The following is a 54,604-nucleotide window of genomic DNA, read 5'->3' on the forward strand; positions in this document are numbered from 1 at the left end:
TTCAGGGCGTATATATTTGTTTTCTCGCGCAATCGTAGCGAAAGACAGCAGACAATCGAGCCTTGCGATTAAATTAGCATTGTGCTGTATTGCCGGAATATATTCGGTTAGCGCAACGACCAATTCGTTAAACAATCGCGTTTCGAGAGAAAGAATCTTTTCCTCGGCCCCCAATATTTTCTCTTCATACTCTTTTAATTCTTGGGTAATATACCGCTCCGCATTTACCAATGTCTGTTTCCTTATCCACTCTTCCGGAACTTTATCTTTATGAGTATTACGTACCTCGATATAATATCCGAAAACGTTATTGAAACTGATTTTCAAACTGGGAATGCCTGTGCGCTCTATCTCCCGCTGCTGTATATGCAACAGATAATCTTTTCCCGAATACGCCATTTCCCGCAACTCGTCGAGTTCTGCATTTACCCCTTTTGCAATGATACCGCCGCGATTAATCAGGGACGGTGCGTCGGGATTGATTTCACGGGCAATGCGGTCACGAATAACGGCACAAGGATTCAACTGATCACCGATACGCTTCAGAACGGGTTCTTCAGCTCTCTCACAAAGATTTTTTATCGGCTCCAACGCAGATAAAGCCACCCTCAACTGCACCATTTCACGAGGAGAGATACGGCCTACGGCAACCTTCGATATAATACGTTCCACATCCCCAATGAGAGAAAGTTGTTGCTCGAGAGCATCACGCAGATCGGGCTCTTTAAAAAAATACTCCACCACCTCGAGACGGTCGTTTATCGGCTGAACGTCTTTCAGAGGAAAAACAATCCAGCGCTTTAGCAAACGTGCCCCCATCGGGCTAGTCGTGCGATCGATGACATCGAGCAGACTTTTTCCACCCTCATTCATCGTATTCAATAACTCGAGGCTACGTACGGTAAATTTATCGAGACGCACATACCGTTCTTCCTCTATACGGGAAAGAGACGTTATATGCGATATTTGTTTATGCTGCGTTATATCGAGATAATATAACAAACAACCCGACGCAACAATCCCGTTTTTAAGATTCTGCACTCCGAATCCTTTCAAATTACGGGTTTCAAAGTGTTTCAGTAACCGATCGGTTGCAGCTTCTTCTGTAAATACCCAGTCATCGAGTTCGAAAGTAAAAAAACGAGACCCGAAATGTTCTTCGAATTGTTGCCGTTTACTCCTTTCGAATAAAACTTCTTTAGGAGCGAAATTATTTAATAACTTATCGATATAATCGTAATTTCCTTCGGCCGTCAAAAACTCTCCGGTAGAAATATCGAGAAAAGCGACACCGCATATCCCGTTCTTCCCAAAATGGACTCCGGATAAAAAATTATTCTCTTTATGATTAAGTATATTATCATTAATCGATACGCCGGGAGTTACCAGCTCCGTAATTCCTCTTTTCACCAATTTTTTAGTAAGCTTCGGATCTTCAAGTTGTTCGCAAATTGCGACTCTTTTACCGGCTCTTACCAGTTTAGGCAAATAAGTATCGAGGGCGTGATGAGGGAAACCGGCCAATTCTACATACTGTGCCGCTCCGTTGGCCCTTCTTGTAAGTGTTATTCCTAATATTTCGGAAGCGGTGATGGCATCTTCCGAGAAAGTCTCATAAAAATCACCGACACGGAAAAGAAGGATAGCATCGGGATGTTTTTCTTTCATCTCGATGTATTGTTTCATCAAAGGGGTTTCGACAATTGCTTTTGCCAAGGTTTTTCGTGTTTATGTTGAGGTAACAAATTTAATAATGAATAATGAAATTCGGGCCACGAAACCCTTTTTTTTCCTTTAAGAAAGATCATTTTCACTCAAAAACAATATACTCGGAATTATTTTCACAGTCTCCATTTTAATTTTATATTTGTAAAATATATATTAAAACCATGCAGAGAAGACATACCGATCGTACCCAGTATTTTGACGAACTCAGCGTTACAAGCCGGAAATATTATGTTCCGTACATAGAAAAGTTCCGCACATTGGGTTCACATTGCAATGTATTGGAAATAGGATGCGGCGAAGGTGGAAATTTAATTCCGTTTTACGAAAAAGGATGCCGCATTACAGGAGTAGATCTTTCGGTTAACCGAATTAAACAAGCTCGCGAATTTTTCGATAAAAAAGGAATCGAAGGAAATTTGCTGGCTTCAGATATATTTTCGGTAAATACTCTTCAGGAAACTTTCGATATCGTACTTATTCACGATGTAATCGAACACATTGCCGATAAAATCTCATTTTTGGAACATATCAAACGTTTTCTGAAACCCGACGGAATTCTATTTTTCGGATTCCCGGCATGGCAAATGCCATTTGGCGGACATCAACAAATCGGGCATAGCCGCATCACTTCACGTCTGCCATTCGTACACCTGCTTCCCGGTTTTTTATACCCCGGCTTCCTGAAACTCTGCGGAGAGACCCCCGGCTATATCGAAGAGCTCAAAGAAATTAAAAAATGCCGCACGAGTATAGAATGTTTCCGAAAAGTCGCCGGAAAAACGGCATATAAGATTATCGACGAGCGGTTTTATTTTATAAATCCTCATTACGAAATAAAATTCGGGATGCGTCCCCGTTTGTTATCATCTGCCATGGGTAAAATCCCGTACCTACGCAATTTTTTCGTTACTTCTTGTTTTTATCTACTCACTTGTAACGACCAATAATTCTCTATATCGAAATTTCTCACAAAATATAAATAAAAAAGAGAGCGACAATGTCGCTCTCTTTTTTATTTATCAAGTAAACCTGTTTCCTTTTAATTACAATTTAGGACCAGCAGCAACCAAAGCTTTTCCGGCTTCGTTTCCTGTAAACTTAGCAAAGTTCTTAATGAAACGTTGTGCAAGATCTTTTGCTTTTTCATCCCATTCGCAAGCACAATTGTAAGTATCGCGAGGATCGAGGATTTTGGGATCTACACCCGGAAGGGCGGTCGGTACTACAAAATCGAAATAAGGTATCGTTTTCGTAGGAGCTTTATCGATAGAACCGTCGAGGATAGCATCGATAATACCGCGAGTATCTTTAATCGAGATACGTTTTCCTGTTCCATTCCAACCGGTATTTACCAAATAAGCTTTTGCACCTGTTTTTGTCATTTTCTTCACCAGTTCTTCAGCATATTTAGTAGGATGCAAACTCAAGAAAGCTGCACCGAAACATGCAGAGAAAGTAGGAGTCGGTTCGGTAATACCACGTTCTGTACCGGCCAATTTAGCAGTAAAACCAGACAAGAAATAATATTGTGCCTGTTCAGGACTCAGGATAGAAACAGGAGGCAATACACCGAAAGCATCGGCAGACAAGAAAATAACCTGTTTTGCATGAGGTCCTTTAGAAACCGGTTTTACAATATTTTCGATATGATAAATTGGATAAGATACACGTGTATTTTCTGTTGTGCTCTTATCGGTAAAGTCGATTTTACCGTTTGCATCTACAGTAACATTCTCGAGGAGAGCATCACGTTTGATTGCATTCCAGATATCGGGTTCGCTGTCTTTATCGAGGTTGATAACTTTTGCATAGCAACCGCCTTCATAATTAAATACGCCTTCATCGTCCCAGCCATGTTCGTCGTCGCCGATCAATTCACGTTTCGGGTCGGTTGAAAGAGTTGTTTTACCGGTACCGGACAATCCGAAGAAGATAGCCGTGCTCTTACCTTCTTTATCGGTATTAGCCGAACAGTGCATAGAAGCTATACCACGCAAAGGATTAAAGTAGTTCATCATAGAGAACATACCTTTTTTCATTTCACCGCCATACCAAGTATTCAGAATTACCTGTTCTTTAGTAGTCAGGTTGAATACGACAGCTGTTTCAGAATTCAGACCCAGTTCTTTAAAATTATCTACTTTTGCTTTAGAAGCATTATATACAATAAAATCCGGCTCGAAAGTTTCCAATTCTTCTTTAGAAGGACGGATAAACATGTTGGTAACAAAATGAGCCTGCCATGCTACCTCCATGATGAAACGTACTTTCAGACGAGTAGCTTCGTTTGCACCGCAATAACCATCAACAACATACAATTTTTTATTTGACAATTCTTTAGCAGCCAAATCTTTCAAAACTTTCCAAGTCTCGGTTGTAACCGGTTTGTTATCGTTTTTATAGTCATCTGAAGTCCACCATACAGTATTTTCGCTGGTAGCGTCTTTTACCAGGAATTTATCTTTAGGAGAACGACCGGTGTAAATACCAGTCATTACATTTACTGCACCCATTTCGGTAGCCTGACCTTTTTCAAAGCCTTCCAAACCCGGTTTTGTTTCTTCAGCGAACAAAACATCGTAAGACGGATTGTGTACGATTTCCTTTACACCGGTAATCCCGTACTTTGTTAAATCTAATGTAGCCATCTTTTGTTTTGATTAAATGATTAACTTATCTTGTTTATTATCTCTTTCTGAAATCCGTGGCAAAATTAATAAAAATATAAGAAGTAGCTCTCCAATTAAAGAAATTTTTCAGTAATTGTCCGTTTTTTTTATTTCATTATCCAAATACCTCTGTAACAAACCAATTTTCCTTCGGTTTTGTATCAGAATAAACGGAATTATCTATCTTTGCAAAAATATAATCACAGTCATACATGAAAATTGTAAATTTTTCTGAGACCAACTCGGAGTTGAACCGGTTTGTCGCCGAACTGCGTTGCATCGATACCCAAAACGACCGTTTGAGATTCAGACGTAATCTCGAACGCATTGGAGAAGTAATGTCTTACGAGCTAAGCAAAGATCTCGAATATAGTCCCAAAGAAATTAATACTCCTTTAGGCACCTCGATTGTGAATACATCCGACGATTCGCTGGTATTGGCTACAATCTTACGCGCTGGAGTACCTTTTCATCAGGGATTTCTCAACTATTTCGACAAGGCCGAAAATGCATTCGTCTCTGCTTACCGTAAATATAAAGACAAACTTAATTTCGAAATATTTATCGAATATATCGCCTCCCCTCGAATCGACGGGAAAGTTCTAATAATTACCGACCCGATGCTGGCCACGGGGGGATCGATGGAACTGGCTTACAGAGCTCTTCTTACCAAAGGAAACCCTCGACATATACACGTTGCCTCTATCATCGCCAGCCAGAAAGCGATCGATTATGTAAAAGAACATTTTCCCGATGACAAAACAACAGTTTGGGTAGCAGCTATCGATCCCGAACTCGACGAACATTCTTACATCGTTCCGGGCTTGGGAGACGCCGGAGATCTGGCTTACGGAGAAAAAGAATAAGATCGGCCTATTTGTTTATTTTTCAAAATAATAATCTATATTTGCAAAATCATTGTTTTTTAATTGCAACACAACATGGGCATAACCATTAGAGAGATTTCGGGAAAACGAGAATTAAAAAAGTTTGCACGTTTTAATATCGATTTATATAAAAATAATCCGTACGCTGTTCCTCAACTAATATACGACGAAGTAAATACTCTGAATGCCGACACCAATCCGGCTTTTGAATATTGCGAATCGGTTTATTATATGGCATTCGACGGTGAAATACCCGTTGGACGCATAGCGGGCATCATCAATAATCGGGTAAACGAAAAGACCGGTCGAAAAACCGCCCGCTTCGGATTCGTCGATTTTATAGACGATCCCGATGTTAGTAAAGCCCTGTTCAATGCCGTAGAAACATGGGCTCGGGAAAAAGGGATGGAAGAAGTGAATGGACCCCTCGGATTCACCGATATGGACCCAGAAGGATTGTTGGTCGAAGGATTCGATCAGATCGGGACAATGGTGGCCATTTATAATTATCCCTACTATATCGAGCATATCACGAAACTGGGATATGAAAAAGACGTAGATTGGGTTGAATTTAAAATTTTTGTTCCGGAATCTATTCCCGAGAAACATCAGCGCATAGCCAATATCGTAAAAACAAAATACAAACTCGATATCGTAAAATATACCTCTTCGAAAAAACTGGTAAAAGATTACGGGCAAAAAATATTCGAACTTATCAACGACGCTTATGCCAATTTATACGGCTACTCTCCTTTAAATCAAAGACAGATCGATTATTACATAAAAATGTATCTGCCTATGGTAAGACTCGAAAATGTTACCCTCATCATTAACGAAGAAAAAGACCTTATTGGTGTCGGTATCGCAATACCTTCGATGACCAGGGCTATGCAGAAGGCTAAAGGAAAATTATTCCCGTTCGGTTTTATACATATCCTCAAAGCTCTTCGCGGAAAAAACGACATTGTCGATCTTTTACTGGTTGCCATACGTCCCGATTACCAAAATACAGGAGCCAATGCGCTGCTTTTCTCCGATCTGATCCCCGTATTTATCAAAAATGGATATAAATACGCTGAAAGTAATCCCGAACTCGAAGAAAACGGGAAAGTACAGTCTCAATGGCAATATTTCGAAAACAAACAACATAAACGCCGAAGAGCTTACCTCAAAAAAATATAAACCTGCATGTACAATCGTTTTATATATTGCAACGATCGACCTCTTAAGGTCGATCGTTCTCGTTTAAAAAGAGCTCTTTACCGTTACATCCGATTAAACATGCTGTAATTCATCAAAAAACATTTATCTTTGCATCCTAATTCACAGCAGCTAAATAATATACCGATATGAAGATAGAAAATAAAATTACCGATGCGGTAGTTAAAGCTCTCGGGGAACTTTACAATATCTCACCCGAAGGGTCAGCCGTACAGCTACAAAAAACAAAAAAAGAATTTGAAGGTCACCTTACACTCGTCGTATTTCCCTATCTGAAAGCTTCCCGAAAAAATCCAGAAGCTACAGCTAAGGAGATAGGCGAATATCTGATAAAAAATGAGCCTGCAATCGCCTCATATAATGTTATTAAAGGTTTTCTGAATTTGATAATTGCCCCGTCTTCATGGGTAGAACAACTTAACGACATCAATGCCGACGATTCGTACGGACTGAAAAAGGCCGGGGAAAATTCTCCGCTTGTTATGGTAGAATATTCCTCTCCCAACACCAATAAACCTCTCCATTTAGGGCACGTTCGTAACAATCTTTTGGGTTACAGTATATCTGAAATATTGAAAGCAAACGGTATGAAGGTCGTAAAAACAAATATCGTGAACGACCGGGGAATTCACATCTGTAAATCGATGCTTGCTTGGCAAAAATGGGGAAATGGCGTAACTCCTGAAAGCAGCGGTAAAAAAGGCGATCATCTCATCGGCGATTTTTATGTCCTTTTCGATAAAAAATACAAAGAAGAGTTGAACGATCTGCAAGCTAAAGGGATGACCAAAGAAGAAGCCGAAACGGCATCGGTTTTAATGGCCGAAGCCCGTGAAATGCTTCGCAAGTGGGAAGCCGGAGACAAAGACGTCGTTTCCTTATGGCGTACCATGAACCATTGGGTATATGACGGGTTTGATGACACGTATAAAATGATGGGAGTAGATTTCGATAAAATATATTACGAATCGGAAACTTATCTCGAAGGAAAAGAAAAAGTAATCGAAGGCCTCGAAAAAGGTATTATGTACCGAAAGGAAGACGGTTCGGTTTGGGCCGATCTCACAGCTGAAGGGCTCGATCATAAACTTCTGTTAAGAAGCGATGGCACATCGGTATATATGACACAGGACATCGGTACGGCAAAACTCCGTTTCAGAGATTACCCCATCGACAAAATGATTTATGTCGTAGGAAATGAACAAAATTACCACTTTCAAGTGCTTTCTATACTACTCGATAAGTTAGGGTTCAGTTGGGGGAAAAGCCTTGTTCATTTTTCGTACGGTATGGTAGAACTGCCTAACGGGAAAATGAAATCGAGAGAAGGAACTGTTGTCGATGCAGACGATCTGATGGATGAAATGATAAAAACAGCTCGGGAAACATCGGCCGAACTCGGCAAACTCGATGATTGTAGCGAAGAAGAAGCTGCCGGTATAGCCCGCATGGTCGGATTGGGCGCATTGAAATACTTTATTCTGAAAGTAGATCCTCGAAAAAATATGTTATTCGACCCTCAGGAATCGATCGATTTCAACGGAAACACCGGTCCATTTATACAGTACACTCATGCACGTATCTGTTCGGTCTTGAGGAAAGCAGCCGATAGCGGAATAACTCTACCCTCAAAAGCTTCGGAAGAAATCAATCTTTCCGATAAAGAAATTTCATTGGTACAACATCTAGCCGACTATGCGGCGATCGTCAGCGATGCAGGGTCTCAATATAGCCCAGCTCTTATTGCAAATTATATTTACGATTTGGTAAAAGAGTATAATCAGTTTTATCACGATTTTTCCATTCTACGCGAGGAAAATGAAGAAATACGAAATTTCCGGTTATTGCTTTCTCGGAATGTAGCGAAAATCGTTAAATCCGGGATGAAACTCTTGGGAATAGAAGTTCCCGACAGAATGTAATATACCTCCGATATATTTAAAGAAACCCGGTTGCCTTACAGGTAACCGGGTTTCTTTATAAATAAAAGGGCGGAATAACCGGCTACTGCGATTGTTCCGCCCTTATTACAACTACAAAATAAATCTCTTTTTTACTTTCCTTTCAGCAGCTTATCGTATTCCTCATTATTACCGATTATCTCGAGAGCCTTACGATAAGAATCGCTTATCTGATTTATAATTTTAAAATAAGCTTCCATATCGAAAAGATCCCGGGCAATAAGAGCCTTTAATTGTTGCTGAATTATCGGTTTCGATATCTCAAACTGCTTTTCATTATAGGTAATACTATCTTTTTTACCAGCCTCAATAAGTCCATTCAACATATCTTCAGACACCTGGAATTGAGAAATATATTTATCAAGGTTTTTATATTTCGACGTTAACTCTTTTCGATGAGTATCGATATAAGAAATTATATATTGGTTGAGAATACCTTTAGCGACCAAATCCCGATGATAATCGGTATAAAACGTAGTATCCAGAGGGACAAAATAATCGGGCATAATACCTCCGCCTCCATATACTGTACGATGATTTTTCAAAGTCGTATATTTCAGGGAATCAGGAAAATGAATACTATCGGCATTCGACAATTCTCCATTATTATACCGATTGATAAGATCTTTCTGGTAATCTTCGTTATCCCCTTTTTCATAAGGTTTTTGTATACACCTTCCCGAAGGCGTATAATACCGAGCAGTAGTCAATCTGATAACCGAGCCATCGGCAAACGGTAATTCTCTTTGTACCAATCCCTTCCCAAAGGTACGCCGACCCACGATAACGCCCCTATCCCAATCTTGTATCGCTCCAGATACAATCTCCGAGGCCGAGGCCGAGCCTTCATCGACCAAGAAAATTATTTTACCTTCTTTAAATTGTCCTGATCCGTCGGCTTTGAAACTGGTATCTTTAGAATGGCGTCCTTGTGTATTAACTACAGATTCTCCTTTCGACAGAAATTCGTTCGCAACATCGAACGCCGCTTTCAAATATCCTCCTCCGTTCCCTTGCAAGTCGAAAATAAGATTTTTCATTCCCGATTTTTTCAATTTTTTTATGGCATCGGAAACCTCTTTACTGGTATTTCCCGCAAAACGATTCAACCGGATATAACCAGTATTTTTATCGATCATATAGGCGGCATCTACACTATGAATCGGAATTTGGTCACGAGTTATCCTAAAATTTAACGGAGTTGCGACTCCGCGGCGCAAAACCTTAACATTTACTTTACTGCCTCTGGTTCCCCGCAAACGCTTCATAATATCGGTATTCTTCATCTTTACTCCTGCAATTACCGTATCATTTACCGCAATAATACGGTCACCAGCCATAATTCCTACCTTTTCGGAAGGACCACCGGGAACAGTCTGAACGACATAAAGCGTGTCGTTATTCATATTGAACTGAATGCCTATACCATCGAAATTACCTTGCATCGATGCTTCGATATCCTTCTGATCTTCAGCCGTAACATATACCGAGTGCGGATCGAGTTGCTTGAGCATACCCCGTATGGCATCCTCGGTAAGTTTATTTTCATCTACGTCATCAACATAGAGATTTGCCACAGCATAAGCAGCCAAACTCAATTTTTTATTAGCTTCCGATTGACGTTGAGCGTGCGCGAAAAAAACGCAGCAAAACGCTATCAGAAAAATCATGCTTTTTTTCATTATTCGATTTTATTTATAATCTTTATTTTCTTTCACTTAAACGCAAACCCGCAGGTATAAATTCATCTACATTACGTCCGTAACGTAACAATTCACGTACGATCGTAGAACTAATATGCGTATGTTCGGGTTCGGTAAAAAGTACCAAAGTCTCGACTCCTGAAATTTTCCGATTTACATCGGCTATCGTTTTTTCATATTCGAAATCGTTGACCGATCGTATCCCCCGCAAAATATAATCGGCATGATGTTTCCGGGCCAAATCCACGGTGAGACAATTATAAGACATAACTTTAACCCGGTCGTTTCCCTTAAACAAGTGCTCAAGCATATCTACCCTTTCTGAAAGCGTGTAATACTGGCTTTTTGCCGTATTTTCACCTACTGCGATAATAATCTCGTCGAGCATTCTCAAGCCTCGTTCCACTAAAGACATATGGCCTATCGTAAAAGGGTCGAATGTACCCGGGAAAATAGCGATTCTTTTATCAAAGTTCGTCTTCATCTACAACCAGATTTTGTATAATAAAATTCTGACGCTCCATGGTATTCTTACCCATATAAAACTCCAGCAATTCTTTCACGAGATCCTCCTTACGCAGAGTAACCTGATCGAGACGAATATCGGGTCCGATAAAATGGCGAAATTCATCGGGCGAAATTTCTCCCAAACCTTTAAACCTCGTAATTTCAGGATTTACTTTTATCTTATTCATCGCTGCAATACGTTCCTCTTCGTTATAACAATAGTAGGTGTCTTTTTTATTACGCACTCTGAATAACGGGGTCTGCAGAATATACACATGTCCTTTCTTAATGAGATCGGGAAAGAACTGAAGGAAAAATGTAATCAGCAACAAACGTATATGCATACCGTCAACATCGGCATCGGTCGCGATAATTATTTTATTATACCGTAAACCTTCTATACCGTCTTCTACATTAAGGGCAGCCTGCAGCAGGTTAAATTCTTCATTTTCATATACAACTTTACGAGTTAGGCCGTAAGAATTAAGAGGTTTGCCTCGCAAACTGAATACCGCCTGAGTCTCTACATTACGGCTCTTGGTTATCGACCCGGTGGCCGAATCTCCCTCGGTAATAAATATCGACGATTCGTCACGGTTATCCCCCTTCGTATCATTAAAATGTACCCGGCAATCTCTTAATTTTCGATTATGTAAATTAGCTTTTTTAGCTCTTTCTCGAGCCAGTTTCGTAACACCTGCAATCGCTTTCCGTTCTTTTTCCGAATCGAGTATTTTTTTTAATAGAATATCGGAAGTCTCCGCATTTTTGTGTAAATAATTATCAAGTTCTTTTTTCAAAAAATCACCGATAAATTTAGAAATCGTAGGACCCTCAGGCCCCATATCTCTCGATCCCAGTTTTGTTTTTGTCTGCGACTCGAATACCGGTTCTTCCACTTTAATACTTACGGCGGCAACGATACCGTTACGGATATCGGAATAGTCGAAGTTCTTATTATAATATTCTTTAATCGTACGTGAAGCCGCCTCACGAAAAGCAGTAAGATGTGTCCCCCCCTGTGTGGTATGCTGGCCGTTTACAAAAGAATAATATTCTTCTCCATATTGGTTATTATGAGTAATCACCACCTCGATATCGTCACCTTTAAGATGTATAACCGGATACAATGGCTCAGAGGTCATTTTCTCATTCAAAAGATCTACGAGACCGTTTTTCGAATAAAAACGACGACCGTTGAAAACAATTGCCATTCCCGAATTCAGATACACGTAATTTTTCAGTAAAGCTTCAATAAATTCGTCACGGTAACGATAAGTAGGAAAAATATTTGCATCGGCTACAAAACGTACAAAAGTACCGTTCTGCTCATGAGCATCTGCTAAAGGATAATCTTCAGAAACATTACCCGAACGATACAGATAAGCTTTACATTTACCGTCCCGGTACGAACAAATATAAAATTCACTCGAAAGAGCATTCACCGCTTTAATACCGACACCGTTCAAACCGACCGATTTTTTAAAAGCTTTAGAATCATACTTGGCTCCGGTATTCATTTTAGAAGAAACGTCTTTTACTTTATCGAGAGGGATTCCCCTACCGTAATCACGTACTGTAATCGTATTCTCGACAAGAGTTACTTCGATCTGTTTTCCATAACCCATCATGTATTCATCGACGGCGTTATCGAGAACCTCCTTCAATAAAACATAAATTCCGTCATCGGCATGGGTGCCGTCTCCCAATTTTCCGATATACATACCGGGACGACGCCGTATATGCTCTTTCCAATCGAGAGTACGTATGGCGTCAGAGCCGTATTCGAGTCCGGGAGTCGGTGCCGGTGTATTTTCTTCCATAATTCTCTGCTTTCTTCAATGGTAATTTTTAACCTACAAATATAAATAAACTATTCAGAATGCGCAAAGTACAAATTCATAATTAACTGCAAAAGACCGCAAAGCGAATATATATTCCAATGCGGTCTTTTGCATGTCTTCTCAAAAAATCTTATCGAGGGAATAATTTTCTTCCTATACTTTTAGTTAAAGAATCGGCAAAACAATTCACACTAAAAATACCTTTTCAGGACATTATTCTACTAATGCGAAATCGAGTTGTTTTCTTTCGAGGTTGGCTCTGGCCACTTGTATACGTATGGGGTCGCCCAAACGATAAATCTTTTTTCTGCGCCGGCCTGTCAGACAATAATTCTTTTCATCGAATTCATAAAAATCGTCTTCGAGATCACGTATCGGAACCAATCCTTCACATTTATTTTCATTTATCTCAACATACAGGCCCCATTCAGTTACTCCAGAGATCACTCCGTCATATTCTTCGCCAAGTCTTTCACTCAAAAATTCGACCTGTTTGTATTTTATCGAAGCTCGTTCAGCACTGGCAGCGACCAGTTCCATTTCAGAAGAATGTTTACATTCCTCTTCGAGCTTGCTTTCGTTTACACTACGCCCTCCTGCCATATATCTTTCGAGCAAACGGTGTACCATCATATCGGGATAACGCCGAATCGGAGATGTAAAATGTGTATAATGTTCGAAAGCTAACCCGTAATGGCCTACGTTTTTAGTAGAATAAGCGGCTTTGGCCATTGTACGTATCGCGACAGTTTCAATCAGATTTTCCTCCCGTTTTCCTTGTACTGTATCGAGTAACGAATTTATCGATTTCGATACTTCGCTGTTACTACCTTGTGTTTTCAAATTATATCCGAACCGACGGATAAACATCGCCAGATTATTCATTTTTTCCGGATCGGGAAGATCATGTATGCGATAAACAAAAGCTTTTGCTTTATGCCCTTTGGGAACTTTCCCTATCGATTCGGCTACGGTTTTATTCGCCAAAAGCATAAATTCCTCTACTAATTTATTAGCCTCTTTAGAGACTTTAAAGTAAACGCTTATCGGTTTCCCCTTCTCGTCGATTTCAAATTTCACCTCATGACGGTCAAAATTTATAGCTCCGTTACTAAACCGTCGCGATCTTAATTTTTGCGCCAAATCGTTCAAGGCCAACAATTCTTCTTTATATTCGCCTTCGCCGGTCTCTATTACTTGTTGCGCCTCTTCATAAGTAAAACGACGATCGGAATAAATAACCGTACGGGAAATGCGAGACGACTTCATCTGCGCATTTTCATCAAATTCGAAAATAGCAGAAAAACACAATTTTTCCTCTTGGGGTCGTAATGAACAAATCTGATTACATAACCGTTCGGGAAGCATAGGTATTGTTCTGTCTACCAAATAAACCGAAGTCGCCCGGTTTTCGGCTTCCCGGTCGATCAGGCTCCCTTGCTTCACATAATGTGTCACATCGGCAATATGCACACCCACTTCCCAGTTTTTATTAGGTAACCGGCGAATCGAGAGCGCATCATCAAAATCCTTGGCATCTTTGGGATCGATAGTAAATGTGGTGACCCCTCGAAAATCTTCTCGATCTTTCAGATCTTCTTTTGTAATTTTATCATTAATCTTTTCAGCCGCTTTTTCTACTGCCTTCGGATAAGAATACGGCAAACCGAATTCCGCGAGAATAGCATGCATTTCGGTATTATTTTCTCCCGATGCACCCAATACATCCATCACTTCTCCATAAGGATTCTTTGCCCTTTCAGGCCATTCGGTAATACGTACGACCGCTTTATCTCCCGACCTACCGCCTTTAAGCTTTTCTTTCGGAATAAAAATATCATTAGCTAATACTTTATTATCGGTGAGTAAAAAAGCGAAATGTTTTTGCACCTCGAGAGTTCCTACAAATATCTGAGGAGTTTTCTCTATAATTTCTATCACCTCTCCTTCGGGATCATGGTTTTTACGTTTAGCATACATTAGCAACTTCACTTTATCGCCGTTCATAGCCCGCAACGAATTTCGTTCGGCTACAAATACAGGCTCTCCGCCATCCTCGGGAATAACGTGATTTTTTCCGTTACTGCGGCGTTCAAAAACACCGTTTAATGTATTGCCGCGATGATTGAGTTTAAATTTACCGGGAGTAACTTCAATTAGAAAACCATCGGATACCATCGTCTCCAAAATCTGGCAAACCATCTGTTTCTGAATTTCCGTTTTCGCCCCTATCCCGTGAGACACTTGCTTATAATTAAATGTACGCGCACCGTCTACCATAAAAAAAGAGGTGATACGTTCTATTATTTCATGCTTTTTTAATCGGAAATTTCCTTTTTCCCTTGTATTTTTTTTTGTCATAATAATCTGTTTTTTAACCTGTTTTCCCGCTTCGCAGAAATACATTTCTACAAAGTAAATAATATTTTATTTCCCAACATCTATAGAAGGATGAAAAATGATTAAAACAACCGGTCGCTACGACAAGATCTCAAAAGATCAAATACAAAAGATCGATATCATATCATCAGAAATCCATCATATCATTTTCATACGAATCAGGGGTTTCCAGCGGCCTTTGTTTCTGTTTGTTTCCGCCATTACCGAACATATAAGTAAGGGTAAAGGTCACGCTACGTCCTCCCCATCGGGCATCGGAAACTTCATAGAAATTACTTCCGTAACTGCTCGATTTACGACGTCGCGAATCGAGCAGGTCTCTACCCGATATGGCAATATTGAGCTTACGGGAAAGAAATGATTTACGTATACCGGCATCGAGCGAATAGTTATCTTTAGTTTCGCCTTGAGCCGATACCCGTTTAGAATTATAATTACCGGTCACCTGTAACGAAATACTCCAAGGAAGTATTACATTAGCCATCATACGGGCATTCCATGAAAAATCTTCACTGCCCTTATAATGTTCTGTAAAAAAACCTTCTTCGGTACGATATGAATAATCGAAGCCATTGAGTTTATAATAATACACATTTACCGTTGTCGTAAGATCGAGTATACGAAACAGGCGGTTTTTTGAAACCAGTTCGAGTCCCGAACTTTGAGAACGGGTAATATTTTCAAAAGTAGAATACATTGCCGGATCATCAAAATACTTTACATTTTGTATTACACCATCGGTATTCCGGTAATAAAGCGAAGCCGACAAGGTATGCTCGGTCCAGTTTTTAATATAATTCAACTCAAAAGCATTCGTAAATTCCGGATCCAGATTAGGATTACCATAACTTATAGAGGTAGAATCGGTTACATTTCGGAAAGGATTTATTTGCCAACCTCTCGGACGCCGAACCCGGCTGGTATAATTTACCTGCAACTCATTTCCACGAGGAAGACTATATCCCAAAAACAGACTCGGATATACATGCCAGTACTCCTTCTTTCCTTCATCTACCGGAATATAAGCCTCTGTTTTGGTATTATAACGCATATATTCACCTCTCAGTCCCGCCTGAAAATTAAATTTATCTATTTTGCCTGAGAAAGTTGCATATATCGCTTGTATATTCTCTTTATAATCGAATGTATTATTCAATTTGATATTCGGCTGTAAGATGTCTAAACTCTCACCATCGAACGTTCTTACATCACTCGTACGCCAGTCGAGATTTCCCTGATAACCGGCTCCGAGTTTAAACTTCTCACCGATACTCTTAGAATAATCTACTTTTATTTCGACGCCTTTATCGTCATTATTACTTTTTTGTTGCTGAGCCGAAACTCCCTGAAGAGTATTCTGAGTATAATCGCTGGTCTCTTTCATAACACCGAAATCATAAGAAACAGAAGCCGCCAGATTATCGGTTTTGTTGAATTTATGATTATAATCGATCGTAAAATCATAACGATTATGATCTCCATCACTATTCGAAATACGATCGCGGGACAAAATACCAGCCCCATCGAACGATTGCAGAGTCGTTTTATTACTCCGGTTACCGAGCATCCCCATAAATGAAAATCCAAGATCGTCATTTTCTGTCATATGCCAGGTAACACCGGTACGGATAAACGTCCCCACACCATTCATTTTACCCCTGTTTTTCTGATTCAGAATACTTTTATCATCGGGATTATCGAGCCATGATTCACGATAAGTATCGGTACGATTCTTAAAACGCATACTTCTCACGCCTACATTTGCATAAGCATCTACTTTTGCCGAATTATAGTTGACATTTATCGAACCGTTTACTCCGCCAAAAGTATTGGCTCCCGCCGATACGCTACCGTAATATCCGGCTTTACGTTCTTTCTTCAATACAATATTAATAATACCGGCACTACCCTCGGGACTATATTGAGCCGAAGGGTTGGTGATTACTTCAATCCGCTCGATACTTTCAGCAGGCATTTGTTCGAGTATCTGCGCACGATTATCTTCGGTAAGCCCCGCAGCCCGACCGTTGATCCACACTTCTACACTCGAATTGTTTCTCAACGAAACATTCCCTTCGTTATCGACATCTACCGAAGGAATATTTTGCAATACTTCCGAAGCGGAACCTCCGGCCGATGCGATATTCTGGTCGACACTGAATACTTTCCGGTCGACATCGAGCTTCATCTGTGTACGCTGCCCTACAACTTGTACCTCTTTCAAAGCATGTACACTTTCATGAAGAATTATATTTTTTAGATTTATATCACCGTCTTCAGTAACAGAAACCGGTACTTCTACGGGTGTATAGCCCACAAAGCTAACCTTTAAAGTATATTCACCCTTTGGAACGCCCGGAATAGCAAACGCACCTTTTAAATCGGTTGTCGTTGCTTTCATTGGTGCTTCTACTCCTTTTTTTAATAAAGAAACGGTAGCATAATCTACGGCATTTTTCGTTTTACTATCGATCACACGCCCCTTTACATTCGCTGCAGAGGACGAAAAGACAGTCAGTAATACCCATACCAACCCCAAAATCACTTTTTTCATAAAGACCTATATAATTACCCTAAAACAAAAATTCCTCTTTAAGACTCTCTTTTACCGATAAGGTTTAAGCGCAAAAAGATTTTTTTAGCAAAATGTGACAGTGTTAACAATAAATTAAAAAATCCCTCAAAGACATTTAAGTTAATTTCACATCTTTGAGGGATCATATGTTTCTGTATGCTTTACGCATCTACATTAGCATAATTTGCATTTTCTTCGATAAATTCACGCCGGGGTCCTACATCTTCCCCCATAAGCATCGAGAAGATACGATCTGCTTCTGCCGCATTATCGATAGTTACCTGATGCAGAATTCGGTTTTCAGGATCCATGGTTGTCTCCCATAGCTGATGGGCGTTCATTTCGCCGAGACCTTTATAACGTTGCGTATGTATCTGATTTTCATTACCGTTAGCATATTTCAAAATAAACTGCTGGCGTTGCTGATCGGTCCAACAATATTCTTCCACTTTTCCCTTTTTACATAGGTATAAGGGAGGCGTAGCTAAATATAGGTATCCGTTTTCGATAAGCGGACGCATGTGACGAAAAAAGAAAGTCATGATAAGCGTCGCAATATGACTACCATCGACATCGGCATCGGTCATGATTATAATCTTATGGTATCGTATCTTCGAGATATTCGCCTCTTTTGTATCGTCTTCGGTCCCGATCGTTACGCCCAATGCCGTATATATGTTTCGTATCTCCTGACTTTCGAGCACTTTATGATGCATCGCCTTTTCTACATTGAGAATTTTTCCACGCAAGGGAAGAATAGCCTGAAAAGCACGATCACGACCTTGTTTAGCCGTTCCACCGGCAGAGTCTCCCTCGACAAGGAATATTTCACATTCTTCGGGATTTCGTTTCGAGCAATCGGCCAGTTTTCCCGGTAACCCGCCTCCTGAAAGAGGTGATTTACGCTGCACCATTTCCCGGGCATGACGTGCCGCATGACGTGCAGTAGCAGCCAATATTACTTTTTCGACAATTGCCTTAGCCGGTTTCGGATTCTCCTCGAGATAGTTTCTCAAGGCTTCGCTAACCGCCATATCTACAGCTCCGATCACTTCATTATTCCCGAGTTTCGTTTTAGTTTGCCCTTCAAACTGAGGCTCCATTACTTTTACCGAAATAACCGCAGTAAGGCCTTCTCTAAAGTCATCGCTACTAATCTCTACTTTCACTTTTTCAAGCATTTTCGAGTCTTCGGCATATTTTTTCAAAGTACGTGTAAGGCCACGACGGAAGCCCGCAAGATGAGTACCTCCCTCTATAGTATTGATATTATTTACATAAGAATAAATATTCTCATTGTAAGAGGTATTATAAGTCATTGCCACCTCTACAGGAACACCTTGCTTTTCGGTAGATATATGTATAACATCATCGATAAGATGTTCTTTCGAGCTATCGATATAACGAACAAATTCTTTCAATCCTTCTACCGAATAAAATTCATCGCGTTTAAATTCGCCGTTCTCTTTCTTTTCGCGTTTATCGGTTAAAGAGAGATAGATACCGGCATTCAAATAAGCCAGGTCGCGTAAACGCGAAGCAAGAATATTAAATTGATAAACCGTTTCCGAAAATATATCGGTATCCGGTTTAAAAATAATCGTAGTACCGGTTTTATCGGTCGTACCGATTACCTCAACATCATGCAAAGGTTTTCCGCATGAAAATTCCTGCATATATATTTTTCCGCCACGTCTGATTTCAGCACGCAAATAAGTAGACAAAGCATTCACACAAGAAACACCGACTCCGTGCAAACCGCCCGAAACCTTATAAGATCCTTTATCGAATTTACCTCCTGCATGCAACACGGTAAGCACGACCTCCAGAGCAGATTTTTGTTCTTTTTCATGCATATCTACCGGGATACCGCGGCCGTTATCAACGACAGAAATAGAGTTATCTTCATTAATGGTTACTTCGATATGCGTTGCGTAACCGGCAAGAGCTTCATCAATAGAGTTATCAACCACTTCATATACCAAATGATGTAACCCTTTTACACCAATATCGCCAATATACATGGCAGGGCGTTTTCTTACCGCTTCGAGCCCTTCGAGTACCTGAATACTGTCGGCCGAATACGACGAGTTTGTAGCCTTCTGTTCTTCTGACATATTGTTTTTGTATGTTTTTATTTTTTTACTTTTCAGGGTTAAGTACACAAAACATTCTTCTTTTTCCTGTACTTTCAAAACCAAACAAAGTTAGCAAAAAAAAACGGGATAGGGAAAAATCGAAGCATGTTTTTCAATAAATTAAAGCCTCGAATCAAATCAAAACTACGTGCATGCATCAGCGAAGAAACATAGTCTTTAGCGCGGAATATTCATAAAAAACAGAGGGAAAATATAAAAAAAAGGAAAGACAAAAAGCACTAAGGATAAAAACCTTAGTGCTCCGGTAGCCCATAGGGGAATCGAACCCCTCTTTCAAGAATGAAAATCTTGCGTCCTAGCCGATAGACGAATGGGCCGTTATATGGTGAAGTATTAAATACTTCTCTATACCGACTCTTATCGGATTCCTCCTGATTAGAGCTTATTGATACGTAAAGCCAACTTAGACTTCAAGTTAGAAGCCTTATTTTTGTGAATTATGTTCTTTTTAGCCAATTTATCAAGCATAGAACTTACCTTCACATACATAGCAGAAGCCTCTTCCTTAACGGTTAAAGCCCGTAATTTACGAACTGCATTTCTAGCAGTTTTTGCATAATATCTGTTGCGCAATCTTTTAGCTTCAGCTTGCCTGATCCTTTTGATCGATGATTTGTGATTTGCCATCCGACTAATCTCCTTATAATATTTACTTATAATTTATATGGTAGCCCATAGGGGAATCGAACCCCTCTTTCAAGAATGAAAATCTTGCGTCCTAGCCGATAGACGAATGGGCCGTTATCGAAAGCCCGTAATTATTTCATACGGGTTTTCTCAAATGCGAGTGCAAATATAGAGTTGTTTTTTGAATTGACAAAATATTTATCTAAAAAATATTTCGTTAAGAGCTGTTTCCGGGCACATTTGATTCATTTTGTTATAAGACATACCCGTAACCCCTTCAAAAAGGCATTTTTTATTATCATTTTGATGTTAACCGATTTACAGAATGGAAAAATAAAATTCATATTTATATTTTTCCACCTTATTTTACCGAAAACAATTACTTTTGCATCAAAGGATACTTTATGACAGAAAAAAATACCGGAATCGTCCTTTACACGAAGGCTTACAGCGATAAAATGTCTATTGCCCACGTATATACCGAAAAGTATGGCCACATATCGTATGCCGTTCCTTTACAACAAGGGAAAAAAAGCCGCATACTCAGGACTCTTTTTACCCCTTTTTCAATACTTGGTATAGAGGCTGACCACAGGCCCAACAGAGATATTCTGAGGGTACTCGATGCTCATATCGCTATTCCGCTTCCACAGCTACATTACGATCCGATTAAAAATGCCGTTTCCCTGTTTTTATCCGAATTTCTTTCCCGCATTTTACGAGAACCCGAAACAAATCCTTCTTTTTTCGCCTTTTTGATGCAATCGGTACAATTACTGAATCATACCGAAGAAGGAAAAGCCAACTTTCACATTTGCTTTCTGATTCAACTCTCAGATTTCATGGGATTTTATCCGAATACCGAAAGTTTTGAAAAAGGATCTTTTTTCGACCTGATGAATGGTATATTCACATTTCATATACCCGACCACCCTTATTTTCTACCTCCAGCTGAAGCAGAACGTTTTTATACGCTCATGAGAATGAATTACACCAATATGCACCGATTTCGGCTTACGAGAAACGAAAGGATGGAAATTCTCGAAAGAATGATCGAATATTTTCAACTGCATCAACCTGGCTTCGGAGAAATAAAGTCGTTGGAGATATTAAAATCGCTCTTTGATTGATTCAGATTTGGTCATAATAAGATTTTATCGTATTTTTGCGTGCCTTCTTAAAGAATGCCTCTGTAGTTCAATGGATAGAACAAAAGTTTCCTAAACTTTAGATCCGGGTTCGATTCCCGGCGGAGGTACTTTTCTCATTCTCCCTTTTCTTTTTCTTCAAAAATTTTTTCACTTATTCCCTTACTGTAATACAATAATTAATCGATATCGGATAAAAAGACTTAACCTATCTTCTGCCGAAAGATAATTTCGTATCCCCTGTCAAACCATAAACATATTCAAAGAAAAAAGGTTTACCTCCTTCGGTAAACCTTTTTTCTTTGAATATATTAAAAAGATACTTTTGATCTTTATTTTGCAGCCTTCGCAGCTTCGGCAGCCAGTTCTTTTTTCTGCTTGCGACTTTGTAACTCATAAGCAACCGGAACTGCCATATACAGTGTAGATAACGTACCGATAATCACACCGAGCAACATAGCAAAGGTGAAACTGCGAATGGTATCTCCTCCGAGTATAAAAATACATAACAATACGATAAACGTACTCGATGATGTATTGATCGTACGGGAAAGGGTGCTATTCAACGCATCATTTATTACAATCTTCTTATCTCGTTTAGGATAGATGCCCGCAACTTCACGTACACGGTCGAATACCACCACTTTATCATTCACCGAGTACCCGATAACGGTAAGGATCGCAGCGATAAACGACTGATCGATCTCCATTGAGAAAGGCAATATACCGTAAAATATCGAATAGAAACCAATAATAATCACCGTATCGAACGCAAGTGCAGTAAGTGTACCCACGCTGAAAGATATATCTCGGAAACGGAGGAGAATATAAAGAGCAATTGCAATAAGAGAGAATATCACAGCCCAGAATGCCCCTATTTTTATATCATCGGCAATACTCGGACCTACTTTTTGAGTACTCATCACATGCTGATCTTTAAATTGCTGCTGAGAAATATCTCCGATATAGTTACCGTCTTTCAACCCATTATAAATCAAAGATTCAATCTCAGTATCTACTCCTTCAGAAGAATCGGCGATTTTATAGTTTGTAGAAATACGCACCTGATTATCACCCCCGATCGTAATTACCGAAAGGGTACTTCCTTCGAAACTGGGTTTCAATTTATCGGCAATATCTACAGTACTTACCGGTTTATCGAAACGAACGATATAGTTACGGCCTCCGGTAAATTCGATACCCTGGTTCAGGCCTTTGAAACCGAACGAAACGATACCGAGTACTACCAGTACGATGGCAACGATATAAGCGGTTTTTCGCTGTCCGAGGAAATTGACGCTCGGGTGCGCAAGGAAGTTCTTGGTAAGAGGAGTTGTAAAAGTAAGATTCTTGAACCATCCTTTATCGAGACCTTTCTCAAATACCAGACGAGTAAGGAACACCGCTGTAAAGAACGACATTAAAATACCGATTATCAATGTTGTAGCAAAACCTTTGATAGGTCCGGTACCAAACATAAACAGGATAACACCGGTAATCACCGAAGTAAGGTTAGAGTCGAAAATTGCAGAGAATGCATTTTTATAACCGTCGGATATGGATGTTTTCAGGTTTTTACCCAACCTAAGCTCTTCTTTCGAACGTTCGAAAATAAGTACATTAGCATCTACCGCCATACCCATCGAAAGCACGAGACCGGCGATACCCGAAAGGGTAAGCACCGCCTGGAAGGAAGCCAACACACCCATCGTAAAGAAGAGGTTACAGATAATTCCGCCATTAGCGATAAGACCGGGAGCAACCCCATACATACTGATCATATAGATCATCAGCAATACCAAGGCAAAAATAAAGGAGATAATACCCGCCTGAATAGCTTCCTGTCCCAAAGACGGACCAATGATATCTTCCTGTACAATTTTTACAGAAGCGGCCATTTTACCCGATTTCAATACATTGGCAAGGTCTTTAGCTTCTTCAGGAGTAAAGTTACCCGAAATCTGAGAATTACCACCCGAAATCTCAGTATTTACTACCGGGAACGAATAAACTTGATTATCCAGAACGATAGCAATACATTTACCGATATTCTCCCGGGTTAACTGTTCCCATATTTTGGAGCCTTCCGCATTCATCGACATGCTTACGATAGCCGAATTAGTCGTACGATCGAAATCTTCACGAGCATCGGTAATTACATCGCCTTCGAGAGGAGGACGACCTCCGTTGGTCGATTTCAAAGCCACTAACTGATAATATTGTTCCTTTTCATCAATCGCTTTTACGCCCCATTTAAACATCAGATTTGCCGGCAGCAATTCCCGTACCTGAGGCAAAGCCAAATAACGGTTTATAGCAGCCGTATCGCTGTAATGGGCAATACCTACCGCCGGACTCGCGCTAACACGGCCATCAGGAGATACATTCATTTGCAATTTAGAGAATAAAGGATTCTGCTTTTTCCAGGCTTCTATATTCTGTTTTTCATTTTCAGCCTCCTTTAATTCTTTTATTTTCTGAGCAATACTGTCTTTTTTAGATACAGGAACAGCGGCAGCCGTATCGGCTACAGCTACTGTAGCGACAGAATCGGCAACAGTGGTCGTTGCACCGGCTTTTTCACTTTCGAGCTTGGCAATAATTTCATTAGCGGCAGAAAGCTGATTACTGAATTCATTCAGATTGTATGTTTCCCAAAATTCGAGATTGGCGCTTCCTTGCAAAAGTTTCCTTACACGTTCGGGTTCCTTAACACCGGGAAGTTCCACCAAAATACGGCCGTCTTTTTCGAGCCGCTGTATATTGGGAGCAACCACACCGAAACGGTCGATACGAGTACGGAGTACATTAAATGAATTATCGATTGCATCGTTCAATTCAGAACGTAATACTTTCAATACTTCATCGTTAGGGGTATTGGGTTTGATTTTTTCTTTCAACTGGAAAGTACTGAAAATAGCCGAAAGTTTCACATTCGGATCAAGTCGTTTATACGCATCATAAAATGCCGACAAGAAGTCCTTATTCTCAGCTTGGTTGGCCGTAGCTTCTGCCAGAGCTTTATTGAAATTGACATCCGGGTTATTGTTGGAAAGCGATTTCAGTACATCGGCAACCGAAATTTGCAAGGTTACATTCATACCGCCTTTAAGGTCGAGACCCAAGCCGATTTCCATTTCACGGCATTGTTTAAAAGTGTAATACCATAAATAGACTTTTTCTGTCGAAATAGAGTCCATAAATTGGGCATACTTCGCGCTATCGCCGTTTGCGTACTCCTCTGCTTTTTTAGTCTGGTGTCTTGTCACCAGTGAAAAAGAAAGGTAAAATAAGCAGACAAGCGTAAGTAAAACCGCAAAAACTCTAATAAATCCTTTGTTTTGCATTGTGATTATTACTTTATGATTTTTTGTTTAGATTAATTTCGTGTTTTTATTAAGGTGCAAATATATGCTTTTTTTCAATTCGGCTAACAAAATGAAGTATTAATTTCTCTTTGTTATGATTATTAGAGCCTCAAATGCCCCCCTTTATCACTTCGAATCATACTTTTTTGTATCTTTACCGTCAAAACTTTCGTATCGGGCAATGAAAATACAGAACAACGATAAATGGCACAAACATATTTTCAAGCTATTATGTTTCCTTACTGCAGGATTCATAACCTATTCTTGTGCAAATATGGCTAGACCTACAGGAGGCCCGCGCGACACGACTCCTCCCGTATATTTAAAAAGCAATCCGCTTCCCAACCAGTTAAACGTAACGAAAAACCGGATTGAAATTGATTTTGACGAAATCGTCCAGATCGACAAGCCCAATGAAAAAGTAATTATCTCTCCCCCCCAAAAAGAAGCTCCCAATGTGAGAGCATCAGGTAAAAAAGTAATTGTGGAATTACAAGATTCACTCCTTGAAAATACCACTTACACGATCGATTTTTCTGATGCGATCGCCGACAATAACGAACATAACAAACTCGAAAATTTCACCCTGTCTTTTTCCACGGGGCCAACAATCGATACTTTACAAATCTCCGGCGTGCTATTAAATGCGCAAGACCTCGAGCCCATCACAGGAATGCTGGTCGGTGTACACTCCGACCTCGATGATACGGCATTTGTCAAACTTCCCTTCGACCGTATCGCAGCATCAGACGGTACCGGGCATTTCACGATACGCAATCTTGCACCGGGAAATTATCGTATTTTCGCATTGAAAGATCTCAACCGGGATTACAGATTCGATAACGCTACCGAAGATATCGCATTCGAAGATATCGTTATTTCTCCTTCGACCGAACTTACAGTACGTCCCGATACCATATGGGCCGATTCTTTGGTGATCGATACGATCATAATGAAAGATTTCGTGCATTTCACTCCTGACAATATTATCCTGAAAGCTTTTAATGAAAACTTCAAATCCCATTATCTCAATAAATACGAACGCCAACAGCAACAAAAAATCTCTATATTTTTCGCAGCGCCTAACGATTCCTTACCCATAATCAAAGGTCTGAATTTCAATACCGACGATTGGGCCGTAATAGAAAGAAACGCAACTAACGATACGATTCACTACTGGATAAAAGATTCTCTTATTTATCAACTCGATACGCTCACGATAGAAGCCCGGTATCTCCGTACCGATTCTAACCTACAACTCGAGCCGTATGCCGATACGCTCAACTTCATCATGAAGAATGTGAAAAAAAATATTCAGAATCAGGACAAAAAACACCACCGGGGGAAAAAAGAGGAAGAAGTTCCTAAAATAGACTATGTCGGAATGAATCCTAACGCTCCGGGTACGCTCAACATATATCAAGACCTATTGTTTACTTATTCGGAACCAATCGAAAACATCGACAAAAAAGGAATACATCTTTACATTAAACAGGATACTTTATGGATTCCCGATGATAAATTTACCTTTACGCAAGACTCCTTACAAATACGTAATTTCAGGTTATATAATAAATGGAAACCCGGCAACGAATACAAATTAAATATCGACTCCATGGCAGGATATACGATATACGGTAAGCCAACCCGTGCATTCGAACAGACTTTCAAAATAAAAAAGACCGAAGAATATTCCAATTTTTATATCACGACTCAAGGAGTAAAAGATTCGGCTTTCGTCGAGTTGCTCAATTCGAGCGATGCACCCGTAAGACGATCTCCCGTAATAGACGGTGGTGCAGAATTTATTTATGTCGATCCCGGGACCTATTATGCACGGCTTGTTATCGATAAAAATAATAACGGAAAATTCGATACCGGTAATTATAAAGAAAAACGACAACCCGACGAGGTCTATTATTATCCTGAAAAAATAATACTGAAGGCCAATTGGGACGTCGAGCAAGAATGGAATGTTTTCGCTTTGCCAGCTGATAAACAGAAACCCCGTGAAATCGTAAAAAATAAATCCGATAAAGAAAAACAACAGAAACGACAGAATGAAGAAGATGATGATACCGAAACAGATGAACACTATTATCCGGGCAGGGATTCCGATCCTTACGGACAATATCCCGGCCAGCCGTACAATGGCCAAGGCTATCGTCGTTAGTATCGTTGCCATACTGCTGTGTATCCCTTCTCAGGCACAATTCCCCTGCTTGGCTCCCGGAACCGATTTTCCGAAAGAAGATCTCCCTTATGATATTATATATCAATGGGGATTTATATGGAAACGGGCCGGTATAGCCAGTTTAAAGCTGGATACGATCCGAAAACAAAAAACCAAATATTACCAATCTCATATGATAGCGCGCACTCTTGCTTTCGCAGATCGTATTTTCAAAGTGAGAGATACGCTCGTTTCGGTTATGAAATACGAAAATTTACAGCCGATTTACTACGCCAAAATCGCAAACGAGGACAATACATACAGAAAAGATGTTGTACAATACTCTTACAACAACGACGGCAGTACCAACGGAAAAATTACGCTTTACCGCCCCAAACGAAACGCAATTGAACACTACGATGTACCTTCGGCCACCTGTACCTTCGACATGCTGAGCGTTTTTTATTACATGCGTACGCTCGATTACCCCAAAATGGACGTTGGACAACGTATCAACTTGAATATTTATTCCGGAAACCATGTCGAGTACCTTTCGATAGAATTTATGGGTCGCACTCTTGTGAAACTGAAAAACAGACAGATGGGCGCTTATAAAATAAAACTGCACTTCTCGACCGATAAAGGTGAAAACGAGAGCGATAATATCACCGCTTGGATAAGCGATGACGAAAGACGCATTCCCTTGCAGGTAGAAGGGAAATTGGCAATCGGATCGATGAAAGCGATGTATACGGGGAAATAAACGATTTTAAAATCTTCATTAAAAAGTTCCGAAAATTATTCTTATAATTTTCGGAACTTTTTAATTTTATACCTATTTAAATAATAGCGCAAGTTTTACACGACGAGTTTTCCCTCGTCAAATTCGAAACTTCATAATATGCACTTTTCCTTCGGCATCGGTTATGCGTGCAGTATATACTCCCGGCAAATAATTATTAAGCATAAGCGTATCTCCCGGTTTCATTTTTTTCCCTTTCATTACTAGCTGTCCCGAAGCACTGTAAATTTCCAATTGGCGAATATCCGCTTCCGATGAAATATGTAAAGAGCTGGTATCGGGTGAAAAATACGCAATCTGATTTTTTACGATATTCTCAGCGATTCCGCTTACTTCGGGAAAGCCGAATCTTACTCTTACACCATCTGGGTCGTTTTTAAAATAAATCCGATAAGTATGAGTATCCTCATCCCACGAGAATTTCGATTCGTCACTTTCTCCGATAACTCGCACACTCGTAGGTTCATTTTGTAAATAAACCCTCATCGAACCTCCGGTATTCGCCGGACCTTTAACGACAAATTCATACGACTTAGAAGTCACTTTTTCGTCGGAAACTCTTCCCGCCCCGCAAAGTGCTTTTGCCACGGCACTCTTATCTATTTTATCCAAATCATATAAATAAGCTTGCTCTCCGATTCCGATACTTTTATTTTGTAAAACCGGCAATTCGGGATCGAATAAATCGATAAATTTCCCCTGAAGTATAAGGCTTTCATTACTTACGCTTTCGTTCATAACCGACACAATTACATACGGTCCCCTTTCGAGATAAAAGTTGTTTTTCAATTCCACCGTACCCGCACCGGCCTGTTTTTCGTAAGCCTTTATTACCGTTTGTACATATTTATTATCTGTACCGGCCTGTAGTACAAAATTTTTAGGTTCCTCACGAATAACGTTAATCGTTCCTTTACCATATGTATAACTTCCTTCTGCAGGTGTTTTTTCCAATTCCATCAATTCAAACAGATGCTGGGAAGGCGCCGTATAATGCATATCACCGGTATTCCACCATTCGGGTACACTCTGAAAAGGATCAATATCTTCAGCACAATATATCAGTACACCGCCATTTTTTACCCATTCGGCAATATTATCGTGATACGTAGCATCCGACGGTTTCATATTGGAATAAGACATAACCAGAACCTTCAATCCCGACAAAGCCTCCGGATATGCTGTATTTTCAATATGTACGATTTCTACCGGTATTCCCCTTTTGAGTAACGGTAACGTCTGTCCGTAAAAATTCGAAAATTGTACATCAGAATATCCTTCATGTTCCGGGAAACGCTGAAACATCAATGAATTTGCCATCAGTACCCCGATACCATGAGTTCCGTTTACCTCATTTTGCGAGACAGGCATATCATTCAGCGTATTTATCATCACCTGTAACTGCGAAGCATAATCCTCTGGAATGGGAACTGCTTCTTCGCTTCCTTCCACCTTGAATTTCCCCAGATAAATACGTTCGGGCCAAGGCATTACCTCATAATTGGCTACTTGCGGATACAGGAGCTGAGAAGTAAATGTCGCTTGATAATTAGTGCGGTAATCATCCCACGACCGTATGGCATCCTCAATCGGGTCGGTAAGAAAAAATATCTTTCTCCCGGTCGGGGCAATCATCGAATACATCGAGCCGTATTCCAAAAAAGCGTTCTCGAAAACCCGCTCTTTCCTTACTCCGTTATAATAAACGGGCTCACGGGACGTCCCCGTCCATACCTGGGCGATATATCCATCGACCGAAGGTAATGAGGCCAGGCTGGCTTCGGGACTTACGATCTGCCAAGAAGAATAATTTACCAATGAATGTGTAGGAACATAACATTTAATTTCTTTCCCCAGTGATCTTGCATATTTTTTAGCATAAGTAAAAACTTCATTCAAGGCATTATAATAAAGATGATATTTTAGCTTATTCGATAAATAAGTATTTTCGGGAGACTCATGCTGAGCTTTCCATTCGGTCCCGTAATATTTTTTCCATTCTTCTTTAAAGGCTGTACTATACCCGCCGCGCATCCAAAACTCGGGCTCTTCCAGATAGATCGCTTCGGCACCGTAATCGATCGCCTTTTTTACCTGTTTTTCTTTCATATATTGTAGAAACGAAGCCGTAGGAACCACATATGGCACATTTTCGCCATGCCATATAATATTTCCGTTTCGGTCTACTTGCCCTTCATCGATATGGTTTTTCCCATCCCATTCACCCATAAAGTAATCCTGATAAGTACCCCATGCTATGCCCGTCATGAAATGTACTGTGTACCCTCTGTTCTTAAAATTATTTATCCGGTCACGGAATGTATAATCCGAATAATCCTGTGTACCGTATATCATAGCGATATCGGCTCGCATATCGATCTCTCTCACCCAGTTATGTCCCGTTTGGAAACTGGTTTTCTCTTTTCCACTATTTTGGGAAAATACAGTACCTGCACCGGTAATACAAATCAGCAAAAAAATTAAAATGTGTTTTTTCATAGGGCTTATTTTTATACGGCAACATAAAAAATGCCACAAACTATTCTAAATATGAAATAAGGTATTTCTCAAACAAATTAAAACTGTAAGTATCTTTTACTCTTACAAATATAAGATTCCGGTAGGAAAAATAAAAGTAATTCCGAATTTTTCTTTAATTGTTTATTCGATTTCCGAATATAACCGCTTTACGACATTATCGGCTGAAAACAAAAGATAAACCGTACTTGTTAATCTTCAGTAAAAGAAAACTGTTATCAACCCAATTATATAATCTCTCTTATGAATATGAAAAAATATCTGTTATCTGCTATTTTCCTGGCCGGAAGCATTATTAAAGTATCATCATGTACAGGCATTTCTCTTTCTCCCAAAGACGGTAGTCATATTCTGGCACGCACGATAGAATGGGGTGAAAGCGTTTTACCCAGCGAATATGTCGTTATACCCGAAGGAGTTTCACTCACATCTTATACCCCTTCGGGCATAAACGGACTGAATTACCATACAGTTCATAATATCATAGGGCTCTCTGTCGTACAAAAAGAATTTATTGTCGAAGGACTCAACGATGCCGGTTTATCTGCCGGACTATTCTATTTTCCCCGTTACGGCAGTTACGAAACTTATAATCCGGCTAAAAACGAGCGTACCTTGTCCGACTTGCAAGTCGTATCATGGATACTCTCACGTTTTGAGACGATCGACGAGGTTAAGGCCGCATTACCCGAAGTCTGCATTGTTTCAATACAGAAACCGGGACTTTCTTCGACCGTACATTGGCGTATTGCCGATAAAACAGGCCGGCAAGTCGTCCTCGAAATAGAAAACGGAACCCCTCATTTTTACGAGAACAAAATCGGAGTACTTACCAATTCACCGGGTTTTCCATGGCAAATTACCAACCTGAATAATTACGTCAACCTCTACCCAGGAGGAACTCCGGCCCAAAATCTCAGTGGGATTACACTCACTTCTTTCGGAGCAGGCTCGGGCTTTCTGGGAATACCGGGCGACGTAACCCCTCCATCCCGTTTTGTAAGGGCAGCTTTTTATAAAGCCTCGGCTCCACAACTCGACACAGCCGGAGAAACCGTTCTGCAATGTTTTCATATTCTCAACAATTTCGACATACCCATCGGCATAGAACATCCCGTAGGGAAGTCTCCCGATATCCCTAGTGCTACACAATGGACATCGGTCTCCGACCTCTCCAATTTGAAGATATACTATAAAACTTCTTACAATAATTCGATACGTTGTATCGATATGAAAGAAATCGATTTCGCTAAAATAAAATACCAGTCACATCCGCTAGATCGAGAAACGGTTCAACCCATCGAGCGAATAAAAATCGAATGATTCTATTTATATAACAATACGACCACACCTTCATTGCCGATAGATAACAATAAAAAATAGAAGCTTAGATCTTTTGTGAACTAATATAATAACCAGTCATCGGTCAAAGTACAAGTGATAAAATAAACTGCCGGAAATATATTCCCGGCAGTTTATTTTTAGAATAAGTCCATAAAAATTATAAAGTTAAAGTCTTTAATTACTTTTCATTCGAACCAATGATCATTTAATAATTTTACCTTTAGTCATTTTTGCTTTTTTAATGACATCATGCGTTTTATTTTCCAGTTTTTCTGCGGCAACGGAACCCACATCCCAAACTTTCTCTTTCGCATCATCAAAAAAATCCTCGGCTCGGTGCCCCATTTTACGTAACGACCTCCGCATATCCTTTTTCATTTTTTGGGCGCTCGAAGATTGGGAGAAACCATAAGCTAAAGCCCCTAAAAGAGAACCAAGCCCTAATCCGAGCCAGAAACTTCCATTTTTCATATCATCATTTACTTTTAAAATTTATACTCGCTTAAGCATTATTATTCCCGGGCTTTTTAAAGAGTGAAACAATCCACAACAATAATATAGCTCCGATTACAGAAGTAACAAGACTTCCTATAATACCGGTTGTAGCGATTCCCAGCAAACCGAAAACCCAACCTCCTAAAACACCTCCGACAATACCCACTATTAAATTTACGATAAGGCCGAAACCTCCTCCCCGCATGATCTTTCCGGCTACAAAACCGGCAATAATACCAATAAGAATATACCACAGAAAATTCATAATATAAAATTTTAAAATTAGACCCTATTTTAAAAGAATAATGTAAGACAAAAATATTGATACAAAACACATTAACATGTTCTTTAAAAACACCGGCCAGAAAAGAAAGGTTCGTTTACCGAAAAGGGAATTAACAACAATTGTCGATTTATGAAAAAAGATAAGAATAAACTATTTAAAATATACAAAACGATCGGAAAACCGTACTCTGTTTATTCTATTAAAACACTTACCCGATACATTTTATTCCCGTCTCCAAAATATCATTCCGACAATATATAAGAAAGCCCGGCTGAAATTTTATTTTTCAGCCGGGCTCATTTCCTAAAGAAAAAACAAAGCGAAATTATCTTTTGTTTTGATGATATCTATCAAAAATATTTTTAATCTTCAATTGTACAGATACTTACACGATTCCAAGTGGGTTCTGAGAACATATCGCCAATACCTTTACCCTTAGCCGTAATACGCGTAGAACTGATCTTATACTTTTTAATTAGCATTGATTTTACCGACTCGGCACGAGCTTGGGCCAACTTAATATTAAAGTCGAGATTACCCTCGGGAGAAGCATAACCGTTAATCTCAACTTTTGCATTAGGATGATTTTTCAGATAATCGGCAACACGTTCTACATTCAGTCGCTGAGAAGCATCTATAACCGAACTGCTTTGTCTGAAAGTAACTATTGTCTCGGGTATACGCGTTGTTTTTACGACTGTTTTTACCGTTTCGGCCGCTTTTCTACAATTATCGAGTTCGGTCTGTAAAGCTCCGATCTTTTGCGCCGCTCCCATTACCTGGTTATTTTTAGCCTCAATTTGCATACGAAGATCATTGATCGACGAATTCAATGCGTCTATCTGTGCCTGATCATATACTCTGACTTTTGTAAAATGATGAGTTCCGGTACTGCACATAAAATGATATGTGATACCGGCTGTAATCTCGAACGATGCGTTATTAACATTAAACCGGCTTTTTGCCCGGGGAAAATCAGCTTCCATATCATAAATTATAGCCGGTTTAATTCCCAATGTCCAGGCCTGTTCTTCTCCGAGATTGAAATTAAAATTAAATCCGAAACGGGTGGACCATGAATTGATATCGCCAGGGCCGTTCATATAATAATGTAACCAACCGATACCGACCAACGCTTCTATCTCGAAAGGACGGGGATCCCCCGGATATCCGCCGAAAAGATTCATTAAATTAACTTTACCCAACATGCTTACATCGGATGCGTCAAACGCCGTCTTACTTTGAGTAGTATTAATATATCCCATTCCCTGAAATCCCAATCCGAAAACCGGAGTCAATTGTTTCGAGAATCCCACACCAAGCCCCGGACGCATATCTTTAAAAAATGAACTATGCGTAAGAGGAGTAATTCCTCCAGCTTTAAATTCTACAGACCAGTTATCCCAGAACTTAGTTCCCTGAAGGGCAGTCTGGTCAGTTTGTGCATTTGCGGAAAACGCCCATACTATCAATGCTGATACGATAATAGACTTTTTCATAAGTTAAATGTTTAATTGGTTATGTAATAATTAAAATTCTACGCTTTTAAGAACTAAACTTTCTCAGCCCTATAAAAAAAACAATATCTGTTGAAACAACATTCAGCATTCATAACTGTTTAAACTCTAACTGTGATTTTAACAAGAATTTGTTCTTATCTATATCATAACCCTTTTTATACTTTACAAATAACTCGATGCTTATTTAAAAAGATTATTACTACCGATTGGTTTTAAATGCGGCTTTCATAAAAAAACAGACCTGATAAAAAGATGTATCGAATCATAAGCAGCAGTAAAACATTTGCGATTCAATTTATCATATATTCGGGAAACGGAGTATAAGAAGAAGAGTCGCCGGAAATATATACAAAAAAATAACTCTCTTAAAAATGATTTTAAGAGAGTTATAAAATAGTTGTCTCACCAGGATTCGAACCTAGACAGGCAGAACCAAAAACTGCAGTGCTACCATTACACCATGAGACAATCCTCATTGCCCGGGCTTTACCCAAAAGCGATGCAAATATAGGAGAATTATCGGAAATGTCAAAATATTTTTTCCGAATTATTTAGCGATCAACAAGAAATAATTTTTCTTTCCCCTTTGTACCAAAAGGTATTTACCATTCAATAAATCCCCATCGGTTATTATTTTATCGAACTCAGCCAGTTTTTCTTTATTCAGAGAAACCCCACCTCCTTGTGTCGTTTTACGCATTTCTCCTTTTGAAGGAAATACGGCTGCTTTTTCGGTAAGAAGATCTACAGCCTTAAGACCTCCCGATAATTCATCTTTCGATATTTCAAATTGCGGAACTCCTTCGAAAACGGCCAGTAAAGTATCTTCATCGAGTTTTTTCAGCGCATCGGAAGTAGCATTACCGAACAAAATACCCGATGCAGCAACAGCAGCCTCATAATCTTCGGCAGAGTGTACCATCGTGGTTATCTCTTTGGCAAGCCTTTTTTGCAGAGTGCGCAAATGGGGCGCAGCATGCTGCTCTTCTATAAGAGCGGCAATCTCTTCCTGCGTAAGTTCGGTGAAAATCTTAATATAACGTTCGGCATCGGTATCGGTCACGTTCAACCAGAATTGATAAAATTTATATGGTGAAGTATACCTCGGATCGAGCCATACGTTCCCCGATTCGGTTTTGCCGAACTTTCCTCCGTCCGCCTTCGTAATTAACGGACAAGTAAGTGCAAATGCTTCACCACCTGTAGTACGACGTATGAGTTCTGTACCAGTCGTGATATTTCCCCACTGATCCGATCCCCCCATCTGGAGTTTACAATTTTTCGTCTTATATAAATAGGTAAAATCGTACCCCTGTACCAATTGATACGAAAATTCGGTAAAGGACAATCCGTTACTGTTCTCTCCACCCAAACGTTTCTTTACAGAGTCTTTGGCCATCATATAATTAACGGTAATGTATTTACCTACATCACGGATAAAACCGAGAAAAGAAAAATCTTTCATCCAATCGTAATTGTTGACCAGTTCAGCTGCGTTAGGAGCATTCGACTCAAAATCGAGAAATTTAGACAACTGTTTTTTTATAGCCTCTTGATTATGGCGCAATGTCTTTTCATCGAGCAAATTACGCTCCTGAGATTTCATAGACGGATCCCCGATCATACCGGTTGCTCCACCTACAAGAGCGATAGGTTTATGTCCGGCACGCTGAAAATGCTTCAGCATCATTACACTTACAAGGTGTCCGATATGCAACGAATCGGCCGTAGGGTCGATACCAACGTATGCCGTTGTCATTTCTTTCTGCAACTGTTCCTCGGTTCCGGGCATCATGTCGTGAATCATGCCACGCCATTTAAGTTCTTCTACAAAATTCATTGATATAGTGTATTTTATTGTTTTTCGCTTTCGCAAAAGTACGACTCTTTATCGGAAGAAACAATTCTTTAGGAATGAAAAGTGAGAAAACATCGGGAGAAAAGGAGAACTATCAAATCTTTACTCTTCTTTTCGGGAAGTAGAGAGTGAAAACAAACGGGAAGTATTCGCTACGACAGTACGATACATTTCACCGACAGCAATACTGCGCAGATCTGCGGCACGACGGTATAACTCTGCCACAGGCACTTCGCTTTCATCTGTTTCTATCAGTAGCCGATGGCAAGGGGTTAATGCCAGCGATTCGGGGTGGTAATATTCTCCGAAAGACAGGTAAAACCCATGGTCGAGTAGTTGCTCCGCCAATCGGGGGTTCCCTCTGAAACTATGTATTATCCAAGGCTGTGACGGCCGCCATACTTTATAAACAAGCAATATTTGGTCAAAAGAACGTACCGCATGTATCACCAAAGGCTTTTTCACCGATTCCGATAGTTCGATATGATGTTCGAAAACAAAAATCTGTTCCTTCATATCAATTTCAGCGCGTAACCGGTCGAGTCCGGTTTCTCCTATCGCAACCACTTGCGGATGCTTTACCAACTCATCGAGTAAACAATATCGATTCCGGTAATCAACAGAAATATACCAGGGATGCATACCTACCGAATAAAACCGGCCTTCCCGGGGAACAAAATCCTCAGGAGAAACACTGGTGATCGCCGTAACGGGAGCATCTGCGTGATGGGTATGTATATCATCTATATACATATATTTACGGAACAGGATCATATCCGCTGCCTCCCCACGGATGACAGCGCAGAATACGCTTCAACGCCAAATAAAAACCTTTAAAGGGTCCGTATTTACGTATTGCTTCAATAGCATATTCCGAACAAGTGGGCACAAACCGACACGTCGGAGGTTTTAAAGGAGAAATACAGGCTCGGTAAAAATAAACCGGCAGTAATAACAACCATGATAATATTTTCCTTATCATACTTCTCCTTTCCCGATTTGTATTCCGTCGGATACTAGTTTATCTTTGAGCTTATTCAGTAATTCTTTCATTTTCTTCTCGAGAACTGCATACACACACACTTCTTTATCGATGTATAAAATAGCCATATCTATCGTCATGCCCTGTGGTACGTTATCGCTTAGCAGATGTTTATTTAATCGATACGTTTCTTTCACCCGGCGGCGTATAAGGTTCCTTTTCACCGCTCGCTTAAATCGTTTCCTGGGTACACTTATCAATAACGATATCGGAACGTCATTTTCTTTTTTTCGACAAATAAATACGACACGGTAAGGGTAAACCACAAAAGACTCTCCCTGGGTAAACAACTTATCGATACGAACTTTACTATGCAGCCTTTCGGCTTTTGTCAGGCCAAATTCACTCATTATCGTACAAAGATAGAGAATATTTTACAATGACTTCATCTCTAACCTGTCTTTATAACCGGATAGATTCACATTACATATATAACTTGATTTCAATTTTAAACTGGAGTATAAATCCCATGATCATTAATAATTATACAAACTATAAGATTTTTTTCGATTTATGAATGCTTTCGGGAGATTTAATAACCTCCCGCAGCGTAATTACTCGCTTATAATTCTATTTCATCTACTTTTCTTGATCTTTCGAGTACGACGCTATCGGGTAACCAATAATCATCGTGTTTCCTACGGGTAAAATACAAAGTTGAGTCCGTTAATAATTCTATGTTAAAAAGTTTACTTAACGGCCCGCTGTGCGATACCGTACTGATTCTGAGTACCGCTTTATTTCCTTTCTTTGAAATCATCCGGACATTACCTTCATCTATTCTATTCCCAAAATACCAGGTAAAGATATATTCCCCTTTGGTAATCCCGTTTTTCTCCGGATATATAATAAGTGAAAACACATACTCCGGAGGTGTTTCTCCTGATACAAAACTCCAGTCTCCTCCGAATTCCTGGGCATTTCCTACCCCAATATACATCAAGCAGATCAATAAAATAATCAAGTTTTTCATATTATTTTCATTTTATATACGTAAAACGGTCATCCCGGTTCAGCCAACCTTTTATATTTTCTCTTTGCCTTGAACCACTATTAACTAATCCTTGAAAATGTTTTTTCCTATTCTCCTTATACTGATTAAACAATGCCTCCGGATTAGGATGCTGGTTTATGGCATCTAAAGTCTCCTTTCCCCATATACCGTCTTCAGCCACTTTTCCTCCCGTCTGATTAATCGCCTTTTGTAGGTTCCCGATCGCCGCCCCGGGACTGGAATTAACATGAAAATCGAAAATGTATCGCCTCAAAGAGGGATTTTTGATTTCATCCGCATCTATCTTGTCCCAATACTCCGAACGGTATATCTTCTTCGCATCCTCCGCACTCAGGTTCTTCAAATTTTCCAGTGTCGGCTCCTTGCCTGTATATCGCTTGGCATGCGCTTGCCAAGTTTCCCAACTAATCCCCCGGTTTGTGGGACCTCCCAAATCACTCACCCGGTTACTGTACCCTTTCTCTATATCCAGCGTTTCATTTACACATCGGTCGAAACCGAAACAATCATCGGGCTTCGAGGGCTCTTTCCGAAATTCTCCGGGAACTAACGGACCTGCTCCGTAAGGATAATACCGTTTCCCCTCTCCGGAAGCCGGACTCTCATTCAGCGGCGATTTCATCTTTTTTCCCGTCAACGGATTCCGCGCGTCACCAGTTCCTTTCAGTACACTGTCAAATGTACTCTTTTGTACCGAATAATCAAACGGATTTTCCGGCGAATAAGGGCCGATGATCTCTTTCTCCGGTCCCATCGCCGGCCGGGAGGGTACGGTACCCTCTGACGAGGATTCGAGGTTACCGCCAATCGTGTTGCGGTTGCTGTAAGGAATCGCCCCCAATACCACTTGCTGGTAAGTACGATCGCGATCAGGGTCGAATTGAAACTCAGGCTTATCGGTATCCCAGGACGAGATGCGGGCGGGAACCCACCGGCCAGGGAAAAGGGAACGCCGCATATACCGCTTGTTTTCGGTATCCCACAGGTATTCTTCAGGGATGCCGTCTGAAAAATAATCATCTTTCATAACTCTATTAATTAATGGTTTACGGGAAATATTTCCCGCGACAAAAATAGAAGCGGATACTTTACGGAGGATGCGATAACCAAAAAATGTGCGAGAGATATAAACTTACTCTACTGCTGTCTTTTACCAGTAAACACCGATAACGGCCATTCGATATAAAAATAAAAAAGGAACAGGACGAAAATGTCTTGTTCCTTTTAAAATATATTTTACACAATATCAATCTTTCAACTTAGCCGAAATAAATTCCCGGTTCAAGCGGGCGATATTGGTAATAGAAACATTTTTGGGGCATTCCGCCTCACAAGCTCCCGTATTGGTACAGTTACCAAAACCGAGTTCGTCCATCTTAGCCAACATGGCTTTAGCACGACGAGCGGCTTCTACACGTCCCTGAGGAAGCAAAGCCAACTGACTCACCTTAGCCGATACGAATAACATCGCCGAACCGTTTTTACAGGCAGCAACACAGGCGCCGCAACCGATACACGAAGCCGAATCCATCGCCTCGTCGGCATCGGGTTTGGGAATGGGAATAGAATTGGCATCGGGAACACCGCCCGTATTTACCGAAATATACCCTCCCGCTTGCATAATCTTGTCGAAAGCGTTACGGTCTACCATCAGGTCGCGTATCACCGGAAAACCCGCCGAACGCCACGGCTCGATCGTAATCGTTTCCCCGTCGTGGAACTTACGCATATGCAATTGGCAAGTAGTAACATCTTCGTCGGGTCCGTGAGGATGACCGTTGATATAAAGCGAACACATGCCGCAGATTCCTTCACGGCAGTCATGATCGAAAACAACAGGTTCCTGACCTTCGTTGATTAATTTCTCGTTGAGGATATCGAGCATTTCGAGAAAAGAACTGTCTACCGAGATCCCGTCGAGTTTATAAGTCTGAAAAGCACCTTTTTCCTGAGGGCCTCTCTGACGCCAGACTTTCAGCGTTATATTGATTGTCTTATCCATAACTTTTAACTGTAAAATTATTGTTTGTAATTACGTTGCTGAACTTTTATACATTCGTAATTCAGTTCTTCCTTCAACATGACAGGATCTTTATCTTCCCCTTCATATTTCCAGCAGCTAACATACATATACTTATCATCCTGACGTAAGGCCTCCCCATCTTCGGTCTGATATTCGACACGGAAGTGACCGCCACATGATTCGTTACGGTTCAATGCATCGAGAGCCATCAGTTTCCCGATCTCAATAAAGTCAGCCAGACGAAGAGCTTTCTCAAGTTCTACATTCAGCGTATTCGCTTCGCCGGGAATACGTACATTGGTCCAGAATTCTTTCTTCACCTCTTCCAACTTTTTAATTGCGGTTTCGAGTCCTTCTTGGGTACGGGCCATACCTACAAAATCCCACATGATAAGTCCCAGTTCTTTATGGATAGAATCTACCGAGCGTTTTCCTTTTATGCTCATCAATTTATTGATGCGTTCCTGTACATCTTTTTCCGCTTCTGCAAATTCAGGCAGATCTTTGCTGAAACGCGGAACGGTAATCTGATCCGAAAGATAATTTTGAATTGTATAAGGCAAAACGAAATATCCGTCGGCCAATCCTTGCATCAGCGCAGAAGCACCCAAACGATTGGCACCGTGATCCGAGAAGTTGGCCTCTCCGATAGCAAATAATCCGGGTATCGATGTACTCAGTTCATAATCGACCCAAATACCGCCCATTGTATAATGGATAGCCGGATAAATCATCATCGGAGTTTCATAAGGATTATCGTCTACAATTTTTTCGTACATCTGGAAAAGGTTTCCATAACGGGCTTTTACAGCTTCTACCCCGAGACGTTCGATCGCGTCTTTAAAATCGAGATATACGGCAAGACCGGTAGAACCTACCCCATAACCGGCGTCACAACGTTCCTTAGCGGCACGGGATGCCACGTCGCGGGGAACGAGATTACCGAATGCCGGGTAACGACGTTCGAGATAATAATCGCGATCTTCTTCTTTAATATCGGTCGGTTTAAGTTTTCCGGCGCGAATCGCTTCGGCGTCTTCTTTCTTTTTAGGTGTCCAGATACGGCCATCGTTACGTAACGATTCGGACATCAACGTCAATTTCGATTGGAACTCCCCATGTACGGGAATACAAGTCGGATGTATTTGCGCGAAAGCGGGATTAGCGAAATAAGCCCCTTTCTTATAACATTGTAAAGCCGCCGATCCGTTAGACCCCATCGCATTGGTCGACAAGAAGAATGTATTTCCGTATCCTCCCGTAGCGATTACTACCGCATGCGCCGGATAACGTTCTATTTTTCCGGTAACCAGGTCACGGGCGATAATACCCCGGGCACGGCCGTCGATCATTACCAGATCGAGCATTTCATGACGAGTAAATAATTTTACCGAACCTTTTTTTACCTGACGGCTCAACGCCGAATAAGCTCCTAATAAAAGCTGCTGGCCCGTTTGGCCTTTCGCATAAAATGTACGCGATACCTGGGCACCACCGAACGAACGGTTATCGAGCAAACCTCCATATTCGCGAGCAAAAGGAACTCCCTGCGCTACACATTGGTCGATAATAGAATTAGAAACTTCGGCCAAACGGTAAACGTTGGCTTCACGGGCACGATAGTCGCCCCCTTTTATCGTATCGTAAAACAAACGGTATACGCTATCTCCGTCGTTCTGATAATTTTTAGCGGCATTAATACCCCCCTGCGCAGCGATAGAATGCGCACGACGGGGAGAATCCTGAATACAAAAATTCAAGACATTGAATCCCAATTCGCCTAAAGACGCAGCAGCAGAAGCACCGGCAAGACCGGTACCCACTACGATAATATCGAGACGGCGTTTATTGGCAGGGTTCACCAGTTTCTGGTGAGCTTTATAGTTACTCCATTTTTCGGCTAACGGGCCTTCAGGAATTTTTGAATCTATTTTTGTCATAACGATAATTTTTCAGAAGTTATAATTAGAGACTCTTGATATAGAAAGCAACAGTCACGAAGGCAAAACCTAAAAATACGATAGTTGCAAAAATATTAGAAATGCATTTCCAACGTTGCATCCATATCCGGTTATTCCAACCGATCGTCTGAATCGCACTCCAGAAACCGTGAGTAAGGTGGAACCAGATAGCTACAAACCAAACCAGATACAAAATCACGAACCAGATATTGCTGAAAGTTTCACGTATCAAAGCATACCCGTCATGAGGATTTACTTCGGGAAGCACTCCGGTAATTTCATTAAACTGCATTTTGTACCAGAATTGTGTCAAGTGCAATACAAGGAACAATAGTACGATAAGTCCCAGTACAAACATGTTCTGTGACGACCATTCAACGCCTTTAGGTGTAGCGTTTACAGCGTAACGGTCGTTACCGCGGGCCTTACGGTTCTGCAGCGTAAGCCAAAGAGCGTAAATAATGTGCACGATAAAGCCGGCTGCCAGTACGAGCGTACCTACCAACGCATACCAGTTAGCGCCCAAAAATTCACAGATCGCATTATAAGCCGTTTCAGAAAATACGGCGGCTATGTTCATCGACATGTGAAACAATAAAAACAGCACGAGGAAGAGACCCGATATACTCATTATCAGTTTTCTTCCGATCGAAGAGTTCAATAACCACATAGGATTCTAAGTTTTTAAGTTATTTTTATTTGTGTTCAGTATATACCTGTTTTTGGTGATTGCAAAATTAGATCAATATTGTTTAGTATGCAAATAATTAAAGAAATATTTCCTTATATAAAACATCGCTTATCACTACATATAGCTATCTTATTTTTCATTTTGGGCACAATATACCCCTAAAATCCGGCAATACCGTTATTATCTTAATTTAATTCGCTCGATCCTGAATATTATATCATACATAAGAGAAAGATAAACGATATAGCAATATATAGGTATCTTAAAAACAAAAAAAATTCTCCGATTATTTTGTTTTTAAGAAAAACATTATTTACTTTGCAAATCAAAGAACTTTTTAACATGGAGAAAAAAGAAGTAATAAATACATTAAGCGAAATAAAAGAACTGATGGAAAAATCTTCCAGATGTCTTTCGCTAAGCGGCCTTTCGGCTATTTTTGTCGGAATATATGCCCTTTTAGGGGCAGCTTCCGTTTATTACTTATATCATATTTTATGGAAACCCAGTGTAGCGATAAATACACCTTTCAGGCTTCAGGTCGTAGTGGGTATCGCTTTGTTCATTTTAGCGATTTCGTTAATAACGGTATTCCTACTTTCCTGGATAAAAGCTCGACATGAAAACCAAAAACTGGTACTCGACGCTACCGTAAAACGATTGCTTATCAACTTTTTTGTTCCCCTGCTGGCTGGCGGCATTCTTTGCGCAGCCTTACTATCTCAGCAACATTACGGACTTACCTCTTCCGTCATGCTCATTTTTTACGGACTGGCACTCATCAACGGATCTAAATATACCTATTCCAATACTCGATATTTGGGATATGCCGAGCTTGCCCTCGGCTTAATCGACAGTTTTATCGAAGGTTACGGACTCATATTCTGGGCAATCGGATTTGGCCTATTCCATATTATTTACGGTATTTTTTTCTATCTGACATACGATCGTAAAAAGCGATGAAAATCGATCTCGAACATATAAACAGAGCATTCGAAAGTAAAGCCAGACTGGGTATCATGTCGATATTATCGGTAAACGAATCAGCAGATTTTACAACCATTAAAAATTTGCTCGGTCTTACCGACGGCAATCTGGCCAGTCATGCCCGAAGCCTCGAAGAAGCAGGATATATCGAAAGCCGCAAGCAATTTGTCGGCCGTAAACCCAATACCCGGTTTGTGATTACTCCCGCAGGACGTGAAGCTTTTGCCATTCACCTAAAAGCATTGGAAGATTTTCTTAAAAACCGGCCATTATAATTTTTTTTAAGCATATACTTTGCATTTCAAAGTTCTTTTACAAATATATTAATACTCAAAATTATGGAACCACAGTCATTTGCCCCACAAGAAAACAAAACAAAAAGAAAAAAGTCACCGGTAAGTACTCTTACATTAAAAATTGTACTCACTGCTGTACTTATCCTCGTTCTTATGATTCCTGTAACAATGGTAAAAGGCCTGATCGAAGAAAGAAGTCAAACAGCATCTGAGGCAATCTCAGAAGTACAGAAGAAATGGAGTACTCCGCAAACGATTAACGGCCCCATACTCATTATACCGTATTATAAAAATATACAGAATAGCGATATGACCATCAGCAAAATAAAAAGCAACTATTATATTCTACCCGAACTTTTAAACATCGAAGGAAATGTCGAAACCGAAGATCTTCGTAGAGGATTATACGATATAGTCGTATATCGCACGCAGCTTACTTTATCGGGAAATTTTTCTTTAGAAAAACTTATTAAAGAAAATATCTCCCCCCAAAACCTGATCCTAAATCAAGCACGCCTGGTAATAGGAATTACCGATTTGCGCGGGATCACTGAACAAGTAAGCGGAAAATTCGGGAATCAGGCTCTCAGCTTCGATTCCGGGGTAGACGATGACATTATTTCATCGGGAGTTTCCAGCCCGTTAAATGTTTCCTACGAAAAAAACGATGCGGATACTCACATCCCTTTTTCGATACAATTACGCCTGAAAGGTTCCGAAAAGATCGACTTTACCCCTATCGGCTCGACTACAACCGCCACATTGCAATCTAACTGTACAACTCCCAGTTTCGACGGAGCCTATCTTCCTGAAGAAAGAGAAGTAACCGAAAAGGGATTCTCAGCAACCTGGAAGATTCTCGATCTGAACCGTAACTATCCGCAATTATTTACGGGAGAAAGCTGGAGTGAATCGATACAAGAATCGACATTCGGCACAAATCTATTACTCCCGGTCGACCAATATCAAAAATCGACACGTTCGGTAAAATATGCATCTATGATTATCATTCTTTTCTTTGTCATTTGCTTCTTTACCGAAATTTTACAGAAAAAAAATATTCACCCTTTCCAGTACCTGCTTATCGGTTTGGCGATCTGCCTCTTCTATACTATGCTGGTCGCCTTATCAGAACACTTCAACTTTACACTTTCATATGCGATCGCAACTTGTATGACCATCGTTTTACTCACCTCTTATCTGGGAGGAATACTAAAAGCAAAAAAAACGGCGGCTACAATTGGCGCGCTGCTACTGCTACTATATATTTATGTGTTTGTTCTTATACAAATGGAAACATTTGCCTTACTCGTAGGTAGTATCGGGCTATTTATCATACTGGCGATGATCATGTATTGCTCATTGAAAATAAACTGGAACTCTACCGGAGAGGAAATAAACAACATATAAAAAAGTATAACAAAAATCCTGAAATGCTATTCCGGCTTATACGAAGTTTTTCCTAATAATTCCATTATAAAAGGGGATGCTTCATATTATCCGGAATAGTTTTACCCCCCCGAATTCCTGGGCATAGCCGGTGGAAACAAACAGTATAACTACAAATAAAATTATCAGTTGTTTCATATCTATTTTTTATTTTATATACGTAAATCGGTCGTCTCTATTCAGCCAACCTTTGATATTGTTTCTTTGACTCACTTCCTCTTCAGCTAAATTTTGAAAATGCTGCCTTCTGTTCTTTTTATACGCATTAAATAATACTTCCAGATTAGGATGATTGTCAAAGCATCCATGGTTTCTTTTCCCAATATGTTGTCTTCAGCTACATTTCCTCCCGTCTCATTAATCGCCTTTTGTAGGTTCCCGATTGCCGCCCCGGGACTGGAATTAACATGAAAATCGAAAATGTATCGCCTCAAAGAGGGATTTTTGATTTCATCCGCATTTATCTTGTCCCAATACTCCCCTCGGTATATCTTCTTCGTGTCCTCTGCACTGAGGTTCTTCAAATTTTCCAGTGTCGGCTCCTTGCCTGTATATCGCCTGGCATGCGCTTGCCAGGTTTTCAATTAATTCTTTGGGAAATATTTCCCGCGACAAAAATAGAAGCGGATACTTTACGGAGGATGCGATAACTAAAAAACGAACGGAAATTCCGGCCTTCTCACAAAGTCGTTATTTCCGTTCGTTACCTTTTGCAATAAATGCTATTTTAGAAAAAAGTTAATCCAATCCTATATGTAAATAATTACTATACGTTGAACCGGAAGTGCATGATATCCCCATCCTGCACGACATAATCTTTTCCTTCTACATTCATCTTTCCGGCTTCTTTACATGCGGCTTCGGAGCCCAACGTAATATAATCATCGTATTTGATCACTTCGGCACGGATAAACCCCTTTTCAAAATCGGTATGGATTACGCCGGCACACTGGGGGGCTTTACTGCCTTTCAGATAAGTCCAGGCACGCACCTCTTGCACTCCCGCGGTAAAATAAGTTTCGAGGTTAAGCAATTTATAAGCAGAACGTATCAGACGTGAAACGCCCGATTCTTCGAGTCCTATTTCATTCAGGAACATCTGCCGTTCTTCGTACGTCTCGAACTCGGCGATTTCCGATTCTATCTTCGCAGCCACGACCAATATCTGCGCATCTTCGTCTTTAACGGCTTCTCGAACCCGATCGACATGTTTATTTCCGGTAACGGCACTCGCTTCATCGACATTACATACATACATCACCGGTTTGTTGGTCAGCAGAAATAATTCACGGGCGATTTTTTGCTCGTCTTTCGTTTCGAAAGTAACCGTACGTGCCGATTTACCTTGTTCGAGAGCTTCTTTATAGCGGCTGAGGACTTCATAAACAAGCTTCGCGTTTTTATCTCCGCCCGTTTGCGCCTGCTTTTGCACACGTGATATACGGCTTTCGATAGTCTCGAGATCTTTCAGCTGTAGCTCGTAATCGATAATTTCTTTATCCCTTACCGGATCGATACTTCCGTCGACATGCGTAATATTATCGTCGTCGAAACAACGAAGCACATGCAATATCGCGTCGGTTTCGCGTATATTGGCCAAAAATTTATTTCCCAACCCTTCGCCTTTACTGGCCCCTTTTACCAAGCCGGCTATATCGACGATCTCTACAGTAGTAGGAACGATACGTTGCGGATGTACCAGTTCGGCCAATTTATTAAGCCGTTCATCAGGCACGGTAATCACACCTACATTGGGTTCGATCGTACAAAAAGGGAAATTCGCCGATTGTGCTTTCGCATTCGACAAACAGTTGAACAATGTCGATTTACCTACATTGGGCAAACCGACTATTCCGCATTGTAATGCCATATATTATTATTTGTTAGTTTCAAATTCTGACTTCTCTTTAAAAGAGTGAACAAAAGTACAAATTCTTCTTGTAGCTGGCAAGTTTTTAAATACACCCAAATAAACTAAACATACAGCCTGTCGCAAACACAAAAATAAAAAACTATATTTGCACCCGTCTTTGTAACAACAAAATCATCACCTATTATTATGGATAAGCAACTCGCATTATCGAAGAGAAATCACGGATTAGATATTTTAAGAGTATTGGCATGTTACATGGTCATACAAGTACATGCGGGAGAATTTTATTATATAGGGAACGGAGGTATGATTCTCGAAGGCTGTGGACCACTATGGGTAGATATTTATAATTCGCTCTGCCGCACCGCTGTGCCGCTATTTGTCATGCTCTCGGGTTATTTCCTCTTACCGGTAAAAGAACCGATGAAAGATTTTTTTCGACGCCGTACCGTTCGCGTAGTCGTACCGTTCATAATCTGGTGCGCACTATATGCTATATACCAATATTTCAGAGGTCAGGCAGACCTGGCAACTACAGGGTTGAACATTCTTAAAATCGGGATTAATTTTGGTGTCGAAATCGGTCATTTATGGTATATTTATATGCTTATCGGTCTTTATCTTTTTGCACCCATCATATCTCCCTGGATAGCGAACGCCTCCCGTAAATCGATGCAATTTTATTTATGTATATGGGCTCTATCTCTATTCGTTCCTTACATTCATCTCATTTTCCCCGAATTTTTAGGTGAATGTTTTTGGAACCATACGCCTTTATTATATTATTTCTCTGGATTTTTAGGCTATATGATATTGGCCGTTTACATCAAAAAATATATGTCGCAACGTAAAAAATGGCATCTTCCGGTAAGCCTATTATGTATTATAGCTGGCTATTTAGTTACTGCAGGAGGCTATGCAACACGCTTAAAAACCGTTATTCTCGTACCCGACCTCGAACTCACCTGGGGATTCGAAACCATAAATGTGGCCCTAATGAGTTTCGGATTGTTTTTACTGATTAAAGATATCCGTTTCAAAAATCCTTTCTCGGCACCGGTAAAAATTATAACGGATATATCCAAATTGAGTTACGGTATTTACCTGATACATATAATGGTATTGAATTTCTATTTCGAAATATTCAATCCTGTCTGGGACAGCGTAGGTCTGAAACTGCCATGTATCGCAATCAGTACATTTATTACCTCTTACCTATTGATAAAACTCCTTTCATTGTTCCCGAGAAGCAAATATATCATAGGGTAGATCTTGAGAGAATTTTTATTTGCTGTTTATCCAGGTAAGATTATGCCATAGCCTTTCAAACGGCCCCTGTTTATGGTGTTTAAGCCACCACTTGCAAAAACAGAGTTGCACGACAAAAATTATGATTCCGGTTAAAAGACTGAATAATGATCCGAGATACTGGTACATTCCCAACCCGTATGCAAAATAGATAAACGAGCCCAATATCGATTGGGTAATATAATTGGTAAGACTCATTCTCCCATACTGTACCAAATGTGACTGCACCTTTTTTAAACGGCTGCCATACCACAACAATATAAAAGAAGATACCAGTATTACCATAAAGAATACATTGGATAAAGAACCGGTAATCACGGTAAGAGGAATGCGGACACCCTCCGAAAAAGATGGGATCGAAAGATACATCCTCAATAAATAAACAGGAATGAATACAAGTACTGCAATCAAAAGAACTCTTTTCCAGAACTTCATATTTTCCGCAGAAAATAGAAATCGCTTGTTCCTGCCCAACAACATGCCGATCATAAATAAGGAAGAAGTCTGAAAAAAACGACCGTTATCCCAAGCCCACAATAAACTGAAAGGTTCCCCATATAAAAGATTAATACGAACGGTTTCAAGAAACGATTCCGACATCAGGCCGGAAAGCGTATTTTTCCACAGATATTCCAATGAGCTCGAAGGTACAAAATCGGGATGAAACAGCGCATAAACAATTTTTCCTATTTCTACCGGCTGTAACATAAAAAAGGCAGCGATAAACATTACGATACGATCATTCAGTTTTCTCACGGGAATTATCGTAAACCCGACTATGGCATATAACGAAAGTATATCGCCGGGATAAAAAACAGCATTAAACAATCCGAATAAAAATAACAATACTAATCGCCAGGCAAAACGCATTGAAAAATCTTTACCTACATTTTGACGGTTATTAAACTGTATATAAAAGCTAAAACCGAATAGTAATGCAAAAATAGCATACGCTTTTCCACCGAAAAAGAAGAAAATACCCTCCCAAACATAACTGTTTATAGTTTTTAAAAACTCCGGCTCCCATTCAGGCAGAAAATACAAGTTAAAATGCTCTACATTGTGTATCAGAATAATTGCCAAGACAGCAAAACCGCGCAAAGCATCAGCAACTTCAATCCGGGGTGATTTCATTTTTATCTCGGGTTGCATCTGTTCTTTATTATTGTGTTTTAGGTATCGAATCGAAACAAAGATAAATAATTATCTTGTAATACTCGTAGTAACAAAATCAAATATCCTGAATTAAAATATTCTCTTTTTTACAGTGGATTTTCATTTGAACCCATTTGCCGCGAAGTTGTTGTATGAAAAAAGAGTAATCTATGGAAATCGGGATCGATGATAAATCAAGCAAATTTGCAGGGACACTTATCGAGGGAATTAAAAATATACTCCAACAGTTAGGCGTATCACACGGGCGTCTCGATGAATGGGAAGAATTCATCTATGTCGTTCTTATCATTGTCGTAGCTTTCGCATTGGCCTGGATCATGCGGTTTATCATACATTACACCATTAGTCGATTATTATCGAGAAGCCATAATGCCGTACTGAAAATATTGGTCGATCGAAAAATATTTTCACGTATCGCTAACCTCATACCTCCCCTTGTTATTATTTCATTACTTCCTCTCGCATTCGAGAACTCGCCGCATTTATTATCCATCATCGAACGGATATGTTGGATCTATCTTATTATCGCTTTCGTGATGTATACGAATATGTTTCTCACCACCTTGTGGCATATTCTTTCCCGCAGCGACACCATGCGCGACCGTCCGCTCAAAGGACTTTTACAGGTCACAAAAGGAATCATCGTAGGTTTAGCCGTCATCGGAATCGTATCGCTGCTAATTAACAAATCACCGATGAATCTCATCACAGGGCTGGGAGCTTTCGCGGCCGTATTGATGCTCGTTTTTAAAGACAGTATTTTGGGTTTTGTCGCCGGGGTACAATTAGCCGAGAACGATATGATACGGGAAGGCGACTGGATTGTCATGGGCGATATGGTAAACGGAGTTGTTATCGACATTACCCTGAATACGGTAAAAGTACAGAATTTCGACAATACGATTATCACGATTCCTCCCTATTCCCTGATTTCGGGTGCATTCCAGAATTGGCGGGGGATGGCAGAATCCGGAGGACGACGTATCATGCGCTCTTATACGATAGATATCAACAGCATAAAATTTTGCACCCCGGAAATGCTCGAAGACTATAAAAAAATAGATTACCTCAACGATTATATTACCCGTAAACAAGAACAACAGCAAGCGGGGAAGATTGCCAATACCGAAAATCCTGCCGGATTGGTAAACGGAACTATCGAAACTAATCTGGGAGTATTCAGAGCCTATATGACAATGTATTTGCAAAACCACCCCTTTATCAATAACGATCTTACCCTGATGGTACGTATACTGGAAGCAGATGCCAACGGAGTTCCTTTACAGATATATTGCTTCTCTGCTAATAAAGTTTGGGTGAGTTATGAGTCGATACAAGCAGAAATCATGGAACACTTTGTCTCCGTTATGCCCAAATTCGGTTTACATGCATTCCAAAATGCGTCGGGTCGAGATTACATCAGTCAGGCTTATATTACAGCCGGGAAACAACCATTGTCATGATAACCTCAAAAACACTGCAACAAATCCTTACTTGTTATAATTTTTTTAATTCCCGCACGAATCGACGCCAGCCCGAAATCTTCGGGATTTATGTCGCCGAACGGAATAAAAAAGCATTCGGCCACATCATCTCGTGCTTCAAGATTTTCTGAAGATACGACACGGCTCTCAAAAAAGAGGTCCATAGTATGTACGTCGAAACCCGAGTAAGTATAAACATTCGGTAAAGAAAACAAATAACGTGTTTGCACTATATCCAATCCCGTTTCTTCTTTTACCTCTCGGTTAACTGCCTCTTCTGCGGTTTCATACGACTCGGTAAACCCTCCGGGCAAATCGAGTGTACCTTTTGCCGGATCTTTAGCCCGGCGGCATACCAGAATCTCGCCTTCATCATTTAATATCACGGCAACAACCGCCGCTCTGGGATTGAAATAGTAAGTAAATCCACAGGATTCGCATCGTTTAGAGTGGCCGTTATTCTCTATAAAACGAGCCGATCCGCATTTGGGACAAAAGCGAAACAAACGCAACGGGTGCCCACGTTTTATATTCATGTGCAAAACTTATTTTTTATCGCTTTCCTTTACTCCGTTCATATTCAGAGTCTTTTCATACAAATCTTTATTATCGAGTATTTCTACAGCCTGCTTAATATCGGCATCATCCTTAATAGATTGCATTATCTCACCTTTTTGATAATAATAGCGCTTTACGATTTCCACCGTAAGAATATCCATTATATCTTTCTTAAAAGTATCCATCTCATGATCGAGATTATGAGTAAGTTTCTTCTCAAGAGCTGAAAATTCTTCTTTTGCTTCATCCGAATAACCCTCAAATTCGGCCATTTCACGCAAATCTTTCAGTATTCTCTCGCTTTGCCGATCATATTTAAAATCTTTACTTTTTACAAACGCCTTAAAATCATCGAAATCCCGATCGGTAAGGGTAAATTCCTCTACCGGAGGGATAGTTTTGTGTTTGCGTGCATAATCGGTAGCAAAATCAAAAGTAAGCATATCTCTAACAAGATAATAACAGATATTTCCTTTTCGCTTTTCTTTCGACTCGAAATCGGGTTTTATTCCACCGCCATCCCGTACGATTCTTCCATTAGCCGTTTTATATGCGGTTGTCAGACTGTCAGGAATAGCCCGCGCACTTCCATCGGCATTACGGTGAGAATAATCGATTGCCTGTATCAAGCGTCCGCTTGGAATATAATATTTAGACGTAGTCACTTTCAGTGTTGCGTTATAAGGAAGAGAACGTGTCGTTTGCACCAATCCTTTTCCATAGGTACGATCTCCCACGATAACGGCTCTGTCGAGATCTTGCAATGCACCTGACACAATCTCGGCCGCCGAAGCTGATCCATTGCTTACCAATACCACCAGAGGAATATCTGTATCGATAGGTTCCTGAGTCGTTTTATAAGTACGATCCCATTGTTTAACTTTTCCTCGTGTAGAAAGAACTTCCTTACCTTTAGGCACAAAAAAATTGACGATTTTTACCGCTTCATCGAGAATACCGCCCGGGTTTTCTCGCAGATCGAGAATCAATGAACCTATTTTCTTGTTATTTTTCAGATCGAGTAACGCATTCTTCACTTCTGACGCAGATTTATCAGTAAAACTCGACAAATAAATGTATCCGGTATTTTCTCCTACTACACCGTAATAGGGAACCGAATTAATTTGTATTTTCTTACGTATAATGTCTTTTTTGATCGGCTCTTTTTCACCCTGACGTTCCACAACCACCTTTACCGTTGTATTTGCAACCCCTTTCAGCATATCGCTCACAGTAGCCGACTCGAGACCGTGTACGGATTTACCGTCGATCGAGATTATTTTGTCCCCTGCTTTCAAACCCGCGATCTGTGCAGGCATACCTTCATAAGGTTCAGAGATATAAGTATCTTTTTCTCTTGTTTGTATTAGTGCACCAATACCACCGTATTCACCCGTAGTCATCGTGCGAAAATCTTCTCTTTCCGATTCAGGAATATAATTGGTATAAGGATCGAGACCTGCCAACATCGCCCGTATTCCCCTACCTATCGTGGCCTCTGTATCGATAGAATCTACATAAAACATATTTAGCTCTTTATAAAGAGCATTCAAAATCTCCAGATTTTTAGCTATATCGAAATTTTTTTTATCAGGACCTTCTGCACGAACCGGTAAAATAAAAAACAGGATAAAAAGTCCTACAACGGTTTTATGCAAATAATTCGATTTTATCATAATGTATTTTATAAAATTTTTATACCTATGGCTAAGGTAGTAAATATGAAATTCAATTATTAAAAAGCGCTTGTACTTTTAACTTTATTTCAGCCCAACGAGCATCATCCATCTTCGTTCCGATTACTTCGATCACTTCCCCGGATAATATCGAACCTATATTCCCGGCTATTTCAAGAGAATAACCACACGAAAGACCATACAAAAAACCTGCAGCATACAAATCTCCCGCACCTGTCGTATCCACACATTTACTACGGGTAGCCGAAACATGCGCTACTTCTTCTCCCCGGCAAATAACCGAACCTTGCGCTCCGCATTTCACAACCGCTATTTCACACTGTTTGGCAAGTATTTTTACGGCATCCTCAGGTTCTAATCCCGTATAAGCATAAGCCTCTTCTTCATTAGCAAAAACAATATTTACATAACGGACAAGAAGTTCTTCGAAAAAATCGAGATTTTCTTTAACGATATTATAACTCGACATATCGAGCGATATTTTCAATCCGGCATCCTGGGCAAGTTGTACTGCACGCCGTATCATGAGAGGATCTTGCACAAGATAACCTTCGATATGTAATAAATCATACCCTTCGAACATTGCAGGATGCAAATCTTCTTGTGAAAGAGTAGCCGCAGCACCGAGATATGTTCCGAAAGTGCGTTCTCCATCCGGCGTAATCATCGTCATAGCGCATCCGGATGCAATATCGCTACTGAGCAGATAAGGTTCCACTCCGTTCTTCCGAAGATCTTCTTTATAAAACCGGCCATAACTGTCGTGCCCTACCTTGCCGATAAACCCGCCTGGTACCCCCATCCGAGTCAATCCCGAAACAGCATTAGCCGCCGAACCACCGGTGGCCAAAAAAGTATCGAAATCTTCGAACATAGCCATTATTTTCAATAACTTGTCTTCGTTGATAAGTTGCATACCGCCTTTAAACAAGCCTACTTCATGTATGCATTCGTCTGAACTTAATATGGCCAGCACGTCCGTAAGGGCATTTCCCAGTCCTAATACCTTCATGTAATTTTAATTTGACACAATAAAATCTCCAAACCCGGAATTATATCAAGTTTGGAGTCTGATCGAAATTTTTTTTGCAAATATATTGCATAATTGGAAATAACACATTACTTTTGCACTGCATTTTTAAAGAAATGCAAACTTCTTCAGTAGCTCAGTCGGTTAGAGCATCTGACTGTTAATCAGAGGGTCGTAGGTTCAAGTCCTACCTGAAGAGCT

General features: G+C 40.2%; 43 protein-coding genes and 4 tRNA genes (1 of these 47 only partly in view). 15 read left to right on the plus strand and 32 right to left on the minus strand.

The genetic code is table 11. From position 1 onward, the window contains the following. Positions 1–1,686, minus strand: partial view of a DNA mismatch repair protein MutS gene (gene mutS / locus NMU02_RS10010; protein WP_435522036.1) — the 5' portion only. 900 nt of this gene lie to the left of the window's left edge; only the first 1,686 of its 2,586 coding nucleotides appear in the window; its start codon is at positions 1,684–1,686; its stop codon lies beyond the left edge, outside the window. A gap of 203 nt (positions 1,687–1,889) precedes the next feature. Here mutS and NMU02_RS10015 point away from each other — a divergent pair, with 203 nt between their 5' ends. Next, positions 1,890–2,675: a class I SAM-dependent methyltransferase gene (locus NMU02_RS10015; protein ID WP_255027728.1), complete on the plus strand. Its 786-nt coding sequence runs from the start codon at positions 1,890–1,892 to the stop codon at positions 2,673–2,675. 96 nt (positions 2,676–2,771) lie between these two features. Here NMU02_RS10015 and pckA read toward each other — a convergent pair whose 3' ends face one another. Further along, positions 2,772–4,376, minus strand: a complete 1,605-nt coding sequence (gene pckA / locus NMU02_RS10020) for a phosphoenolpyruvate carboxykinase (ATP) (protein WP_255027729.1) — start codon at positions 4,374–4,376, stop codon at positions 2,772–2,774. A 233-nt stretch (positions 4,377–4,609) separates the two neighbouring features. On the opposite strand from pckA, the gene upp reads away from it, so the two are divergent. The 3 genes from upp (at position 4,610) to argS (ending at position 8,427) form a co-directional block, all read left to right on the plus strand. Next, a complete protein-coding gene (gene upp / locus NMU02_RS10025) occupies positions 4,610–5,263 on the plus strand; it encodes a uracil phosphoribosyltransferase (RefSeq protein WP_255027730.1) in 654 nt (217 codons plus the stop codon). Between the two features lie 75 nt (positions 5,264–5,338). Continuing rightward, positions 5,339–6,466: an N-acetyltransferase gene (locus NMU02_RS10030; protein WP_255027731.1), complete on the plus strand. Its 1,128-nt coding sequence runs from the start codon at positions 5,339–5,341 to the stop codon at positions 6,464–6,466. A 167-nt stretch (positions 6,467–6,633) separates the two neighbouring features. Next, positions 6,634–8,427, plus strand: coding sequence for an arginine--tRNA ligase (gene argS / locus NMU02_RS10035; RefSeq protein ID WP_255027732.1), 1,794 nt, complete (start codon positions 6,634–6,636; stop codon positions 8,425–8,427). A gap of 131 nt (positions 8,428–8,558) precedes the next feature. On the opposite strand, the gene NMU02_RS10040 is transcribed toward argS, so the two are convergent. The 9 genes from NMU02_RS10040 to NMU02_RS10080 form a co-directional block, all read right to left on the minus strand. Next, positions 8,559–10,148 (minus strand): S41 family peptidase, encoded by a 1,590-nt coding sequence (locus NMU02_RS10040; protein WP_255027733.1) that lies wholly within the window; start codon positions 10,146–10,148, stop codon positions 8,559–8,561. A 22-nt stretch (positions 10,149–10,170) separates the two neighbouring features. Next, positions 10,171–10,653, minus strand: coding sequence for a pantetheine-phosphate adenylyltransferase (gene coaD, locus NMU02_RS10045; protein ID WP_255027734.1), 483 nt, complete (start codon positions 10,651–10,653; stop codon positions 10,171–10,173). Continuing rightward, entirely contained in the window at positions 10,637–12,499 is a 1,863-nt protein-coding gene (locus NMU02_RS10050; protein WP_255027735.1) for a DNA topoisomerase IV subunit B, read from the minus strand. The genes coaD and NMU02_RS10050 overlap by 17 nt, the downstream gene beginning before the upstream one ends. Positions 12,500–12,733: 234 nt before the next feature. Continuing rightward, entirely contained in the window at positions 12,734–14,881 is a 2,148-nt protein-coding gene (gene rnr, locus NMU02_RS10055; RefSeq protein ID WP_255027736.1) for a ribonuclease R, read from the minus strand. A gap of 166 nt (positions 14,882–15,047) precedes the next feature. Beyond that, positions 15,048–17,474, minus strand: a complete 2,427-nt coding sequence (locus NMU02_RS10060; RefSeq protein ID WP_255027737.1) for a TonB-dependent receptor — start codon at positions 17,472–17,474, stop codon at positions 15,048–15,050. Between the two features lie 182 nt (positions 17,475–17,656). Next, a complete protein-coding gene (gene gyrB / locus NMU02_RS10065) occupies positions 17,657–19,612 on the minus strand; it encodes a DNA topoisomerase (ATP-hydrolyzing) subunit B (protein WP_255027738.1) in 1,956 nt (651 codons plus the stop codon). Between the two features lie 287 nt (positions 19,613–19,899). Beyond that, positions 19,900–19,971: transfer RNA gene (locus NMU02_RS10070), tRNA-Glu, on the minus strand. A gap of 58 nt (positions 19,972–20,029) precedes the next feature. Next, complete coding sequence (gene rpsT / locus NMU02_RS10075; protein WP_255027739.1) at positions 20,030–20,281, minus strand: 30S ribosomal protein S20; 252 nt, start codon at positions 20,279–20,281, stop codon at positions 20,030–20,032. A 38-nt stretch (positions 20,282–20,319) separates the two neighbouring features. Further along, positions 20,320–20,394, minus strand: a tRNA-Glu gene (locus NMU02_RS10080). 291 nt (positions 20,395–20,685) lie between these two features. On the opposite strand from NMU02_RS10080, the gene recO reads away from it, so the two are divergent. Next, positions 20,686–21,411 (plus strand): DNA repair protein RecO, encoded by a 726-nt coding sequence (gene recO / locus NMU02_RS10085; RefSeq protein ID WP_255027740.1) that lies wholly within the window; start codon positions 20,686–20,688, stop codon positions 21,409–21,411. A gap of 56 nt (positions 21,412–21,467) precedes the next feature. Continuing rightward, positions 21,468–21,539 (plus strand) — tRNA-Arg (locus tag NMU02_RS10090). Between the two features lie 222 nt (positions 21,540–21,761). Here the strand turns inward: NMU02_RS10090 and secDF are convergent. Further along, positions 21,762–24,776, minus strand: a complete 3,015-nt coding sequence (gene secDF, locus NMU02_RS10095; protein WP_255027741.1) for a protein translocase subunit SecDF — start codon at positions 24,774–24,776, stop codon at positions 21,762–21,764. A 202-nt stretch (positions 24,777–24,978) separates the two neighbouring features. Between secDF and NMU02_RS10100 the strand changes: the two genes are divergently transcribed. Beyond that, positions 24,979–26,970, plus strand: coding sequence for an Ig-like domain-containing protein (locus NMU02_RS10100; RefSeq protein WP_255027743.1), 1,992 nt, complete (start codon positions 24,979–24,981; stop codon positions 26,968–26,970). Further along, positions 26,885–27,733 (plus strand): DUF3108 domain-containing protein, encoded by an 849-nt coding sequence (locus NMU02_RS10105; RefSeq protein ID WP_255027745.1) that lies wholly within the window; start codon positions 26,885–26,887, stop codon positions 27,731–27,733. Before NMU02_RS10100 ends, NMU02_RS10105 begins: the two co-directional genes overlap by 86 nt. A gap of 117 nt (positions 27,734–27,850) precedes the next feature. Here the strand turns inward: NMU02_RS10105 and NMU02_RS10110 are convergent, their stop codons facing one another. Then, positions 27,851–30,271, minus strand: a complete 2,421-nt coding sequence (locus NMU02_RS10110; protein ID WP_255027747.1) for a T9SS type A sorting domain-containing protein — start codon at positions 30,269–30,271, stop codon at positions 27,851–27,853. A 282-nt stretch (positions 30,272–30,553) separates the two neighbouring features. On the opposite strand from NMU02_RS10110, the gene NMU02_RS10115 reads away from it, so the two are divergent. After that, positions 30,554–31,633, plus strand: coding sequence for a linear amide C-N hydrolase (locus NMU02_RS10115; protein ID WP_435522034.1), 1,080 nt, complete (start codon positions 30,554–30,556; stop codon positions 31,631–31,633). Positions 31,634–31,855: 222 nt separating this feature from the next. On the opposite strand, the gene NMU02_RS10120 is transcribed toward NMU02_RS10115, so the two are convergent. The 12 genes from NMU02_RS10120 to NMU02_RS10175 form a co-directional block, all read right to left on the minus strand. Next, positions 31,856–32,125, minus strand: a complete 270-nt coding sequence (locus NMU02_RS10120) for a YtxH domain-containing protein (RefSeq protein WP_255027748.1) — start codon at positions 32,123–32,125, stop codon at positions 31,856–31,858. A 31-nt stretch (positions 32,126–32,156) separates the two neighbouring features. After that, positions 32,157–32,414, minus strand: coding sequence for a GlsB/YeaQ/YmgE family stress response membrane protein (locus NMU02_RS10125; protein WP_255027750.1), 258 nt, complete (start codon positions 32,412–32,414; stop codon positions 32,157–32,159). Between the two features lie 383 nt (positions 32,415–32,797). Further along, entirely contained in the window at positions 32,798–33,934 is a 1,137-nt protein-coding gene (locus NMU02_RS10130; RefSeq protein ID WP_255027751.1) for an OmpA family protein, read from the minus strand. Between the two features lie 568 nt (positions 33,935–34,502). Next, positions 34,503–35,795: a tyrosine--tRNA ligase gene (gene tyrS / locus NMU02_RS10135; RefSeq protein WP_255027752.1), complete on the minus strand. Its 1,293-nt coding sequence runs from the start codon at positions 35,793–35,795 to the stop codon at positions 34,503–34,505. Positions 35,796–35,915: 120 nt separating this feature from the next. Next, positions 35,916–36,566 (minus strand): TatD family hydrolase, encoded by a 651-nt coding sequence (locus tag NMU02_RS10140; protein ID WP_255027753.1) that lies wholly within the window; start codon positions 36,564–36,566, stop codon positions 35,916–35,918. 4 nt (positions 36,567–36,570) lie between these two features. After that, a complete protein-coding gene (gene yidD / locus NMU02_RS10145) occupies positions 36,571–36,795 on the minus strand; it encodes a membrane protein insertion efficiency factor YidD (protein WP_290427137.1) in 225 nt (74 codons plus the stop codon). Continuing rightward, positions 36,792–37,205 (minus strand): ribonuclease P protein component, encoded by a 414-nt coding sequence (gene rnpA, locus NMU02_RS10150; RefSeq protein WP_255027755.1) that lies wholly within the window; start codon positions 37,203–37,205, stop codon positions 36,792–36,794. Before rnpA ends, yidD begins: the two co-directional genes overlap by 4 nt. Before the next feature lie 212 nt (positions 37,206–37,417). Further along, positions 37,418–37,828, minus strand: coding sequence for a hypothetical protein (locus tag NMU02_RS10155; protein WP_255027756.1), 411 nt, complete (start codon positions 37,826–37,828; stop codon positions 37,418–37,420). A 7-nt stretch (positions 37,829–37,835) separates the two neighbouring features. Continuing rightward, positions 37,836–38,897, minus strand: a complete 1,062-nt coding sequence (locus tag NMU02_RS10160) for a glycoside hydrolase family 108 protein (protein WP_255027757.1) — start codon at positions 38,895–38,897, stop codon at positions 37,836–37,838. Positions 38,898–39,116: 219 nt separating this feature from the next. Continuing rightward, on the minus strand, positions 39,117–39,872 hold the full coding sequence (locus tag NMU02_RS10165; RefSeq protein WP_255027758.1) for a succinate dehydrogenase/fumarate reductase iron-sulfur subunit: 756 nt from the start codon (positions 39,870–39,872) through the stop codon (positions 39,117–39,119). A gap of 17 nt (positions 39,873–39,889) precedes the next feature. Continuing rightward, positions 39,890–41,833: a fumarate reductase/succinate dehydrogenase flavoprotein subunit gene (locus NMU02_RS10170; protein ID WP_255027759.1), complete on the minus strand. Its 1,944-nt coding sequence runs from the start codon at positions 41,831–41,833 to the stop codon at positions 39,890–39,892. 25 nt (positions 41,834–41,858) lie between these two features. Then, positions 41,859–42,524 carry a succinate dehydrogenase cytochrome b subunit gene (locus NMU02_RS10175; protein WP_255027760.1) on the minus strand — a complete coding sequence of 222 codons (666 nt, stop codon included), beginning with the start codon at positions 42,522–42,524 and terminating at the stop codon, positions 41,859–41,861. A 363-nt stretch (positions 42,525–42,887) separates the two neighbouring features. Here NMU02_RS10175 and NMU02_RS10180 point away from each other — a divergent pair, with 363 nt between their 5' ends. The 3 genes from NMU02_RS10180 to creD all read left to right on the plus strand — a co-directional run bounded on the left by NMU02_RS10180 (position 42,888) and on the right by creD (position 45,238). Further along, the gene (locus NMU02_RS10180; RefSeq protein WP_255027761.1) at positions 42,888–43,508 is read left to right on the plus strand and encodes a hypothetical protein; all 621 of its coding nucleotides are present in this window, start codon (positions 42,888–42,890) and stop codon (positions 43,506–43,508) included. Further along, positions 43,505–43,807: a winged helix-turn-helix domain-containing protein gene (locus tag NMU02_RS10185; RefSeq protein WP_255027762.1), complete on the plus strand. Its 303-nt coding sequence runs from the start codon at positions 43,505–43,507 to the stop codon at positions 43,805–43,807. Before NMU02_RS10180 ends, NMU02_RS10185 begins: the two co-directional genes overlap by 4 nt. A gap of 63 nt (positions 43,808–43,870) precedes the next feature. After that, a complete protein-coding gene (gene creD, locus NMU02_RS10190) occupies positions 43,871–45,238 on the plus strand; it encodes a cell envelope integrity protein CreD (protein WP_255027763.1) in 1,368 nt (455 codons plus the stop codon). A gap of 186 nt (positions 45,239–45,424) precedes the next feature. On the opposite strand, the gene NMU02_RS13740 is transcribed toward creD, so the two are convergent. The 3 genes from NMU02_RS13740 to ychF all read right to left on the minus strand — a co-directional run bounded on the left by NMU02_RS13740 (position 45,425) and on the right by ychF (position 47,147). Continuing rightward, on the minus strand, positions 45,425–45,559 hold the full coding sequence (locus tag NMU02_RS13740) for a putative peptidoglycan-binding domain-containing protein (protein ID WP_354003115.1): 135 nt from the start codon (positions 45,557–45,559) through the stop codon (positions 45,425–45,427). Further along, positions 45,502–45,861, minus strand: a complete 360-nt coding sequence (locus NMU02_RS10195) for a glycosyl hydrolase 108 family protein (protein WP_255027764.1) — start codon at positions 45,859–45,861, stop codon at positions 45,502–45,504. Before NMU02_RS10195 ends, NMU02_RS13740 begins: the two co-directional genes overlap by 58 nt. Before the next feature lie 182 nt (positions 45,862–46,043). After that, a complete protein-coding gene (gene ychF / locus NMU02_RS10200; protein WP_255027765.1) occupies positions 46,044–47,147 on the minus strand; it encodes a redox-regulated ATPase YchF in 1,104 nt (367 codons plus the stop codon). A gap of 189 nt (positions 47,148–47,336) precedes the next feature. Between ychF and NMU02_RS10205 the strand changes: the two genes are divergently transcribed. Beyond that, the gene (locus NMU02_RS10205; RefSeq protein WP_255027766.1) at positions 47,337–48,419 is read left to right on the plus strand and encodes an acyltransferase; all 1,083 of its coding nucleotides are present in this window, start codon (positions 47,337–47,339) and stop codon (positions 48,417–48,419) included. Between the two features lie 15 nt (positions 48,420–48,434). On the opposite strand, the gene NMU02_RS10210 is transcribed toward NMU02_RS10205, so the two are convergent. After that, positions 48,435–49,610 carry a DUF418 domain-containing protein gene (locus NMU02_RS10210; RefSeq protein ID WP_255027767.1) on the minus strand — a complete coding sequence of 392 codons (1,176 nt, stop codon included), beginning with the start codon at positions 49,608–49,610 and terminating at the stop codon, positions 48,435–48,437. 173 nt (positions 49,611–49,783) lie between these two features. Here NMU02_RS10210 and NMU02_RS10215 point away from each other — a divergent pair, with 173 nt between their 5' ends. After that, entirely contained in the window at positions 49,784–51,097 is a 1,314-nt protein-coding gene (locus NMU02_RS10215; protein WP_255027768.1) for a mechanosensitive ion channel family protein, read from the plus strand. Between the two features lie 5 nt (positions 51,098–51,102). Here NMU02_RS10215 and NMU02_RS10220 read toward each other — a convergent pair whose 3' ends face one another. The 3 genes from NMU02_RS10220 to NMU02_RS10230 are packed head-to-tail and all read right to left on the minus strand — an operon-like array spanning position 51,103 to position 54,385. After that, a complete protein-coding gene (locus NMU02_RS10220) occupies positions 51,103–51,654 on the minus strand; it encodes an NUDIX domain-containing protein (protein ID WP_255027769.1) in 552 nt (183 codons plus the stop codon). A gap of 9 nt (positions 51,655–51,663) precedes the next feature. Further along, positions 51,664–53,352: a S41 family peptidase gene (locus tag NMU02_RS10225; RefSeq protein ID WP_255027770.1), complete on the minus strand. Its 1,689-nt coding sequence runs from the start codon at positions 53,350–53,352 to the stop codon at positions 51,664–51,666. Positions 53,353–53,404: 52 nt separating this feature from the next. After that, positions 53,405–54,385: an adenosine kinase gene (locus NMU02_RS10230; protein ID WP_255027771.1), complete on the minus strand. Its 981-nt coding sequence runs from the start codon at positions 54,383–54,385 to the stop codon at positions 53,405–53,407. A 143-nt stretch (positions 54,386–54,528) separates the two neighbouring features. On the opposite strand from NMU02_RS10230, the gene NMU02_RS10235 reads away from it, so the two are divergent. Next, positions 54,529–54,602 (plus strand) — tRNA-Asn (locus NMU02_RS10235). The last annotated feature ends 2 nt before the right edge of the window (positions 54,603–54,604 follow it).

This window comes from Coprobacter tertius, assembly GCF_024330105.1.
Classification (GTDB): Bacteria; Bacteroidota; Bacteroidia; order Bacteroidales; family Coprobacteraceae; genus Coprobacter; species Coprobacter tertius.

Coding starts and splice junctions, on each gene's coding strand:
- upp (WP_255027730.1), top strand. CDS start 4,610: ATGAAAATTGTAAATTTTTCTGAGACCAACTCGGAGTTGAACCGGTTT.
- pckA (WP_255027729.1), bottom strand. CDS start 4,376: ATGGCTACATTAGATTTAACAAAGTACGGGATTACCGGTGTAAAGGAA.
- NMU02_RS10230 (WP_255027771.1), bottom strand. CDS start 54,385: ATGAAGGTATTAGGACTGGGAAATGCCCTTACGGACGTGCTGGCCATA.
- creD (WP_255027763.1), top strand. CDS start 43,871: ATGGAACCACAGTCATTTGCCCCACAAGAAAACAAAACAAAAAGAAAA.
- yidD (WP_290427137.1), bottom strand. CDS start 36,795: ATGATAAGGAAAATATTATCATGGTTGTTATTACTGCCGGTTTATTTT.
- NMU02_RS10215 (WP_255027768.1), top strand. CDS start 49,784: ATGGAAATCGGGATCGATGATAAATCAAGCAAATTTGCAGGGACACTT.
- rnr (WP_255027736.1), bottom strand. CDS start 14,881: ATGACAAAAAAAAATACAAGGGAAAAAGGAAATTTCCGATTAAAAAAG.
- NMU02_RS10155 (WP_255027756.1), bottom strand. CDS start 37,828: ATGAAAAACTTGATTATTTTATTGATCTGCTTGATGTATATTGGGGTA.
- NMU02_RS10110 (WP_255027747.1), bottom strand. CDS start 30,271: ATGAAAAAACACATTTTAATTTTTTTGCTGATTTGTATTACCGGTGCA.
- NMU02_RS10130 (WP_255027751.1), bottom strand. CDS start 33,934: ATGAAAAAGTCTATTATCGTATCAGCATTGATAGTATGGGCGTTTTCC.
- NMU02_RS10160 (WP_255027757.1), bottom strand. CDS start 38,897: ATGAAAGATGATTATTTTTCAGACGGCATCCCTGAAGAATACCTGTGG.
- NMU02_RS10100 (WP_255027743.1), top strand. CDS start 24,979: ATGAAAATACAGAACAACGATAAATGGCACAAACATATTTTCAAGCTA.
- NMU02_RS10220 (WP_255027769.1), bottom strand. CDS start 51,654: ATGAATATAAAACGTGGGCACCCGTTGCGTTTGTTTCGCTTTTGTCCC.
- rnpA (WP_255027755.1), bottom strand. CDS start 37,205: ATGAGTGAATTTGGCCTGACAAAAGCCGAAAGGCTGCATAGTAAAGTT.
- NMU02_RS10060 (WP_255027737.1), bottom strand. CDS start 17,474: ATGAAAAAAGTGATTTTGGGGTTGGTATGGGTATTACTGACTGTCTTT.
- argS (WP_255027732.1), top strand. CDS start 6,634: ATGAAGATAGAAAATAAAATTACCGATGCGGTAGTTAAAGCTCTCGGG.
- NMU02_RS10170 (WP_255027759.1), bottom strand. CDS start 41,833: ATGACAAAAATAGATTCAAAAATTCCTGAAGGCCCGTTAGCCGAAAAA.
- NMU02_RS10225 (WP_255027770.1), bottom strand. CDS start 53,352: ATGATAAAATCGAATTATTTGCATAAAACCGTTGTAGGACTTTTTATC.
- tyrS (WP_255027752.1), bottom strand. CDS start 35,795: ATGAATTTTGTAGAAGAACTTAAATGGCGTGGCATGATTCACGACATG.
- NMU02_RS10125 (WP_255027750.1), bottom strand. CDS start 32,414: ATGAATTTTCTGTGGTATATTCTTATTGGTATTATTGCCGGTTTTGTA.
- NMU02_RS10180 (WP_255027761.1), top strand. CDS start 42,888: ATGGAGAAAAAAGAAGTAATAAATACATTAAGCGAAATAAAAGAACTG.
- gyrB (WP_255027738.1), bottom strand. CDS start 19,612: ATGTCAGAAGAACAGAAGGCTACAAACTCGTCGTATTCGGCCGACAGT.
- NMU02_RS10120 (WP_255027748.1), bottom strand. CDS start 32,125: ATGAAAAATGGAAGTTTCTGGCTCGGATTAGGGCTTGGTTCTCTTTTA.
- NMU02_RS10105 (WP_255027745.1), top strand. CDS start 26,885: ATGAACACTATTATCCGGGCAGGGATTCCGATCCTTACGGACAATATC.
- NMU02_RS10015 (WP_255027728.1), top strand. CDS start 1,890: ATGCAGAGAAGACATACCGATCGTACCCAGTATTTTGACGAACTCAGC.
- NMU02_RS10210 (WP_255027767.1), bottom strand. CDS start 49,610: ATGCAACCCGAGATAAAAATGAAATCACCCCGGATTGAAGTTGCTGAT.
- coaD (WP_255027734.1), bottom strand. CDS start 10,653: ATGAAGACGAACTTTGATAAAAGAATCGCTATTTTCCCGGGTACATTC.
- ychF (WP_255027765.1), bottom strand. CDS start 47,147: ATGGCATTACAATGCGGAATAGTCGGTTTGCCCAATGTAGGTAAATCG.
- recO (WP_255027740.1), top strand. CDS start 20,686: ATGACAGAAAAAAATACCGGAATCGTCCTTTACACGAAGGCTTACAGC.
- NMU02_RS10205 (WP_255027766.1), top strand. CDS start 47,337: ATGGATAAGCAACTCGCATTATCGAAGAGAAATCACGGATTAGATATT.
- NMU02_RS10030 (WP_255027731.1), top strand. CDS start 5,339: ATGGGCATAACCATTAGAGAGATTTCGGGAAAACGAGAATTAAAAAAG.
- NMU02_RS10050 (WP_255027735.1), bottom strand. CDS start 12,499: ATGGAAGAAAATACACCGGCACCGACTCCCGGACTCGAATACGGCTCT.
- secDF (WP_255027741.1), bottom strand. CDS start 24,776: ATGCAAAACAAAGGATTTATTAGAGTTTTTGCGGTTTTACTTACGCTT.
- NMU02_RS10040 (WP_255027733.1), bottom strand. CDS start 10,148: ATGAAAAAAAGCATGATTTTTCTGATAGCGTTTTGCTGCGTTTTTTTC.
- NMU02_RS10185 (WP_255027762.1), top strand. CDS start 43,505: ATGAAAATCGATCTCGAACATATAAACAGAGCATTCGAAAGTAAAGCC.
- NMU02_RS10175 (WP_255027760.1), bottom strand. CDS start 42,524: ATGTGGTTATTGAACTCTTCGATCGGAAGAAAACTGATAATGAGTATA.
- NMU02_RS10140 (WP_255027753.1), bottom strand. CDS start 36,566: ATGTATATAGATGATATACATACCCATCACGCAGATGCTCCCGTTACG.
- NMU02_RS10165 (WP_255027758.1), bottom strand. CDS start 39,872: ATGGATAAGACAATCAATATAACGCTGAAAGTCTGGCGTCAGAGAGGC.
- rpsT (WP_255027739.1), bottom strand. CDS start 20,281: ATGGCAAATCACAAATCATCGATCAAAAGGATCAGGCAAGCTGAAGCT.
- NMU02_RS10115 (WP_435522034.1), top strand. CDS start 30,554: ATGAATATGAAAAAATATCTGTTATCTGCTATTTTCCTGGCCGGAAGC.